This window comes from Streptomyces sp. NPDC004788 (genome assembly GCF_053601115.1).
In genome coordinates, this window is the sequence record NZ_JBSGBF010000052.1 from 1 (window position 1) to 54,777 (window position 54,777).

Below are 54,777 nucleotides of genomic sequence, written 5' to 3' on the forward strand. Positions count from 1 at the left end.
CAGCGTTCACGCTGGGACCAGGGGTCCTTTTGTTTTTCCTTGAATTTGTTGGAACGCGCGGCGGTGTGCCGGCTGCGCGAGAATGACTGCAGTACCCGAAGACAGGAGTCACGTCGATGTCCACCAACTCTCCCGACGACCGTCCGGAGCGTGAGCCGCGCCGCCGCGACGGTGGCGACCGGGGCGGCTTCCGTGGGCCGCGTCGTGACGACAACCGTGGCGGAGGCGGCTACCGCGGCCGCGATGACCGTCCCTCGTACCCCCGCCGTGACGACCGCCGCGACGACCGCCGTGATGACCGCCGGGACGACAACCGCGGCGGTGGCTTCCGTCGCGATGACCGGCGGGACGACCGCCGGGATGACCGTCCGTCGTTCCCCCGTCGTGACGACCGGCGTGATGACAACCGTGGCGGCGGCTACCGCGGCCGCGACGACCGTCCCGCGTACCCGCGCCGTGACGACCGTCGTGACGACCGGCGGGATGACCGCCGGGATGACCGTCCGTCGTACCCCCGTCGTGACGACCGGCGTGATGACAACCGTGGCGGCGGCTACCGCGGCCGCGACGACCGTCCCGCGTACCCGCGCCGTGACGACCGCCGTGACGACCGTCCCTCGTACCCGCGCCGCGACGACCGTCGCGATGACCGACGTGACGACCGCCGTGACGACCGTCCGTCGTACCCGCGCCGCGACGACCGCCGCGACGACCGACGTGACGACCGTCGCGACGACCGTCCGTCGTACCCCCGTCGTGACGACCGGCGTGATGACAACCGTGGCGGCGGCTACCGCGGCCGCGACGACCGTCCCGCGTACCCGCGCCGTGACGACCGTCGCGACGACCGGCGGGATGACCGCCGTGACGACCGTCCGTCGTACCCCCGTCGTGACGACCGGCGCGACGACCGCCGTGACGAGCGGCCCCGTGGCCCGCGGCGTGAGGACGACCGGCGTGGTGGCGGCGGGTTCCGTGGGCGGGACGACCGTCCGTCGTACCCGCGCCGTGACGACCGGCGTGACGACAGCCGTGGCGGTGGCTACCGGGGTCGTGACGACCGGGGCGGCTACCGTGGCCGGGACGAGCGTCCGTCGTTCCGCCGTGAGGACCGCGGGGACCGGGCGCCGCTGAAGCGCCTGCCGATCCCGCCGGAGGTCACCGGTGAGGAGATCGACCCGGACGTGCGGCAGGAGCTGATGAGCCTGCCCAAGGGTCTCGCCGAGGACGTCGCCCGCAACCTCGTCATGGTCGCCCAGCTGATCGACGACGAGCCGGAGAAGGCGTACGAGTACTCGCGCATCGCGCTGCGTCTCGCGTCCCGTGTCGCCGCCGTCCGTGAGGCGGCCGGCTTCGCCGCGTACGCGACGCAGAAGTACTCCGAGGCGCTGGCCGAGTTCCGGGCCGCCCGGCGGATGACCGGCAGCGTGGAGCTGTGGCCCGTCATGGCGGACTGCGAGCGCGGTCTGGGCCGGCCGGAGCGGGCCCTCGCCATGGCCGGTGAGCCCGAGGTGCAGAAGCTGGACAAGGCCGGGCAGGTCGAGATGCGGCTGGTGGCCGCCGGCGCCCGCCGGGACATGGGCCAGCTCGACGCGGCCATCGTGACCCTGCAGAGCCCCGAGCTGGCGTCCAGCGCCAACCACCCGTGGACGGCGCGCCTGCGGTACGCGTACGCCGACGCGCTGCTCGCGGCCGACCGCGAGCAGGAGGCGCGCGAGTGGTTCGCGAAGGCCCTTGAGGCCGACAAGGACGGCTCCACCGACGCCTCCGACCGCCTCGCCGAGCTGGACGGCGTCGAGTTCGTCGACGCGTTCGACGACTCGGACGAGGAGGACGTCCAGGAGGACGCCCAGGGCGAGGACTCCGAGCGCTCCGAGGACTCCGAGGGCACCGAGGACGACAGCAAGAGCTGACGTCCCGCGCACGTACGAAGGGCGGCACCCCACCAGGGGTGCCGCCCTTCGGCGTATCCAGGCGTCCAGGAGGCTCAGTCCAGCGCCAGGCTCCGCAGCACCAGGCCCGTCGCCGGCTTCGGGCCGAACGAGGTCGACTTGCGGGGCATCGTGACGCCCTGCCGGGCCAGGTCCCGTACGACCTCCTCCTTCACCGGGTGCATCAGGACCGCCGTGCCGCCGCGGCGTTCGGCCTGGGCGACGGCGGCGGCCGTGTCGTGGATGTAGGCGATGTCCTCGGGGTCGTCCGGGATGTGCCAGACGTGGTCGAGGAGGGTGGCGTGCAGGACGGTGGCGTCCAGGGTGCGCCAGAGCTCGGGGCGGTCGCCGCGGACCGTGCGGGCGAGGAGCTTCGGGTCGGGGCGGTCGAGGAGGTGGAAGGCGCCGTCGCCGGCGAGGACGAAAGCGTTGCCCTTCGCGGCCGCGGCGGCCAGGGCCTCCTGGGCGGCGGACAGCGGGCCGTCTATCCGCGTGACGCGGAAGCTGTCGCCGACGGCGGCCAGCGCGTCGGCAACCGGGAGCCGGCTGAGCAGGCGGTGGATGGCGCGGACCCGCAGCGGGTAGCGGACGGTGTCGACGAGCAGCACCAGGCCGCGGTTCCAGGGGCCGGGCGCGGCGTGCTCGTCGCGCAGCCGGAGGTAGGTCGCCCAGCGGTGGTGGCCGTCGGCGATGAGGGCCTGGTGGCGGGCGAGTTCGGTGGCGACGGCGGTGAGGTCGGCCGGGTTGGTGACCGCCCAGAGGCGGTGCCGGATGCCGTCCTCGGTGGTGGTGCAGAGCAGCGGCTCGCGCTCGGCGACGCGGTCGACGACGGCGCCCGCGCCGTCTCCGTCGCCGCGGTAGGTGAGGAGCAGCGGGTCCAGGTTGGCGGCCGTGGTGCGCATGAGGGCGGCGCGGTCCTCGACGACGTGCGGCATGACGTCCTCGTGGGGGAGGACGGTGCCCTCGCCGGGGGTGGAGAGTTCGAGGGCTCCGATGAGGCCGCGCTGGAGGATGCCTTCGCCCTGCTGCTCGTAGACGTAGAGCGCGGGCTCGGGGTCCGGGGCGAGGATGCCGTCGGCGAGCCAGCGGTCGAGCGTCACGGCGGCCTTGCGGTGCCGGGTGCCGGCGGTGATGGCCTGCGGGAGGATCAGCCGGACGATGTTGTGCGGGTCGAGGGACTCCAGGTGGTGCAGTCCGTCGGGCCGTACGACCACGTCGTACGGCGGGGAGGTCACGGCGGCGAGGCTGCCGACCCGTTCGGGGACGTACCTGAGGCCCCGGAAGGGGCTCAGGCGGAGACCGGGGGCGCGGACGTCGTCGGCCGCGTGACCTGAGGTGTTCATCTCGTCATCGTATGTGGGCGGTGGCCATGAGCGATGATCGGGGGAGCGGGGATTTGCCTGGGCGATGTGAGGAGTACATGACGATGACGGGATTCGGCCAGGACCGGCAGGACGGCCGCCAGGGCAGGAACCGGCCGGGTGGCAGTGCGCGCGCGCTGAGCGAGGCGTACGACACGGCGCTGCTCGACCTGGACGGGGTCGTCTACTACGCGGGCGGGAACGCGATCCCGTACGCCGTCGAGGCCCTTGAGGCGGCCCGCGGGGTCGGGATGCACCTGGCGTACGTCACCAACAACGCGCTGCGGACGCCGGACACGGTGGCGGCGCATCTGACGGAGCTGGGGCTGCCGACGGGGCCGGCGGACGTGATCACCTCGGCGCAGGCGGTGGCCCGGCTGGTGGCCGACGAGGTGCCGCCGGGTTCGCGGGTCCTGCTGATCGGCGGCGAGGGGCTGCGGGTGGCGCTGATCGAGCGCGGCCTGGTGCCGGTGGAGTCGGCGGACGACGACCCGGTGGCGGTGGTGCAGGGCTACGGGGGCCCGGAGACGCCGTGGAGCCGGTTCACGGAGGCGAGTTACGCGGTGGGGCGCGGGCTGCCCTGGTACGCGTCGAACACCGACCTGACGGTGCCCACCGCGCGGGGGATCGGGCCGGGCACCGGCGCGGCGATCGAGGTTGTCCGGATCGCGACGGGTGCCGAGCCGAAGGTCGCGGGCAAGCCGTTGCCTCCGATGCATCGCGAGACGGTGCTGCGGACCGGGGCGGAGAAGCCGCTGGTGGTCGGGGACCGGCTGGACACGGACATCGAGGGGGCCTTCAACGGCGGCGTCGACTCGCTGCTGGTGCTGACCGGGGTGACGGACGTGGCGCGGCTGCTCGCGGCGGTGCCGGAGCACCGTCCGACGTATGTGGCGGCGGACCTGCGGGGGCTGCTCGTGCCGCAGCCGGAGGTGGCCGACGGCGGGGACGGGGCGTTCTGGTGCGGCGGCTGGACGGCGTCGGTGAGCGGGGGAGCGCTGCTGCTCGACACCACCGGGGACGGGGACGGGGACGGGGACGGCGACGGGGCGGATGCGGCCGGCGCTCTTGATCCGCTGGACGGGGTACGGGCGTTGTGCGCGGCGGCCTGGACGGAGGCGGGCGCCGGGGCGTGTGGCCTGGACGCGACGAAGGCGCTGGAGCGGCTCGGCCTGGTGTGAGCGATGCGCGCGGGGTGCGGGCTCGGGCGTGGCTCCCGGGGCCGTACGCCCCGTCGGGAGGGCGGGCGCACCTCGTCCGGTGCGGGCTCGGGGCGTGGCCCCTGGGGCTGTGCCGCCCCCTCGGGAGGGCGCGCCCCGTCCGGTGCGGGCTCGGGGGCGTGGCCCCGGGCTGTACGCCCCGTCGGGGCGCACCCCGTCTCGTACGAGGGTCAGGGTAGGCTAACCTAACCTCGTGTTGGTCGAGAGTCCCTCCCGTGTGAGCGCGGAGCCGACTGGCCCTGACCGGAAACCGGCGCGCCGCAACTCGCTGCGGGCCGTGGGTCTTGTCGCGGCCGTCGGGGTCCTGCTGCTGGTCTGTGTCCTGAGCATCATGATCGGTGCCAAGCCGGTGCCGCTCGCCGACGTGTGGCACGGCCTGTTCCACAACAGCGGTATCCGCAACGACGTCGTCATCCACGACCTCCGGGTGCCCCGCACCCTGCTCGGGCTGCTCGTCGGACTCGCCCTCGGCCTGTCCGGCGCCGTCATGCAGGGCCTCACGCGCAACCCGCTCGCCGAGCCCGGACTTCTCGGCGTCAACGCCGGCGCCGCCGCGGCCGTCGTCTCCGCGATCGCCTTCTTCGGGATCACGGACGTCGACGCGTACGTGTGGTTCGCGTTCGCCGGTGCCGCCGTCGTCTCCGTCCTGGTGTACGTCCTCGGCGGCAGCCGCAGCGCCACGCCCGTGCGGCTCGCACTCGCCGGGACCGCGGCCACCGCCGCCCTCTACGGCTACGTCAACGCCGTACAGCTGCTCGACTCCGCGGCGCTGGACCGGCTGCGCTTCTGGACCGTCGGCTCGCTCGCCTCCGCGAACGCCGACACCGTCGCCCGGGTCGCCCCCTTCATCCTCGTCGGCGCCGTCCTCGCGCTGCTCATCGCCCGGCCGCTGAACGCCATGGAGATGGGCGACGACACCGCCCGCGCCCTCGGCGCGCACCTCAACCGGACCCGGATCACCGCGATGGCGGCCGTGACCCTGATGTGCGGCGCGGCGACCGCGGCCTGCGGGCCGATCGTGTTCCTCGGCCTGATGGTCCCGTACATCGTGCGCTCGATCACCGGGCCCGACATGCGGTGGATCCTCCCGTACGCGGCCGTGCTCGCGCCCGTCCTCCTCCTCGGCTCCGACGTGATCGGACGCGTCGTCACCCGCCCCGCCGAGCTCCAGGTCGGCATCGTCACCGCGCTCATCGGCGGACCCGTCTTCATCCACCTCGTCCGCCGCAAGAGGATGGCCCAGCTGTGACGACCAAGACCTTGCGGATCGGCGGCGGTCCCTCCGCACGCGGCGGTCTCTCCGTACGCTACGAGCCGCGGGCCCTCCTCGGCGTCCTCGGCCTGTTCGTCCTCTCGCTCGGCGCGGCGGTCGTGCTCATCGGCAGCGGCGACTTCCCGCTCGCCCCGAGCGACGTCGTCAGCACGCTGCTCGGCAACGGCACGCCCGTGCAGGAGTTCGCCGTGATGGACCTGCGGCTGCCGCGCGTCCTCGTCGGCGTCTTCGTCGGCGCCGCGCTCGGCATCGGCGGCGCGGTCTTCCAGTCGATCTCCCGCAACCCGCTCGGCAGCCCCGACTTCATCGGCTTCGGGCAGGGCTCCACGGTCGGCGCGCTCGTCGTCATCATCCTCTTCCAGGGCAGCGCCCTGGCCGCGGCCGGCGGCGCGATCGCCGGCGGACTCGTCACGGCCGTCGCGATCTATCTGCTCGCCTGGAAGCGCGGGGTGCACGGCTACCGCCTGGTCCTCGTCGGCATCGGCGCCGCCGCGATGCTCACCGCCGTCATCCACTACCTGCTCACCAAGGGACAGCTCGTCGACGCGACGCGCGCGGTGGTGTGGATGACCGGCTCGCTGGACGGGCGGGACTGGGACCAGTTCTGGCCGCTGTTCGGCGTCAGCTGTGCGCTGCTGCCGCTGATCCTCGGGCACGGGCGGGCGCTGCGGATGCTGGAGATGGGCGACGACGCGGCGTACGCGCTCGGCGTGAAGGTCGAGCGGACCCGCATCGTGCTCATGGGCGCGGCCGTGCTGCTCGTGGCCGTCGCCACCGCCGCCGCCGGCCCCATCGTCTTCGTCTCGCTCAGCGCGCCCCAGCTGGCCCGCCGGCTGACCCGCTCGCCCGGACCGAACCTGGCCGCCTCCGCGCTGATGGGTACGGCGGTGCTGCTCGTGGCCGACTGGGCCGCCACGCACGCGTTCGGGGAGCGGCAGCTGCCGGTGGGTGTGGTGACGGGGGTGCTCGGCGGGTGCTACCTGCTGTGGCTGCTCGTCGGCGAGCGCAGGGCGGGGCGGGTATGACCGGGCCGGGTACGGCCGGGTCGCGTACGAGCGGGCCGGGTATGGCCGGGCCGGGTACGACCACCGAGAACACGATCAGGAGCAAGGGTATGCAGCAGTCGCCGAGGCTGAGCGCCGAGTCGGTCACGCTCGCCTACGACCAGCGGGTCATCGCCCGCGATCTGTCCGTCGCGATCCCCGACCACTCCTTCACCGTCATCGTCGGCCCCAACGCCTGCGGCAAGTCCACGCTGCTGCGCGCGCTGTCCCGGATGCTCAAGCCGACGCGGGGACGGGTGCTGCTGGACGGACAGGCGATCCACTCGATGCCCGCGAAGCAGGTCGCCCGGACCCTCGGGCTGCTTCCGCAGTCCTCCGTCGCGCCCGACGGCATCACCGTCGCCGACCTCGTCGCCCGCGGCCGCTACCCGCACCAGGGGCTCCTTCGCCAGTGGTCGCCCGAGGACGAGCGGGTCGTCCAGGAGTCGATGGCCGCGACGGGCGTCGCCGAACTCGCCGAGAGGTACGTCGACGAGCTGTCCGGCGGCCAGCGGCAGCGGGTCTGGATCGCGATGGCCCTCGCCCAGCAGACGCCGCTGCTGCTGCTCGACGAGCCGACGACCTTCCTCGACATCCAGCACCAGATCGACATCCTCGACCTGTGCGCCGAACTCCACGAGACCCAGGGCCGCACGCTCGTCGCCGTCCTCCACGACCTCAACCACGCGGCCCGGTACGCCACCCACCTCATCGCTTGCCGCGACGGCGAGGTCGTCGCCGAGGGCCCGCCGGGCGAGGTCGTCACGGCCGAGCTGGTCGAGCACGTCTTCGGGCTGCGCTGCCAGGTCATCGAGGACCCGGAGACGGGGACGCCGCTGGTCGTGCCGGCGGGCCGGAAGGCGCGCAGGCCCGCACTGCAGTCCCGCTAGGGCTTGTCGGGCGGACGGGTCCTCAGGCGGCTCAGAGGAGGGAGCGGAGCCGGAGCAGGTCGCGGAACCCGGCCTCCAGGCCCACCCGGCCCGAGGCCCACGCCTTGGCGAAGTTCAGCCGGCCGTCGACCATCGCCACCAGGTCGTCGCCGGTCATCCGGAGGCGGATCTGCGCCTTCTCGCGGGGCGGGCCCGGGACCGTGTCCTCGACCTCGATACGGCCCTCGGCCATGCGCCCGGTGAAGGTCGTGTCCAGGTCGGTGAGGTGGCAGCTGAGGGTGCGGTCGAGCGCGGCGGCGCCGCGCACGTCGCCGTCGGCCCGCGCCAGGTTGTCCGAAAGCCTGCTCAGTGCCGCACGGCACTCGGTGATCGTCGCCATCGTGGGTCGACGGTACCCCAGGGCTTCGATGTAGCGTCGGGGCATGAGCGATGCGACACCCGAGGCCCCGGCCCCGGCCCAGGCTCCGGCCCAGGCCCAGGCCCAGGCCCCGGTCCTGGTCCCGGCACCGGTCCCGGGCGGAGTGCCTGACGAGCCGGCGCAGGGCGACCCGTACGAGGCCGCCGGGCCCGCGCCGCTCGGGGTCGTACGGACGCCCACCGGACGCCCTGCCGTCGACGCGCTCCTCGACCGGCTCGGTGCCGCGGACGACCTCACGGCGGACGGACACCTCGACGTGTACGAGGATGTACACCGTGGGTTGCGCGCCGAGCTGACCGCGCTCGACGCCGCGCCCGCCCCCGCACCCCGTCCGTACGACAACAGGAGCTGAACCGAACGTGGCAGGACCGGCACGCCGCCGTCTCGACGCCGAGCTGGTACGGCGCAAGCTGGCGCGGTCGCGCGAGCACGCCAGCCAGCTGATCGCCGCGGGTCGGGTGACCGTCGGCAAGACCGTCGCCACCAAGCCCGCCACCCAGGTCGAGACCGCCGCGGCCATCGTCGTCGCGCAGGACGACACCGACCCCGACTACGTGTCGCGCGGCGGCCACAAGCTGGCCGGCGCGTTCGCCGCGTTCGTGCCGCGGGGGCTGCGGGTCGAGGGCCGGCGCGCGCTCGACGCGGGCGCCTCCACCGGCGGCTTCACCGACGTGCTGCTGCGCGCCGGCGCCGCCCATGTCGTGGCCGTCGACGTCGGCTACGGGCAGCTGGCCTGGTCGCTGCAGAGCGACGAGCGGGTCACCGTCAAGGACCGCACCAACGTGCGGGAGATGACCCTCGACGACATCGACGGCATCCCCGTCGACCTCGTCGTCGGCGACCTCTCCTTCATCCCGCTCGGGCTCGTGCTGCCCGCCCTGGTCGCCTGCACCGCGCCCGACGCGGACCTGGTGCTCATGGTCAAGCCGCAGTTCGAGGTCGGCAAGGAGCGGCTCGGTTCGGGCGGTGTGGTGCGCAGCGCCGAACTGCGCGCCGACGCCGTCAAGAACGTGGCCCGGCGGGCCGGCGAGCTCGGCCTCGGTGTCGTCGGCGTCACCGCGAGCCCGCTGCCCGGCCCGTCCGGCAACGTCGAGTACTTTCTGTGGCTGCGGGCCGGGGCGCCCGCCCTCGATCCGGCGGAAGTCGACCGCGCCGTGGCGGAAGGACCTCGTTGAGCACACCTTCGAGCACGTCAACCGAAAACACCGAGAGCAAGCGGGGTGACGGGGACGGGAGCCGTACCGTCTTCCTGCTCGCGCACACCGGCCGACCGGCCGCCGTGCGCAGCGCCGAACTCGTCGTCCTCGGCCTGCTGCGCAGCGGCCTGGGCGTCCGCGTCCTGGCGGCGGAGGCGGCCGACCTGCCGCTGCCGCCGTCCGTCGAGCAGGTCCCGGAGGGCTGCCCCGACGCGCTCGACGGCTGCGAACTCCTCGTCGTCCTCGGCGGCGACGGCACGCTGCTGCGCGGCGCCGAGTTCTCCCGCGCCTCCGGCGTGCCGATGCTCGGCGTCAACCTGGGCCGGGTCGGCTTCCTCGCCGAGGCCGAGCGCGACGACCTCGACAAGGTCGTCGACCGGGTCGTCACGCGGGCGTACGAGGTCGAGGAGCGGATGACGCTCGACGTCGCCGTGTACGAGAACGGCGACGTGCTGCACCGCGACTGGGCGCTCAACGAGGCCGCCGTGCAGAAGGTGTCCCCGGAACGGATGCTGGAGGTCGTCCTCGCCATCGACGGACGTCCGGTGACCGGCTTCGGCTGCGACGGCGTCATCTGCGCGACCCCGACCGGCTCGACCGCGTACGCCTTCTCCGCCGGCGGCCCGGTCGTCTGGCCCGAGGTCGAGGCGCTCCTCATGGTCCCGATCGGCGCGCACGCGCTGTTCGCCAAGCCGCTCGTCACCACACCCGACTCGGTCCTCGCCGTCGAGGTCGAACCGCACACCCCGCACGGCGTCCTGTGGTGCGACGGCCGCCGCACGGTGGAACTCCCGGCCGGTGCCCGCGTCGAGATCCGCCGCGGCGCGATCCCGGTCCGCCTGGCCCGCCTCCACCACGCGTCCTTCACGGACCGGCTGGTGGCGAAGTTCGCCCTGCCGGTGTCGGGGTGGCGGGGGGCGCCGCACTGACCGGTGCCGGGCCGCCGTGGCCCGGCACCGTGCCCGGTCGCGGGCGCACCTCGATGCCCGCATGCGCGGGGAGCACCACATCCGTATCCCGGCCCACACGGCGGGACCGGGCCGTCCCCGTCGCGGCGGGGAGCCGCACGGGTCAACGAGCCGGCAACCGAAGAGGCACGCGTCACGTCGCCGACCAGCACATTCACCGCTGGGTGGGGGCGACGTGGCACCAGGCGGGGAAAACCTCGTATGGTCTGGGGCGTGCTGGAGGAGATGCGGATACGGTCGCTGGGTGTCATCGACGACGCCGTCGTCGAGCTGTCGCCCGGGTTCACGGCGGTGACGGGCGAGACCGGTGCGGGCAAGACCATGGTCGTGACCAGCCTCGGGCTGCTGCTCGGCGGGCGCGCCGATCCGGCGCTCGTGCGGATCGGGGCGGGGTCGGCCGTCGTCGAGGGGCGCATCACGCTGCCGCCGGGCGCGCCGGTCGTGGCGCGGGCCGAGGAGGCGGGGGCGGAGCTCGACGACGGCGCGCTGCTCGTCACCCGTACCGTGTCCGCCGAAGGACGCTCCCGTGCGCACCTGGGCGGTCGGTCCGTGCCCGTGGGCGTGCTCGCGGAGCTCGCCGACGAGCTGGTGGCCGTGCACGGCCAGACGGACCAGCAGGGCCTGCTGAAGCCGGCCCGGCAGCGCGGGGCGCTCGACCGGTACGCGGGCGAGGCGGTGGCCGTGCCGCTGGCCGCGTACACGGAGGCGTACAAGCGGCTGCGGGCCGTCAGCGCCGAGCTGGAGGAGATCACCACGCGGGCCCGGGAGCGGGCGCAGGAGGCGGATCTGCTGCGCTTCGGGCTCGGGGAGATCGAGGCGGTGGAGCCGCGGCCCGGTGAGGACGTGGAGCTGGCCGCCGAGGCGGAGCGGCTCGGGCACGCGGAGGCGCTGGCGTCCGCCGCCGCGCTCGCGCACGCGGCGCTCGCCGGACAGCCCGAGGACCCGGAGGCCGTGGACGCGACGACGCTCGTGGCCGGGGCGGGCCGCGCCCTGGAAGCCGTACGGGCGCACGATCCGGCGCTGGCCGCCCTCGCCGAACGGATGGGGGAGATCTCCATCCTGCTGGCGGACGTGGCCGGGGAACTCGCCGGGTACGCCGACGACCTCGACGCCGACCCGATCCGGCTCGCCGCCGTCGAGGAACGGCGCGCCGCGCTCACCCAGCTCACCCGCAAGTACGGCGAGGACATCGCGGCCGTGCTCGCGTGGGCCGAGCAGAGCGCGACCCGGCTCACCGAGCTCGACGGCGACGACGAGCGCATCGAGGAGCTGACCGCCGAGCGCGACCGGCTGCGCGACGAGCTGTCGGCGCTGGCCCAGCGGCTCACCGACGCGCGGACGGAGGCGGCCGACCGGTTCGCCGAGGCCGTCACCGCCGAACTCGCCTCGCTCGCCATGCCGCACGCGCGGGTGTCGTTCGCGATCCGGCAGACCGAGGACCCGGACGGCGTCGAGGTGGGTGGCCGCCGGGTCGCGTACACCCCGTCCGGCGCCGACGAGGTCGAGCTGCTGCTCGCCCCGCACCCGGGCGCGCCGCCGCGGCCGATCGCCAAGGGCGCGTCGGGCGGTGAGCTGTCCCGGGTGATGCTCGCCGTCGAGGTCGTCTTCGCCGGTACGGACCCGGTGCCGACGTATCTCTTCGACGAGGTCGACGCGGGCGTCGGCGGCAAGGCGGCGGTCGAGATCGGCCGCCGGCTCGCCAAGCTCGCCAGGACCGCGCAGGTCGTCGTCGTCACCCACCTGCCGCAGGTGGCGGCCTTCGCCGACCGCCAGCTGCTGGTCGAGAAGACCAACGACGGCTCCGTCACGCGCTCGGGCGTCACCGTCCTGGAAGGCGAGGAGCGGGTCCGCGAACTGTCCCGGATGCTCGCCGGCCAGGAGGACTCCGAGACGGCGCGGGCGCACGCCGAGGAACTGCTGGCGGCGGCGCGCGCCGACGGCTGATCCGCTGCTGCTGCTGCTGCTCGCCTCGCCGGGTTCGCTGTCGGCTGGTCCGGGCTCGCTCGGGCTCGCTCGGGCTCAGGGGGTGGGGATGTACGCCACCACCCCCTGGCCGGGCCCGGAAACGCCGGCGACCCGGCGGCGCGCCACGTCGTACGCCCACGCGTAGGTCGAGACCTTCTTCTCTATGGAGAAGTGCTTGCCCGTCGCCGAGTCGAGCACGGTGTGGAACTCCTCCATGAGCTCCTCCCAGACCGCCGACGTGAAGTCCGCGTCGGTCCAGCCGTACAACGCCTTCAGTTCCCGCTTCACCGCGGAGAAGAAGGACTGCGGCTCCCGGGCGGGCGTGCCGACCCGCACCCCGCGCTCCGCGAGCCACGTGCGCAACTCCTCCGGCGCGTCCAGCCACTTGTCCGGGCTGTCCCGCAGCTCGGCGTAGTCGACCCAGGCCCAGAAGCTCTCGGCGTCGGCGACGTCGGGTGCCTCGGCGTGATGGGTGGGGCACAGCAGGGCGAAGTTCCGCACATCGAGCGATCCGCCGAGCGCCTCGGGCACCACATGGCAGCGCTCGACCGGCTTCCCCCAGCAGACCAGGCAGGCCGGCTCGTCGAGGCCCAGGTACTCGGTGATGGCCTTCAGCGTGGGCTTGGACCTGCGCTCGGCGGGGTTCTTCTCGCGCGGCTTCAGACCCAGCCTGCCCGCGTCGTAGCCGTAGTCGCTGCCGTCGTCGGGGTAGCCGATCACCAGGGTCGGCGGGATGTCGTCGCGCTGCCGGCCGGTGTTGCGGACGTGGAAGAGCGGGGTGCTGAGCTCGGTCAGGTACTGCAGCAGATAGCCCATGCCGAAGTCCCGCATCAGCTCGTAGGCGTCGTGGTCGTAGCCCCCCGCCGAGTTCCGGTGGCCCTGGATGTCCAGAAACAGCATGCGCGGCGCCCCCGGAGACTGCTTCTGCGCCATCCGCACGCACTCGAAGAGGCGCTGGGCGCAGCGCTCGAAGTTCTCGTACACCTTCATGTCGTGGTAGATCGCCACGCCCTCGGACGCCGCCCCCGACCCCTTGCCCGACTGCCTCCGGGTCTGCTGACGCGGTTTCTTCGCCATGTCCCCTCCCAGGTGGTGCTCTCTCCTCGACAGCCTGGCAGCCGCCACTGACAGGTCATTAGGCTGACCGCCATGATCAGGACACGCGGCAGGGCCGCCTCCCTCACCGTGGCCGCCGGCGTGGCCCGTGTCGCCTACGAGGGGCTGCGGCGGCTGCGTGATCCGCGGTGGGAGCGGACCAACCACGCCGGGCGGGCCGTCGGTCTGCACGCGGGGCCCGCGACCGCGCTCGGGGCCGCGGCCGGGACGGCCGCCGCCGGGAGCCCGCTGGGGGCGCTCGCGGTGCTCGTGGCGGGGGCGTGCGGGGCGTACGACGATGCGTACGGGGACCACCGGCGCGGGTTCCGGGCGCACCTGGCGGCGTTGCGGGACGGCGCGGTGACCAGCGGGGCCGTCAAGCTGTTCGGGATCGGCGCCGCCGGGCTGCTGGCCGGGGCGGTGCTCAAGGAGCGTGCGGTCGACAAGGTGCTCGCCGGCGTCGTCGTCGCCGGGACCGCGCACCTCGTCAACCTGGTGGACGTACGGCCGGGGCGGGCCGGGCTCGTCGTGCTCGGGCTCGCGGCGCCCGGGCTGCCGCGCACGCCGGTCGCCGCCGCCCCCATGGGCGCCGTCGCGGCCGTGCTCTCCGACGACCTGGCCGAGCGGACCATGCTCGGCGACACCGGCGCCCACGCCCTCGGCGCGGCCGTCGGCACGGCCGTCGCCGCGTCCAACGGGCGGGCCGGGCTCGCCGTCCACGCGGCCGGGCTGCTCGCGGCCGCCGCGTACGGGGAGTTCCGGTCGAGTTCGGCGGAGTTCCGGTCGAGTTCGGGCGATCTTCACTCGTGTGAGTGATCCCCGTCGGTAAGTTGGGGTCGCCGACACGGCAACGACGTCACTTCGGTGCCGGAACGTGCGTACGGACTGGCATCCTTGGGCGCGTGACACAGCTCCGTACGGTCCAAGTGCTGGGCGGCGGCAGCGCGGGAAGCAGCGCCCACGTCAGATCACTTGCCTCGGGGCTCGTGGCGAGGGGCGTGCGGGTGACCGTGTGCGCCCCGCCCGAACTCGACCACGTCTACGACTTCGCGGGCGCCGGCGCACGCTTCGTGCCCGTGGCGAGCGTCGGCGCGCTGCGCAACGCCTGCATCGGCGCCGACGTCGTCCACGCGCACAACCTCGACGCCTCCGTCCGGGCCTCGCTCGCGCTGTCCGGCGGCCCCGGGCCGCGCACCCCGCTCGTCACCACCTGGCACACCCGCAGCCAGCTCGCCGGGGCCCGCGCCCGGCTCGCACGGCTCCTGGAGCGAAGGGCCGCGCGGGCGGCGGCCGTCGTCCTCGGCACCTCCTCCGAACTCGTCGACCGCGCCCGCCGCCGCGGCGCCCGCGACGCGCGCCTCGCCCCCGTCACCGTTCCCGCCTGCCGCGCGCCCGTCTGTCTCCACGACGGCAAGGCCCGCGCCGAACTCGGCGCCGTCGACCGGCCGTTGCTGATGGCCGTGGGCGCGCTGGAGCCGGGGCGCGGGTACGGGATGCTGCTCGACGCGGCGCGGGTCTGGCGGGACCTGGACCCGCAGCCGCTGCTCGTCATCGCGGGCGAGGGCCCCGAACGGGCCGCGCTCCAGCGGCGCATCGAGACGGAGGCGCTGGGCGTCCGGCTCATCGGGCGCCGCGACGACGTCGCCGAGCTGCTCGCCGCGGCGGACGTCGCGGTGCTTCCCTCTCGCTGGGAGGCCCGCTCCCTGCTCGCCCAGGAGGCGCTGCGGCTCGGCGTGCCGCTCGTCGCGACGGCCGTGGGCGGAGTCCCGGAGCTGGTGGGGGACGCGGCGGAGCTCGTGCCGTACGGGGACGCCGCCGCCATGGCGCGGGCCGTGCGGGGGCTCCTGGACGACACCGACCGGCGGATGGACCTGGCGGCGGCGGGGCGGGTGCAGGCGAGGACGTGGCCGACGGAGGACGAGACGGTGGCGCACGTACTGAGCGTGTACGACGAGCTGACGGGGCGCTGACGCTGCCGCTTGGGTGGGCCGCGCCACCGCCGCCCCCGCCCGTGTGGGCGGTGCCCACAAACCTCCGCCGGGTGGGCGGGGCCCACAAACCTCCGCCGGGTGCGGGCCGTGGGCGGTGCCCATGAACCTCCCGCGGTTACGCGGCAGGGGCGGTGCCCGCAGACGGCCTACCCCGTGTGCCGCCTCGCCCTCAGCGCCAGGCTCAGCGCCAGTACCGTCTGGGGGTCGTCGAGGTCCGTGCCGAGCAGTTCCGAGATCCTCGCCAGGCGGTTGTAGAGCGTCTGGCGGTTGAGGTGGAGTTCGCGGGCGGTCTCGGCCTTGCGGCCCGCGTGCGCCAGGTAGGTCTCCAGGGTCGGCAGGAGGGGCGGCCGGGAGGTGCGGTCGTGGTCGCGGAGGGGGCCGATGGCGCGGTCGACGAAGGCGGCGAGGTCGGGGTGGTCGCGCAGGCGCCACAGGAGCAGGTCCGTGTCGAGGCGGCGGGCGTCGTACCAGGGGAGGTCGCTCAGGCCCTGGGCCGCCGTCGCGGTCTCCGCCGCGTGGCGGAGACCCGCCGAGGCCGCCGCCCAGCCGCCCGCGACACCGACCACGACGACCGGGGGGTGGACGCCCGCGCGTTCCAGGCCGGCCCGCTCCACGCCGGCGCGCAGGGCGGCGGCGACGCGGTCGGCGACCGCCGTGCGCTCGGATTCCGAGCGCAGGCCGAGCAGCAGCGGCACCCGGCCCTCCACCGGGCGGACGCCGAGCAGCACCGGGACGCCGACCGCGGAGAGCTCCTCGAGGACCGCCCGCGCGAGCAGCGCCCAGTTGCCCGACGGGGAGAGCTCGGAGGCGAGCCGCATCACGACGGGGAGCAGCGGGCCGTCGCCCGGCTTGAAGCCCAGCACCCGGGCCTGCGCCGGCGCGTCCTCGGCCGCGATCCGGCCCTCGGCGAGGTCGGTGAGGAAGTCGCCCCGGCCGCGCGCGGCCAGCTCCTCCTCCTGGCGGGCCTGCATCAGGACGACGGCCAGCAGCCCGGCCGCGCGCTCCGCCGCCATCCGGTGCACGGGGGAGAGAGGACCCGAGACCGACAGCAGGACGAGGCGCGCCCGCACCGACGAGCTGCCCGGCCCGCCGCCCGGCACGTCCACGAGCACCGCCCCCGTCGGCGGCCCCGACTCCCGCGCCGCCCGCTGCCCGCGCAGCCCGTCCCAGACCTGGAGCGGGTCGGCGGGCTCGGACTCGGTGCCCGCCGCGTACAGGAGCTGGCCGTCCGCGGTCTCCAGGAACACCGGGTTGAGCGAGAAGTCCGCCAGGATCCGCAGCACCTGCGGCACCCCGCCGCCGCCGAGCAGCGCCTCGGTGCACTGGCGGTGGACCTCCTCGGCCTGCCGGAGCAGGGCGTAGTGGCCGTTGACGATCTCGGTGTGGATCTCCTCCGTCACGGCGACGAAGGGCACCTCGCGGTGCAGCTGGACGAGGGGCAGGCCCGCCGTCCGCGCCGTCTCGACGATCGTCGCGGGCAGCCGCGCGAACCGCGGGCCGAGCTCCACCACCAGCGCGGCGATGCCCCGCTCCGCGAGCCGCCGCACGAAGGCGCGCTGCTCCGCCGGGCGGGTGCCGAGCCCCATGCCGGTCGTGAGCAGCAGCTCGCCGCCCTTGAGCAGCGAGGCGATGTTCGGCACCTCGCCGGCGTGCACCCAGCGCACGGTGCGGTGCAGCCGGTCGGCGCCCGCGACGACCTCCGGGAGTCCGCCGCGCAGCCCCGGGAGTTCCAGCGCCCGCTGCACGGTGATCCCGCCCTGACGTTCCATGGACATGGGCGGACGCTACCCGCCGGAGCCGTCACCGCGACATCACCACGACGTTAACGGGGCGGACAGTTCGTACACGCAGGCGACAACTCGTCGCCCCCTGGCGGGAATTGTGCGACCGGATGTCGATTGTGGCCTACGTCACCCAAGAGGATGCTCTCGCGCCATGGCAGAGAACCCCACCCCAGCGCCGGCCCCGCCCGGGTCCACCCCGGCCGGGCAGCAGGCCCCTCAGGTCCAGCGGCTCAAGGCGAACTCCGTCGGCCTCGTCGGCGTCGTCTTCATGGCGGTCGCCACCGCCGCGCCGATCACCGCGATGACCGGCAACCTCCCCATCGCCGTCGGCTTCGGCAACGGCGCCGGCGCCCCCGCCGGCTATCTCTTCGCGACCGTCGTCCTGACCGTGTTCTCGGTCGGCTACGTCGCCATGGCCAAGCGGATCACCGCCGCCGGCGCCTTCTACGGCTACATCTCGCACGGCCTCGGCCGGATCGCCGGCATGGCCTCCGGCATGCTCGCCGTCCTCGCGTACATCGTCTTCGAGGCCTCGATCGTCGGCGTCTTCGCCTACTTCGCCAAGACGACGGTGGCCGCCCAGCTCGGCGTGGACCTGCCGTGGATCGGCTACGCGGCCGTGATGCTCGCGGTCACCGCCGTCCTGTCGTACTTCGACATCAACCTCACCGCGAAGGCGCTCGGCGTGATGCTGGTCGCCGAGATCGCGGTCCTCTTCGCCGTCGCCACCGCCGTCCTGATCGCCGGCGGCGGCCCCGACGGCATCCCGGCCTCGCCCATCAACCCGAAGAACGCCTTCACCGGCGCCTCCGCCGGGCTCGGCCTCTTCTTCGCCTTCTGGTCGTGGGTCGGCTTCGAGTCGACCGCGATGTACGGGGAGGAGTCGCGCGACCCCAAGCGGGTCATCCCGCGCGCCACGCTCATCTCCGTCGTCGGCGTCGGCCTCTTCTACATCTACGTGTCGTGGATGACCATCGCCGGCAACGGCCTGGCCGGCTCGGTCAAGCTGGCCGCGTCCGCCGCGCCGCTCGACCTGTTCTTCGCGCCGACGAAGTCGTTCATCGGCGGCTGGGCCGTCGACGCCTTCCAGTGGCTGCTGCTCACCGGCTCCTTCGCCTGCGGCATGGCCTTCCACCAGTGCGCGGCCCGCTACCTCTACGCCATCGGCCGCGAGGGCTTCCTGCACCCGGCGCTCGGCCGCACCCACGCGCGGCACGGCTCGCCGTACATCGCCTCCTTCGTGCAGAGCGTGATCGCCGTGATCCTCGTCGGTGCCTTCTGGCTGACCGGCCAGGACCCGTACATCCACCTCTACACGCTGCTGGCGATCCTCGGCACGATGGCGATCCTCATCGTGCAGACGCTCTGCTCCTTCGCCGTCATCGGCTACTTCCGCAAGAACCACCCGGAGGACCGGCACTGGTTCAAGACCTTCACCGCGCCGCTCCTCGGCGGCATCGGCATGATCGCCGTCGTCGTCCTGTTGGTCATGAACATGGAGACCGCGGCGGGCCTCGCCGCCGACTCGCTGTTCTTCAAGGCCATCCCGTGGACCGTCGGCGCCGTCTTCGTCGGCGGCCTCGCCCTCGGCTGGTACCTCAAGCTCCGGCGCCCCGAACGCTACGAGATCATCGGCCGGATCGTCCTGGAGGACGCCGCCGAACGCACCGACGACAGCGGCACCCCGAGCCCCGCACCAGCAGCCCACAGCTGACACCACACCGGCTGACCCTCACCAGCGGACACCTCACCCCCTCCAGGAGCGCCCCATGGCACGCACCAACCCGATGCACCTCCTGAAGCGCCTCGCCGCCGAGCACGCCGACGCCCGACGGCTCCACCTCCCCGTCGGCGAACTGCGGGAGATGCGGAACGACGCCCTCGGGCGCCGCACCCTCCTCAAGTACGCCGCCGCCGCGGGCATCGCCGTCTCCGCGGGCACCGCCGTCGCCGCCCCGGCCGCCGCCCGCGCCGCCACCCCCGCCCGAGTCGCCGTCGTCGGCGCCGGCATCGCCGGCCTCACCGCGGCCCTCACCCTCCAGGACGCCGGCCTCAGCCCCGTGCTCTACGAGGCCAACCCCGGCCGGGTCGGCGGCCGGATGTACAGCCAGCGCGAGCACTGGGCGTACGGGCAGACCTCCGAGATCGGCGGCGAGCTCATCGACACCAGCCACAAGAAGATGCTGGAGCTCTGTCGCCGCTTCAACCTCGCCACCGAGGACTTCCTCGGCGGCGGGCCCAACGGCGCCGAGGAGGTCCTCTGGTTCAACGGCGGCTACTACCCGCGCGCCCAGGCCGACGAGGACTTCAACGCCGTCTACCAGCAGCTCCACCGCGACCTGCTCGACGCGGGCGAGGTGAAGTGGAACCAGACCACGCCCACCGGCACCGCCCTCGACAACATGACGCTGTACGACTGGATCGAGAGCCGCGTCCCCGGCGGGCACACCTCACCGCTCGGCCGCTTCTTCGACGTCGCCTACAACGTCGAGTACGGCGCCGACACCGTCGACCAGTCCTCGCTCGCCCTCGTCCTGCTGATGGGTTATCAGACCAATCCCGGCAACTTCAACATCTGGGGCCTGTCCAACGAGCGCTACCACATCGTCGGCGGCAACGACCGCCTCCCGAACGCCATCGCCGGGGCGCTGAACCCCGGCACCCTGCGCATGGGCTGGTCCCTCGACGCCGTACGGGCCAACTCCGACGGCACCCAGACGCTCACCTTCACCGAGGCGGGCACCACCCGCACCGTCACCGCCGACCACACGATCCTGTGCGTGCCGCTGCCGATCCTCCAGCGGCTCGACCTCAGCCGGGCCGGCTTCGACCCGCTGATGACGAACCTGCTGCGGGACGCCCGCATGGGCTACTGCACCAAGCTCAACATGCAGTTCGCCACCCGCCCCTGGCGCGGCACCGGACCCTGGCCCGGGGTCTCCTCCGGCGACTGCTTCACCGACAGCGAGGTGCAGCAGACCTGGGACACCACCAAGGTCCAGGGCGGCACCGGCGGCATCCTGCTCCAGTACGGCGGCGGCACCCTCGCCAAGTCCCTCGCCCCGGCAGGCCCGTTCGACTTCGAGTCCGACCCGTACGTGCGGGACCTCGCCACCCGCTACCTCAAGGACGTCGACGCCTTCTTCCCGGGCACGTCCCGGGCCTGGACGGGCCGCGCCCAGCTGTCCGCGTGGCACCTCAACCCGTACTCGCTCGGCGCCTACTCGTACTGGCCGGTGGGCTACCTCCACCGGTACGCGGGCTACGAGGGCACCGCGCAGGGCAACATCCACATCGGCGGCGAGCACTGCAGCTACGACTTCCAGGGCTTCATGGAAGGCGGCGCGACCGAGGGCGAGCGCGCGGCGAAGGAGGTGATCGCCGCGCTCAGGTAGCCCCGCCGGCTCAGGCCGCGGCCGGCGCGATGTTGTGGTTGAAGCGGAAGACGTTGTCGGGGTCGTACTCGGCCTTCACCGCGGCGAGCCGGCGGAAGTTGCCCTCCCCGAAGGAGGAGACGACCCGCTGCTCGCCCTCCGCACCGGTGAAGTTCAGATACGTCGCGCCGACCGACCACGGCTGCGCGTCGGCCCGCACGTCCTGGACCCACTGCCGGGCCCGCGCGTCGAGCGCCGGGTCCTCCCAGGTCGCGAACGGGTGCACCGCCCAGGGCGCGGTGCGCCACGGCTGCGGGTACTCGGACGGGCCGGCGGCCACGGCCCCGCCCATCAGGAACAGCACGTGCTGGGTGGCCGTGGGCATCGGCATCGCCGCGCCGCGCGCGCAGAAGACGTCCACGGCCACGTCCGGGAACTCCGTCAGGTACTCGGCCGACCAGTAGTTCCGCAGCCCCGGCGGGTCGTCCATCATGCACTGCAGGTCCACGTACGGGATGTCCGTGACGATCTCGATCACCGGCTTCAGCGCGAACAGCGGCGCCGCGAGCTCGCGGACCTCCTCCACCGGACCGGCGTACGTGAGCAGCGTGCCGCAGACCAGCTTGCCGACCAGGTCCTCAGGCACGAACGGCTGCGGCGGCGCCGGCAGCATGATGGCGCCGCCGCCCACCTCGTCCGGCGCGCCCAGGCCGATGTCCCGGAAGGTCCGCACGACCTCGGGCGCGTTGTCCGGCAGGAAGAACAGCATCGCCATGCTCATCCGCGGCAGCGGGTGCAGCCGCAGCGTCAGCGAGGTCGCCACCCCGAAGTTGCCGCCTCCGCCGTGCAGCGCCCAGAACAGCTCCGGGTTCTCCTCGGCGTCCGTGTGGACGTGCTTGCCCTCCGCGGTGATCAGCTCGGCGGCCAGCAGATTGTCGCTCGCGAGGCCGAACTTCCGCTCCAGCCAGCCCGATCCGCCGCCCAGGACGAAACCGCCCACGCCGGTGGTGGACGCCCGGCCGCCCGTGGTCGCCACGTGGAACGGCTGGCAGGCGTGGTCCAAGTGGGCCATGGTGGCGCCGCCCTCGACCCGTACGGTCATGTTCTCCGGGTCGGCCACGACGGCGTGCATCCGGCGCAGGTCCACCACCAGGGCGCCGTCGATCACCGAGGACCCGGCGACGCTGTGACCGCCGCCGCGCACCGCGATCGGCAGCCCCTCCTGGCGGGCGAAGAGGACCGCGTTGGAGACGTCCGCCGGGGTCGCGCACTGGGCGATCACCGCGGGACGCCGGTCGATCATGCCGTTGTGGATCGTCCGGGCCTCGTCGTACCCCGGATCACCGGGCAGGTACACCTCACCGGCCAGATCCTCGCGGAGCCCGGCCAGCGCGCTGTCCGGAAGGGCGGTCTGGGGAGCCATGACGTTGCCCCCCTTTCGTTGGGGGGACAGGACTCCTTCATCGTAGGTCCGGGTCCCGTCCCCCGCGTGTCGGACGGCTCAGCCCCCGTACGCCCCCGAGGCCGTCAGCCGCAGCGCCGTGTCGATCAGCGGCACGTGGCTGAACGCCTGCGGGAAGTTGCCCACCTGCCGCTGCAGCCGCGGGTCCCACTCCTCGGCGAGCAGCCCCAGGTCGTTGCGGAGCGCCAGCAGCCGCTCGAAGAGCTTGCGGGCCTCGTCGACCCGGCCGATCATCGCCAGGTCGTCGGCCAGCCAGAACGAGCAGGCCAGGAACGCGCCCTCGTCGCCCTCCAGGCCGTCCACGCCCGCCTCCGCGCCGGCGGTCGGATAGCGCAGCACGAAGCCGTCCTCGGTGGACAGCTCCCGCTGGATCGCCTCGATCGTGCCGATGACCCGCTTGTCGTCCGGCGGCAGGAAGCCCATCTGCGGGATCAGCAGCAGCGAGGCGTCCAGCTCCTGGGAGCCGTAGGACTGGGTGAAGGTGTTGCGCTCCTTGTCGTAGCCCTTCTCGCAGACGTCCCGGTGGATCTCGTCGCGCAGCTCCTTCCAGCGCTCCAGCGGGCCGTCGGCGTCACCGGACTCGATCAGCTTGATCGTGCGGTCCACCGCCACCCAGGCCATCACCTTGGAGTGCACGAAGTGCCGGCGCGGACCGCGCACCTCCCAGATGCCCTCGTCGGGCTGGTTCCAGTGGGTCTCCAGGTAGTTGATCAGCTTGATCTGGAGCAGCGAGGCGTAGTCGTTGCGGGACAGGCCGGTCATGTGGGCCAGGTGCAGGGCCTCGGTGACCTCGCCGTACACGTCCAGCTGGAGCTGGCCCGCGGCTCCGTTGCCGACCCGGACCGGGCCGGAGTTCTCGTACCCCGGCAGCCAGTCCAGCTCCGCCTCGCCGAGCTCGCGCTCGCCGGCGATGCCGTACATGATCTGCAGGTTCTCCGGGTCGCCGGCCACCGCGCGCAGCAGCCAGTCCCGCCAGGCGCGGGCCTCCTCGCGGTAGCCGGTGCGCAGCATGGAGGAGAGGGTGATCGCCGCGTCGCGCAGCCAGGTGTAGCGGTAGTCCCAGTTCCGTACGCCGCCGATCTCCTCCGGCAGCGAGGTCGTGGGGGCGGCGACGATGCCGCCGGTCGGCGCGTAGGTGAGCGCCTTGAGGGTGATCAGGGAGCGGACCACGGCCTCCCGGTAGGGCCCGTGGTACGTGCAGTGCCCGACCCACTCGCGCCAGAAGTCGGCGGTCGCCTCCAGGGAGCCCTCCGGGTCCGGCAGCGGCGGCGGCTCCTTGTGCGAGGGCTGCCAGGAGATCGTGAAGGTGATCCGGTCGCCGGGGGTGACGGTGAACTCGGAGTACGTGGTCAGGTTCCGGCCGTGGGTCTCGACGTCCGCGTCCAGCCAGACCGAGTCCGGACCGGCGACGGCCACCGTGCGCTCGCCGACCTTGTGCACCCAGGGCACCACCCGGCCGTAGCTGAACCGCATGCGCAGGCTGGAGCGCATCGGCACCCGGCCGCTGACGCCCTCGACGACCCGGATCAGCTGCGGGGCGCCGTCACGCGGGGGCATGAAGTCGGTGACCCGGACCGTGCCGCGCGGGGTGTCCCACTCGGACTCCAGGATCAGCGAGTCGCCCCGGTAGCGCCGCCGGTCGGCGAGCGGCACGGGGGTGTTCTCAGGGGTCGCGGGGCCGACTCTCCAGAAGCCGTGCTCCTCGGTGCCGAGCAGTCCCGCGAAGACGGCGTGCGAATCGAAGCGGGGCAGGCAGAGCCAGTCGACACTGCCGTCCCGGCAGACCAGGGCGGCGGTCTGCATGTCTCCGATGAGTGCGTAATCCTCGATGCGCCCGGCCACGTGCTTTCACTCCAGACAGAACGGCCACGTCCGCCCCGACGGGGGCGACGACTTACTGGTCAGCGGTCAATCAGCGGTCAAGGGATCGTTGACGAGCTCTTGGCACCGGTTGACTTGGCGGGGGTGGTGCCGTGCCGGTCCGGCTCGGCAGCGCGTGTCCGTGCAGGATACGACGCACGTGGTGAGCGGCGGAGCCGTGCACGTCACAGCGTTGCGCCGATCGGGTGAACAGGTCTTGACCTCACCGGTACCAGGATGCCTGGGCGCGTACCGGCTCTCCCGCGCGCCCGGCGTGTCGCGGACCGTGTGCACCCGACTGCCCCGTGTGGCCGGAAGCGGTCTCCCGATGTCGCTGATACCCTGGTACCCCGTGGACCGGTGGGAAACGGCGAGAGCCGAGGACCCCGCAACCGCAGCGACGGCACCCCCCGATTCTTCCGGAGGGGACGCCGGTACGCACCTCCAGAACGCGACCACGGGAGCCCCCTCTTGGCGATGCCGCCCAACACCACGACGACCAAGCACATCTTCGTCACCGGGGGTGTCGCCTCCTCCCTCGGCAAGGGCCTGACCGCCTCCAGCCTGGGTGCGCTTCTCAAGGCCCGGGGCCTGCGGGTCACGATGCAGAAGCTCGACCCGTACCTGAACGTCGACCCCGGCACGATGAACCCGTTCCAGCACGGCGAGGTGTTCGTCACCAACGACGGCGCCGAGACCGACCTGGACATCGGCCACTACGAGCGCTTCCTCGACGTCGACCTCGACGGCTCGGCCAACGTCACCACCGGCCAGGTCTACTCGCAGGTCATCGCCAAGGAGCGGCGCGGCGAGTACCTCGGCGACACCGTGCAGGTCATCCCGCACATCACCAACGAGATCAAGTCCCGGATCCGCCGCATGGCCACCGACGACGTCGACGTCGTCATCACCGAGGTCGGCGGCACGGTCGGCGACATCGAGTCGCTGCCGTTCCTGGAGACCGTCCGCCAGGTCCGCCACGAGGTCGGCCGCGACAACGTCTTCGTCGTGCACATCTCGCTGCTGCCCTACATCGGCCCGTCCGGCGAGCTGAAGACGAAGCCGACCCAGCACTCGGTCGCCGCCCTGCGCAACATCGGCATCCAGCCCGACGCGATCGTGCTGCGCGCCGACCGCGAGGTCCCGACCGCCATCAAGCGCAAGATCTCGCTGATGTGCGACGTCGACGAGGCCGCGGTCGTCGCCGCCATCGACGCCCCGTCGATCTACGACATCCCGAAGGTCCTGCACACCGAGGGCCTGGACGCCTACGTCGTCCGCAAGCTCGACCTGCCCTTCCGCGACGTCGACTGGACCGTCTGGGAGGACCTCCTGGACCGGGTGCACAACCCGGAGCACGAGGTCACCGTCGCCCTCGTCGGCAAGTACATCGACCTGCCCGACGCCTACCTGTCGGTGACCGAGGCCATGCGGGCCGGCGGCTTCGCCAACAAGGCCCGGGTCAAGGTCAAGTGGGTCACCTCCGACGACTGCAAGACCCAGGCCGGCGCCGAGAAGCAGCTGAGCGACTGCGACGCGATCCTCATCCCCGGCGGCTTCGGCGACCGCGGTGTGTCCGGCAAGGTCGGCGCGATCCAGTACGCCCGCGAGAACAAGGTGCCGCTGCTCGGCATCTGCCTCGGCCTGCAGTGCATCGTGATCGAGGCCGCGCGCAACCTGGCCGACATCCCCGAGGCCAACTCCACCGAGTTCGACCCGGCCACCGCGCACCCCGTCGTCTCGACGATGGAGGAGCAGCTGGCGTACGTCGAGGGCGCGGGCGACCTGGGCGGAACGATGCGCCTGGGCCTCTACCCGGCGAAGCTCGCCGAGGGCTCGGTCGTCCGCGAGACCTACGCCGGCGAGCCGTACGTCGAGGAGCGCCACCGTCACCGCTACGAGGTGAACAACGCGTACCGCGCGGAGCTGGAGAAGAAGGCCGGCCTGGTCTTCTCCGGCACGTCCCCGGACAACAAGCTCGTCGAGTTCGTCGAGTACCCGAAGGACGTCCACCCCTACCTGGTCGCCACCCAGGCGCACCCGGAGCTCAAGTCTCGCCCGACCCGCCCGCACCCGCTCTTCGCGGGCCTGGTGAAGGCGGCCGTCGAGCGCAAGACGGGCAAGACGGCCAAGTAGCCGCCGGGGGTTAACGTTGCCGGGGTACGGGTCCTCACGCGAGGGCGCGTACCCCGGCTTTCGTATGTGCTTGGGCAGGTGCTGACGTATGTGGGAGGACTCGACGATGCAGGTGCAGGACACCCCGGAGGAGTGGCGGGTCGTCGCCACCACCACCCCCTTCCAGGGCAACAAGACGAGTGTCCGCACGGACGACGTGGTCATGCCCGACGGTTCGGTCGCCCGCCGCGACTACCAGGTCCACCCCGGTTCGGTCGCGGTCGTCGCCCTCGACGAGCAGGACCGGGTGCTGCTGCTGAAGCAGTACCGGCACCCGGTGCGGCAGAAGCTGTGGGAGATCCCGGCCGGACTGCTCGACGTGCCCGGCGAGAACCCGCTGCACGCGGCGCAGCGCGAGCTGTACGAGGAGGCGCACGTCAAGGCCGAGGACTGGCGGGTGCTCACGGACGTCTACACCACCCCGGGCGGCTGCGACGAGGCCGTACGGATCTTCCTCGCCCGCGATCTGTCCGAGGCGGAGGGCGAGCGCTTCGAGGTCTCCGAGGAGGAGGCCGACATGGAGCTCGCCCGGGTGCCGCTCCCCGACCTCGTGCGCGGGGTGCTCGCCGGCGAGCTGCACAACAACTGCCTGGTCGTCGGCGTGCTGTCGCTGATGGCGGCCCGGACCGGGGACGGCCTGGACGCGCTGCGCCGGGCGGACGCGCCGTGGCCGGCGCGTCCCTTCGAGGCGTAGCCCCCTTCCGGCGCGGGGGAGCGCGGCGGTCCGACAATCCAGTGATCCGATCGGGCGATTTGTCCGCCGCGCTCCGCCGGGTCGGCGGGGCCGCCTGAACTACGCTCAAGAGCGCCCGCGCGGAGCCCCCGCGGGATGGTGGTGCGCAGGTGGACGGAGCGTGGCCCGTGACGGATCAGGCGGTCGGGGGTGCCCCCGGACGAAGTCTGGGGGAGGTCGACCCCGCGCGGTTCTACGGCCGCCAGCGGGAGCTGAAGGCGCTGCGCGCCGACATCGAACGCACCGGGCTCGACACCCTCACCGGCCGCAAGGCCCCGCGCGCCCGGGTGCTGCTCATCGCAGGCAAGCCCGGCTCCGGCCGCACCGCGCTCGCCGAGGAACTCGTCGCCACACTCGCTGACGCCTATCCCGACGGCGTCTTCCGGGCCCGCCTCACCGAACCGGGCGGCGACCCCGTCCCCACCGCCCGCGCCGCCCAGGACCTGCTCGCCGCGCTCGGCGTCGCGCAGCCGCCCGGCGCGGCCGAGGAGGAGCTCGCCGCCCTGGTCCGCGCCGCCTTCGCCGGCCGCCGCGCGCTGCTGCTGCTCGACGACGCCGTCGACGCCGAACAGGTCGACCCGCTGCTCCCCGACAACCCCGACACCCTGGTCGTCGGCGTGGCCCGCGGCCCGCTCACCGGCATCCCCGACGTCCGCCCCTGCACCCTCGGCGGCCTCGACCCCAAGTCGGCCATCGAACTGCTCACCGCCTACACCGGCTCGGTCCGCGTCACCGTCGACCCGCAGGCCGCCGAGAGCCTCGCCGAGGAGTGCGGCGGGATGCCGGCCGCGCTCGTGCTGGCCGGCGGCTGGCTCGCCGCCCGCCCCCAGGCCTCCGTCGCCGACCTCACCAAGCGGCTGCGCGCCCGCACCGGCGACCCGGTCGGCCGTGCCTTCGCCCTGGTCCACGAGTCCCTGCCGCAGCCCGCCGCCCGGATACTGCGACACCTCGGCCTCGCCCCGCTCGGCCGGGTCGACGCCCACACCGCCTCCGCCCTGGCCGGCTGCTCCGTCTCCGCCGCCGCGACCACCCTCGCGGACTTCGCCGCGCTCGGACTCGTACGGGAGACGGCGGCGCGGACCGGACAGGGCGACGGGCAGTCCGACGGACAGTACGAGGTCCCCGCCCACCTCGTCCCGCTGCTGCGCGCCGAGCTGGAGGAGCGCGACCGCCCGGCGGAGGTGCAGCTGGCCCGGGCCCGGATGCTGGAGCGGACCGTGCGGCTCCTCCAGTCCAGCCGCGCGGTCACCGAACCCGAGGGCTCCCCGGCCCGCCGCAGGCTCGCCGGCCTGCCACGCGCCCTGCGCTTCCCGAACGCCGCCACCGCCGCCGCCTGGCTCGACAGCCGCCGCCCGGTGCTGCTCGCCGCCGCCCGGCTCGCGGTCGCCGACGGAGAGTTCGACACCCTGGCCCGCCGGCTGATCGCGGCCCTGGTCCGGGCGCTCACGGCGCACCGGGGCGCCGAGGCCGCCGCCCCCGACCTCTACGGGCTGCACCGGCTCGTCCTGGACGTCGCCGAGCGGCGCGGACTGCACCGCGAGCGGGCCGCGGCCCTGCTCAACCTGGCCGACCTCGATGCCGGAACCGGTCGCACCCAGGACGCTCTGCTGCGATATCGGTCGGCTTTGGACGCGGGAAGGGAAGCAAATGACCCGTACGCGATCGGCCGCGCAATGGAATCCGTAGGTGGCAGCTATCAGGAGCTGGGGGACTGGCAGCGGGCCGGTGACTGGTACGGCCGCGCCCTCGCCCAGCGCCTCGCCCGCGACGAGCGCGCCGACCAGGCCCGGCTCTACGGCCGGCTCGGCGCCGTGCACACCTACGCCGGGCGGTACGGGGAGGCCCTGCGCAACTGGCGCGCGGCCGCCGCGGGGTACCGCCGGCTCGCCGATCTCCCGGGCTACGCACGGGCGTTGAGCGAGGCGGCGCGGGTCCAGGAGTACGCCGGACGCCCCGAGGAGTGCCTGCGGACCTGCGAGGAGGCCGTCGACTGGGCGCGCCGCGCCGGGGACGTACGGCTGCAGGCGGCGCTGCAGCTCAGGCTGGCCGACACCCTGGACCGGCTCGGCGACCCGGCCGCCGCCCGGCTGCACCGGTCCGCGGCCGACAGGCTCCTTGGAAGCGAGGCTTCCGCCTACGAAATCCGCAGTGCTTCTGTCGAAGATTAGTACTTTGAAAGGCTAGACAGCAGGAACTCCTTCATTAGACTGGGTGTGCCGCGTTCGAACGTGGTGTGTCCCGGTGTGCCGCCGTGCATCCGGGTATGTATTCATCACCCCCGTTTCATCCCCCTGATTCAAGGACCGTGATCGACGATGAAGGTCGGCATCCCCCGCGAGGTCAAGAACAACGAGTTCCGCGTGGCCATCACCCCTGCCGGTGTCCACGAGCTCGTCCGCAACGGCCACCAGGTCTTCATCGAGCAGAACGCCGGTGTCGGTTCCTCCATCACGGACGAGGAGTACGTCGCCGCCGGCGCCGAGATCCTCGGCACCGCCGACGAGGTCTGGGCCATCGCGGACCTGCTGCTCAAGGTGAAGGAGCCGATCGCGGAGGAGTACCACCGTCTCCGCAAGGACCAGACGCTCTTCACCTACCTGCACCTCGCCGCCTCCAAGGAGTGCACGGACGCCCTCCTGGCCTCCGGCACCACCGCCATCGCCTACGAGACGGTCGAGACCGCCAACCGCGCGCTCCCGCTGCTCGCCCCGATGTCCGAGGTCGCGGGCCGCCTGGCCCCGCAGGTCGGCGCCTACCACCTGATGCGCTCGGCCGGCGGCCGCGGCGTGCTCCCCGGTGGCGTCCCCGGCACCCACGCCGGCGAGTGCGTCGTCATCGGCGGCGGCGTCTCCGGCTGGAACGCCGTGCAGATCGCCATCGGTCTGGGCTTCCACGTGACCCTGCTGGACCGCGACATCAACAAGCTCCGCGAGGCCGACAAGATCTTCGGCACGAAGGTCAAGACGATCGTCTCCAACGCCTTCGAGCTGGAGAAGGCCGTCGTCGAGGCCGACCTCGTCGTCGGTGCCGTCCTCATCCCGGGTGCCAAGGCCCCGAAGCTGGTCACCAACGAGCTCGTCGCCAAGATGAAGCCCGGAAGTGTCCTTGTCGACATTGCCATCGACCAGGGCGGCTGCTTCGAGGACTCCCACCCGACCACCCACGCCGAGCCGACCTTCCAGGTCCACAACTCGGTCTTCTACTGCGTCGCCAACATGCCGGGCGCGGTTCCGAACACCTCCACCTACGCCCTCACCAACGCCACGCTGCCCTACATCGTGTCGCTGGCGAACAACGGCTGGGTCGAGGCGCTGCGCCGCGACGCCGCGCTCGCCAAGGGTCTCAACACCCATGACGGCAAGGTCGTTTACAAGGAGGTCGCCGAGGCGCACGGCTACGAGCACCTCGAGCTGAACAGCCTCCTGGGCTGACTCCTTTAGACGGGCTGTCAACTCGCGCCGTCAACCACACACACCGGGCCGGACCTTGATGAGCAAGGTCCGGCCCGCTGTGTGTCCGGCCACGTTCCGACGCCTGGTCAACTCGCCTCGAACGTAACTCTTTAACCGTTTCGCGCACCCCTGAAACGTGCGGTTCCATGCCTGCGCACCCTTGACAGCGAGGTGTTCGGTTGCCGACACATCGGGCCGGGTCCGGCGGATTGTGTTGCTGCGGAGCGGTGACACGCCATAGAGTCGCCAACCGTCGGCATGGTGCCACGCTGACCTATCGATAAATGTTCCTGACCACTTCCAAGGAGGTAAGACGACTTGTGAATGAGTCGACATTTACTCCCGGGAGTGGCGAGCCAGGAGCCCCGATCGGCTCCGTCGCGGTGCGGACCTTCGCGACGCACCAGCCCATGACGCCAGCCCATACGATGAAGATGACGGACGGCCTACACGTGAACGCCACGGCCGGCAACGAGATGGGCCGAGAGTCCACCCACTTCGCCGCCTATGACGAGGTGCCCGAGGGGCACTTCTACGACCCCGACGCCGAGTACGAGCCCGACCCGGAGTACGCGGCCACCCTCGCACCCGACGCTGCCCGCCAGCGCCGCGAGCGGATCGGCCCGACCGGACGGCCCCTGCCGTACTTCCCGATCCCGGGCCCGCTGACCGACCACGGCCCCGCGAAGATCATCGCGATGTGCAACCAGAAGGGCGGCGTCGGCAAGACCACGTCGACCATCAACCTGGGCGCCGCGCTCGCCGAGTACGGACGGCGGGTGCTGCTCGTCGACTTCGACCCGCAGGGCGCCCTGTCGGTCGGCCTCGGCGTGAACCCGATGGAGCTCGACCTCACCGTCTACAACCTGCTCATGGAGCGGGGCATGTCGGCGGACGAGGTGCTGCTCAAGACCGCCGTGCCCAACATGGACCTGCTGCCGAGCAACATCGACCTCTCGGCGGCCGAGGTCCAGCTGGTCTCCGAGGTCGCGCGCGAGTCGACGCTGCAGCGCGCCCTGAAGCCGCTGATGAACGACTACGACTACATCGTGATCGACTGTCAGCCCTCGCTCGGCCTGCTGACCGTGAACGCCCTGACGGCCGCTCACAAGGTCATCGTGCCGCTGGAATGCGAGTTCTTCGCGCTGCGCGGTGTGGCCCTGCTGACCGAGACGATCGAGAAGGTCCAGGAGCGGCTCAACCCCGACCTGGAGCTCGACGGCATCCTCGCCACGATGTACGACTCGCGCACGGTGCACAGCCGCGAGGTCCTGGCCCGTGTGGTCGAGGCCTTCGACGACCACGTGTACCACACCGTCATCGGCCGTACGGTCCGCTTCCCCGAGACCACGGTCGCGGGCGAGCCCATCACCACGTACGCCTCGAACAGCGTGGGCGCCGCCGCCTACCGTCAGCTCGCCAGGGAGGTGCTCGCCCGGTGTCACGCCGAGTGAGTCTGCCCGGCGCCGACGAACTGTTCCGTACGACCGGGGGGATGGCGCTGCAGTCCTCCTCGCCGCGCCGCACCGTGCCGCCACCGGCGGGCGAGAGCGACTCGGCGGCGGGCGCGGCGACGGGTGCGGGGGCCGAGGGCTCCGGTTCCGGACCGGCCGAGCACGCTCCCGCGGACTCCGAGGCGGCGGAGCCGCGCGCCCGGGACTCGCGGGACTCCCGGGAGGCCGACGCGACCGCGCCGGCCCAGGCCCGGCGCCGCGGCCGCACCGCGGCCAACCGGCGGCCGAGCGGGCGCGAGCGCCACGACGAGAAGATCACGGTCTACGTCTCCGCCGAGGAGCTGATGGACCTGGAGCACGCCCGCCTGGTGCTCCGCGGCGAGCACGGCCTCGCCGTCGACCGCGGCCGCATCGTCCGCGAGGCGGTCGCCGTCGTCCTGGCCGACCTGGAGTCCCGCGGCGACGCGAGCATCCTCGTCCGCCGCCTCCGCGGCCGCTGACGCTACGCTGCGCGCAGCCGCACCCCGCCCCGCTCCACCAGGACCCACCCGTGCCCCCACCCTCTGACGAAACGTCCCGCCCACCGCGCCGCAGGGCGCTGGGGCGCGGGCCCGGGGCGGCGCGAGGGCCACTGGCGGCAGTCGAGGGCGCAGCGACGGAGCCCGAGGGCGCGGACGGCCCGCAGGCCGGACCCGAGCCGGTGGCTGAGCCCGAGCCGGAGTCCGCGGCCGGGTCCCAGGCCGGACCCGAGCCGGAGGCCGGGAGCGCTCCGGAGTCCGGGGACGGGGCCCAGGCCGGGCCGCCGGCCAGGCACCCGGCCCACGACGGCGCACGCCCCGTCGCGCCCACCGGCACCGCCGCCGACGCCGACGGGCGGTTCACCGTGCGACTGGCGAACTTCGAGGGGCCGTTCGATCTGCTCCTCCAGTTGATCGCCAAGCACAAGATGGACGTCACCGAGGTCGCGCTGTCGAAGGTGACGGACGAGTTCATGGCGCACATCAGGGCCATGGGACCGGACTGGGACCTGGACCAGACGACCGAGTTCCTGGTGGTGGCGGCGACGCTGCTCGATCTGAAGGCCGCGCGGCTGCTGCCGGCCGCCGAGGTCGAGGACGAGGCGGATCTGGCGCTGCTCGAGGCGCGGGACCTGTTGTTCGCGCGGTTGTTGCAGTACCGCGCGTACAAGCAGGTCGCGGAGATCCTCGCCGAGCGCTGGGAGGCGGAGGGGCGGCGCCATCCGCGCACGGTCGGCCTCGAACCGCACCACGCCGAGCTGCTCCCCGAGGTCGTGATCTCCATCGGGGCCGAGGGCTTCGCGAAGCTCGCGGTCAAGGCGATGCAGCCCAAGGCCAAGCCGCAGGTGTACGTCGACCACATCCACGCCCCGCTGGTGAGCGTCCGCGAGCAGGCGGGCATGGTCGTCGCGCTGCTGCGCGAGCACGGCACGCTCGGCTTCCGGGAGCTGGTGGCGGGCGTGGACGACACCCTCACGGTCGTGGCGCGGTTCCTGGCGCTCCTGGAGCTCTACCGGGAGAAGGCCGTCGCCCTCGACCAGGAGACCGCCCTCGGGGACCTCACCGTCTCCTGGACCGGCGGGAACGGGACGGACGCGGCGAGCGCCGTCACCGACGAATTCGACCAGGAGGCAGCTTCATGAGCGACCTCGACCTCAAGCCCGCCCTCGAAGCCGTCCTCATGGTCGTCGACGAGCCCGCCACCGAGGCCCACCTCGCCAAGGTCCTGGACCGCACCCCGCGCGAGGTCGGCGACGCCCTGCGCGAGCTCGCCGACGAGTACACCGCCCAGGGCCGCGGCTTCGAGCTGCGGCTCGTGGCCGGCGGCTGGCGGTTCTACACCCGCGCCGCCTACGCGCCCGCCGTCGAGGCCTTCGTCCTGGACGGGCAGCAGGCCCGGCTCACCCAGGCGGCCCTGGAGACCCTCGCGGTCGTCGCCTACCGCCAGCCGGTCAGCCGCTCCCGCGTCTCCGCGGTGCGCGGGGTGAACTGCGACGGGGTCATGCGCACCCTCCTCCAGCGCGGTCTGGTCGAGGAGGCGGGCGCGGAACCCGAAACAGGTGCGATCCTGTACAGGACGACGAACTACTTCCTGGAGCGGATGGGCCTGCGCGGCCTGGACGAGCTTCCGGAGCTCGCACCCTTCCTCCCCGAGGCGGAGGCGGTTGAGCCGGACAGTCTGGAGGGTGTTCCGTCGTTCGATCCGGATGCAGACGATCCGGACGCAGCCGAAGACGACAAGACGACGGAAGTTTGATGCGAAGCAGCAGCGGCAGGAACAGCGGAAACAACGGCGGGAGCCGTGGTGCCAAGAGCGGCGGCCGCGGCAACTACCGGGGCGCGGGGAACAACCGCGACGAGCGGGGCGGCCAGGGCCGTCAGGGCGGCGGCCAGGGCGGCCAGGGCGGCCAGGGCCGTTCGGGTGGCCAGGGCGGTCAGAGCGCCGGCCGCACGCGTCGCCCCCGCCCCGAGGAGCGCAGCTACGACGTCGAGGGCATGGCGGGCCGCCCCTCCGACGGCGGTCAGGGCGGCGGCCCGAAGCGCGGTCGCGGCGACGCGGCCCGCGGCGGCGCCAAGGGCGGACCCAAGCAGTCCCCGAAGCGCGGCGGCGGCCGCACGGCTCCGGCGCGCTCGCGCGAGTACGAGGCCCGCGCGGAGGAGCGCAACCGCGAGCGGTACGCGAACGTGCCCCAGATCAAGACCCCCAAGACCTTCCCGGGCGCCGAGCAGGAGGGCGAGCGCCTGCAGAAGGTCCTGGCCCGCGCCGGCTACGGCTCCCGCCGCGCCTGCGAGGAGCTGATCGAGCAGGCCCGCGTCGAGGTCAACGGCGAGATCGTCCTTGAGCAGGGCCTGCGCGTCGCCGAGAAGGACGAGATCCGCGTCGACGGCCTGACCGTCGCGACGCAGTCGTACCAGTTCTTCGCGCTGAACAAGCCGGAGGGCGTCGTCTCCACCATGGAGGACCCCGACGGCCGCCAGTGCCTCGGCGACTACGTCACCAACCGCGAGACGCGGCTCTTCCACGTCGGCCGGCTCGACACCGAGACCGAGGGCATCATCCTGCTCACCAACCACGGCGAGCTGGCCCACCGTCTCACCCACCCCAAGTACGGCGTGAAGAAGACCTACCTGGCCGCCATCACCGGCCCGCTGCCCCGCGAGGTCGGCAAGCGGCTGAAGGACGGCATCCAGCTGGAGGACGGCTACGCGCGCGCCGACCACTTCCGGGTCGTCGAGCAGACCGGCAAGAACTACCTGGTCGAGGTCGTTCTCCACGAGGGCCGCAAGCACATCGTGCGCCGGATGCTCGCCGAGGCGGGCTTCCCGGTCGAGAAGCTGGTCCGTACGGCCTTCGGCCCGATCACCCTGGGCGACCAGAAGTCGGGCTGGCTGCGCCGGCTCAGCAACACCGAGGTCGGCATGCTGATGAAGGAGGTCGGCCTCTAGGCCGCACCCGCACCCCTCCCGAGAGGCCCGTGACCGCCCGCCCGGCGGTCACGGGCCTCTCTCGCGTTCTCGTCTCCGTCTTCCGGCTTCCGGCACCCGGTTTCGCACTTGTGGTCGAGCCCTCCCGCTTTTATAGTCAGATTGACTCTTAAGGCTTGAGGGGGTGGGGCATGAGCAGGATCCGTTACGGGCACGGGCTCGTCGTCGGCGCGTTCAACCCGCCGCACGCGGGCCACCACCGGCTCGTCCGCACCGCCGCCCAGCACTGCGACCGCGTCACCGTCCTCGTCCGCGGCTCCGCCGCCGACTCCGCGCCGCTCGACGACCGCGTCGCCTGGATGCGGGAGCTGCACCCGGAGGCCCTGGTCATCGGTGCGGAGCAGCTGGAAGTCCGCGAGCCGGTCGACGCGGTCTTCACCCCGGAGCCCGAAGCCGACGACGCCGTCCGCACGGACCCCGCCGCCCACTGGGCGGAGTTGGAGGCCCCGGTGCGGGCCGCGCTCACCCGGCGGGTCGTCGTCCTCGGCGCCGAGTCCACCGGCGCCACCACGCTGGTCCGGGCGCTCACCGACCACTACCGGCGGCGCGGCGGCCCCTGGGCCCGGACCCGTCACGTACCGGACGCACTGCCGGAAGGTCCGCCGTACCACCGGCTGCGCTCCGAGGACTTCCCCGTCCTCGCGCAGCGCCAGGCCGACCGCGAGGACGAGGCGGCCCGGGACGGCTCGCCCGTGCTCTTCTGCGACGGCGACGCCTTCGCGCTCAGCATCCGGCACGAGCGCCACCTCGGTACCGCGAGCCCGGCCACCGGCGAGATAGCCGCCCGCGGCCGGCACCACCTGTGGCTGCTGACCGACCACCGGGGCACGCCGTCGCCGGTGCCCGGCGCCGAGGGCCTGCGGGTGTGGATGACGGCCCGCCTCCTCACCCGGCTCGCCCGCACCGGCCGCCGGACCGTCGTCCTCACCGGCCCGCCCGAGGAGCGCCTCGCGACGGCCGTGGCCGCCGTCGACGCGCTGCTCGCGGAGGGCTGGCACTTCACCGCCCCGCACGATCTGTGAGCCCTGTGAGCCCTGTGAGCACCGACACGTACGACAAGCACGCCTTCGAACCGTTCGCCGTCACCGCCGACCTCGCCGTCTTCACCGTCCGCGACGGCCGCCTGCACGTCCTGCTCGTCGAACGCGGCCAGGAGCCCTACGCCGGCGCCTGGGCCCTGCCCGGCGGCTTCGTGCTGCCCGAGGAGTCCGCCGAACGGGCCGCGCGCCGCGAACTCGCCGAGGAGACCGGCCTGTCCGGCACCACCGCCGCCCGGCTCCACCTCGAACAGCTCCGCACCTACAGCGAGCCGGACCGCGACCCCCGGATGCGGGTCGTCTCCGTCGCGTTCACCGCGCTCGTCCCCGACCTCCCCGAGCCGCGCGGCGGCGGGGACGCGGCACAGGCGCGCTGGCTGCCGTACGAGGACGCCGGCGACCTCGCCTTCGACCACGACCGGATCCTCGCCGACGCCCGCGAACGGGTCGGCGCCAAGCTCGAGTACACGTGTCTCGCCACAGCCTTCTGCCCGTCCGAGTTCACCCTCGGCGAGCTGCGGCAGGTGTACGAGACGGTCTGGGGCGTCGCACTCGACCGCCCCAACTTCCGGCGCAAGGTCCTCGCCACCCCCGGCTTCGTCCGGCCGGTCGAGGCACCGCCGCGCCGCACCGGCGGACGGGGGAAACCGGCCGCTCTCTACCGGGCGGGGGAGGCCACGGCACTCCACCCGCCGCTGCTGCGACCGGAAGGACGGACGGAATGACCAACGGAACGACGGACGGAACGGCAGGCGGAACGGCAGGCGGAACGGCTGGCGGCACGGCAGGCGGGATGCCCATGGCCCAGCGGACGAAGCAGGCAGCGACGGGGGCGCTGTTCGGACTGGCGCTCGGTGACGCGCTCGGCTTTCCGACGGAGTTCAACGACGTGCCGCAGATCCTCGCGAAGTGCGGCCCGTGGCGGTCGATGGAGCTGCCGGTGCGCAGGGGCACCGCGTACGTCACCGACGACACCCAGATGACCCTCGCCTTCGCCCGGGGTATCCGCACCGCCATGGACCGGGGCGTGCTGGCCCCGCTGCGGCTGGTCCGGCCGCTGCGGGAGGAGTACGTCGACTGGTACCACTCCCCGGAGAACAACCGCGCGCCCGGCCGCACCTGCATGGTCGCCTGCCGGCTCCTGGACACCGACCGGGCCTGGCAGGACGCCAGCCAGATCCACTCCAAGGGCTGCGGCGCCAACATGCGGGTCGCGCCCATCGGCCTCGTGCCCGGCCTGAGCGACGAGCAGCGCGCCGGCGCCGCCCAGCTCCAGTCCGCCCTCACGCACGGCCACCCCACCGCGCTCGCCGCCTCCGACCTGACGGCCCGCGCCGTGTACCTGCTCGCCCAGGGCGTGGACCCGGCCGGGCTGGTCGGCCGGCTCCGCTCGTACGCGTACGAGAACCGCGACCGCTACCACGAGCACTGGCTCGGCGACCTGTGGACCCGCTCCCAGGACCCCGACGCGCTCCACTTCGTCCGGCGCGGCTGGGACGAGTGCCTGGCCGTCCTGGAGCGCCTGGACGCCGTCCAGCGCACCGCCGACCCCGAGCTCGACCCCTGCGGGTACACCGGCGACGGCTGGATCGCCGAGGAGGCCCTCGCCACCGCCCTGCTGTGCTTCCTCCTCTTCCCCGACGAGCCCCTGACCGCCCTCCGCCGCGCCGCCTGCACCCGCGGCGACTCCGACTCGATCGCCGCGCTCACCGGCGCCTTCGCGGGCGCCCACCTGGGCGCCGACGCGTGGCCGGCGGAGTGGGTGGACCGCGTCGAGTACCACGGCGAACTGCTCACCTTCGGCGCGCTCTGGGACGCGTGAACGCGGCTGCACGCGCTGCTCGACGCGGCGCGGGCCGCGTCGGCGCTACGGGGCGAGGCCGACGGGCGGGAGGCGCTCGGGGAGTTCGTCGTCCGGATCCGGCTCCAGGCGGCCGGGCTCGGGACGGCCGGGCTCGGGACGGCCGGACTCCAGGCGGTCGGCCCCGGGGTGCCCGGGCTCCAGGACGCGGAGGGCTGAGGCGCGGCGGGCGCGGGTCAGGAAGTCCTCGATCCGGGCGTGGTCCGGGGTCTCGGGGAGGGGGCTGGTGGCGTGCGCCTGGTCGGCCTCGTCCTGCAGGCGGTTCATCCAGGACTCGACCTCCGGCCAGGGCACCTCGCCCCGCTTGACCGCGAGCAGCCGCTCGCGGTCCTCGCCGACGTCGATGCGCAGCTCGCCGCTGCGCAGCAGGTCACGGCAGCTGGTGAGCAGGCGCAGCAGATGCATGGCGTGCTTCCAGCGGGGGGCGCCGTACTGGCGCACGTCGGCGTCGAGCTTGCGGCGCTGGCCGCCCGCGTACCGCACGAAGGTGGCGTGCGCCCGGCGGGACAGGAACGCGCCGCGCAGCGAGAGGAGTTCGCGGCCGAGCGCGTCGGCGTGCTCGACGACGGGGGAGTGCAGGCACTCCAGGACGTTGGGGTTGTTGCGCAGGGCCAGCTCGCAGAAGCGTTCCAGCTCCCAGCTGAACTGCTCTTCGGCCGGGCCCTCCACATGCGCCGGCGGCTTGTCGAAGCGCCAGAACAGCGGGGTCGGGGCGAGATACACACCCCTGCGGTCGGTGTCGCTGTCCTCGGTGGCCAGACCGAACGCGCGCGACCCCATGACACACGAGTAGATCGTGTGGTCGCGCACCAGTTCCTCGGGAGTCATGCGCGCCAGGCTAGGGCAGGGCGACTGGGCGCGGAAGATCAATTCCGCTCGGGTGTGGGCCCGGCGTGCGGTCCACCCCCGGGCGCCCGGCCCGGCGGCCCCTGAGGGGCGTCCGGACCACGCGAGCCGTCCTCCCGCCTACGCCCAGGGCGTCAGCTCCCTCGCCCGGCCGTCCGCGTCCCGCCGTACCCGCAGGACCGCCGTGACCGCGGCCCGCTCGATCGGCCCGTACACGTGCGGGAAGAGCGTGTCCCGCGACCCCTCCCAGCGGACCTCGCCGGCCAGCCGCGACTCGTCGATCACCAGGACGAGCAGCGTCCCCGGAGCGTCCCGGTAGTGCCCGTCCGCGATGGCGAGGGCGGCGGGCTCGTCCGGCGAGCAGTGGACGAAGCCCTCGGCGGCGAGGGAGGGCGGGGCGTAGGGGCGGTCGGGATCGGCGGACCATTCGTCCAGCGGTACGACGTGCAGCAACATGCCGACAGTTCTACCTCCCCGCCGCCGCGGCGGGGTGCGGGTGGGCGACCGGGTGGGCGAACCCGTCTCGCGTGGCGGGCGCCGCGCCACGCTCTCCGGGCGGCTGGTTAGGCTGGCCGAAGCACCCACGCAGGCCAGAAGGAGTACGAGGTGGCGGTACGAGCCGTCCGGGGCGCCGTCCAGTTGGAGCGGGACGACGCCGGACACATGCACGAGCAGGTGCGGGAGCTGCTCACCGCCGTGCTCGAACGCAACGGGCTGACCGCCGACGACCTGATCAGCATCTGGTTCACGGCCACGCCCGACCTCCACAGCGACTTCCCCGCCGCGGCCGCCCGCGGCCTCGGGATCGTGGACGTCCCGCTGATCTGCGCCCAGGAACTCGACATCGAGGGTGCGATGCCGAGGGTCGTACGGCTCCTCGCGCACGTCGAGTCGGAACTGCCCAAGTCCCGGATCGCGCACGTCTACCTCGGTGCCGCGGCCGCCCTGCGCAAGGACATCGCCCAGTGAGAACCGCGCTCGTCATCGGAACCGGCCTGATCGGCACCTCGGCGGCGCTCGCGCTCGCCGGGCGCGGCGTCACCGTCCACCTCCGCGACCACGACCCGGCCCGGGCCCGCACGGCCGCCGCGCTCGGCGCGGGCACGGACGAGGCGCCCGCGGGACCGGTGGACCTCGTCCTGGTCGCCGTGCCGCCCGCGCACGTCGCCGGCACCCTCGCCGACGCCATCCGCGCCGGACTCGGCCGCGGCTACCTCGACGTCGCCAGCGTCAAGGCGGGCCCCAAGCGGGAGCTGGAGGAGCTCGGCCTCGACCTCACCGCGTACATCGGCAGCCACCCGATGTCCGGCAAGGAGCGCTCCGGTCCGCTCGCCGCCACCGCCGACCTCTTCGAGGGGCGCCCGTGGGTGCTCACGCCCACCCGCGACACCGACACCGAGGTCCTCAACCTCGCGCTGGAGCTGGTCGCGCTCTGCCGGGCCGTCCCCGTCGTCATGGACGCCGACGCCCACGACCGGGCCGTCGCGCTCGTCTCGCACACCCCGCAGCTCGTCTCGTCGATGGTCGCCGCCCGCCTGGAGGAGGCCGACGAGTCGGCCGTACGCCTCTGCGGCCAGGGCATCCGAGACGTCACCCGCATCGCCGCGTCCGACCCGCGCATGTGGGTCGAGATCCTCTCCGCCAACCCCGGGCCGGTCGCCGACGTCCTCGCGGGCGTCGCCGCCGACCTCGACGAGACGGTACGGGCCCTGCGCGCGCTCCAGTCCGGCGACGACGCCAAGCGCCGCGCCGGCGCGTCCGGCGTCGAGGACGTCCTGCGCCGCGGCAACGCCGGCCGCGCCCGCGTCCCCGGCAAGCACGGCGCCGCCCCCACCACGTACGAGACCGTCGCCGTCCTCATCAGCGACCAGCCGGGCGAGCTCGCCCGCATCTTCGCCGACGCGGGCCGCGCGGGCGTCAACATCGAGGACGTCCGCATCGACCACGCCACGGGCCAGCAGGCGGGCCTCGTCCAGCTCATGGTGGACCCCTCGGCGGCGCCGGTCCTGAGCGAGTCGCTGAGGGAACGGGGCTGGGCGCTGCGGACGGGCTGAGCGGGGCAGCCGCCCCCGTCGGGCGGCTCCGCGGGCCCGCTGGGCCGAACGGGTGCGGCGGACTCGGTAACCTTGTGGGGGTCCCCGCATGTCCGCCGGGGCCTCTCGCTCATCCAGGAAGGCGTTCCCCACCGTGGAAACCGTGATCGTCGCCATCGACGGCCCCTCCGGCACGGGCAAGTCGAGCACCTCGAAGGCGGTTGCCGCCAAGCTGGGGCTGAGCTACCTCGACACCGGCGCCCAGTACCGGGCCATCACCTGGTGGATGATCAGCAACGGCGTCGACGTGCACGACGCCGACGCCGTCGCCAACGCCGCCGCCAAGCCCGTCATCGTCTCCGGCACCGACCCGGCCCGGCCGACCATCACCGTCGACGGCGTCGACGCGTCCGGCCCGATCCGCACCGAGGAGGTCACCTCCAAGGTCAGCGCGGTCAGCGCCGTCCCCGAGGTGCGCAGCCTGATCACGGAGCTCCAGCGGTCCATCGCCAGGGGCGCCGAGCTCGGCATCGTCGTCGAGGGCCGGGACATCGGCACCACCGTCCTGCCGGACGCCGACCTGAAGATCTTCCTGACCGCCTCCCCGGAGGCCCGCGCCGCCCGCCGCTCCGGCGAGCTCAAGGGCGCCGACGTTCACGCCACCCAGCAGGCCCTGATCAAGCGGGACGCCGCCGACTCGTCCCGCAAGACCTCCCCGCTCGCCAAGGCCGACGACGCCGTCGAGGTCGACACCACCGAGCTCACCCTCGACCAGGTCATCGAGTGCGTCGTCACCCTGGTGGAGGAGAAGCGGACGGCCGCGAAGTGACCCAGCCCTCCGAGAAGGGCGCCGCCGTCGGCCGTCGCATCGGCATCGGCCTGATGTACGGCTTCTGGAAGCCGCGCGTCCTCGGCGCCTGGCGGGTGCCGGCCTCCGGCCCCGTCATCTTCGCCGTCAACCACGCGCACAACATCGACGGCCCCATGCTCATGGGCACCGCCCCGCGGCCCGTCCACTTCCTCATCAAGAAGGAAGCGTTCGTCGGGCCGCTCGGCAGGTTCCTGGACGGCATCGGCCAGCTCAAGGTCGACCGTGACAGCACCGACCGCACCGCGATAGCCCGGGCCCTCGCGGTCCTGGAGCACGGCGGCGTCCTCGGCATCTTCCCCGAGGGCACCCGCGGCGAGGGCGACTTCGCCTCGCTCCGCGCCGGGCTCGCGTACTTCGCGGTCCGCAGCGGCGCGCCGATCGTCCCGGTCGCCGTACTGGGAAGCACGGACACGCCCGGACGGTTGATCAAGGGGCTGCCCCGGCTGCGCAGCCGCGTCGACATCGTCTTCGGCGACGCCTTCGAGGCCGGCGACGGCTCCGGCCGCCGCACCCGCAAGGCGCTGGACGAGGCGACCGTCCGCATCCAGGAGCGGCTCACCGACCACCTGAAAAACGCCAGGCGTCTCACCGGGCGCTGAGCGACACTCTCAGTAGTGGGCCTCGGAGGGGCGGCCGACAGGCCACCCGCCCGGGAACCCACCGACCACGAATGATCAAGGAACGGACTTCATGAACGACCAGCACGACCACGGGGCACTTGGCGACGCCGAGTACGCGGAGTTCATGGAGCTCGCCGCGGAAGAGGGCTTCGACCGGGAGGACGTCGAGGGCGCGATCGAGGAGGCCGGCCACGGCCCGCTCCCCGTCCTCGCCGTCGTCGGCCGCCCGAACGTCGGCAAGTCGACCCTGGTGAACCGCATCATCGGCCGCCGCGAGGCCGTCGTCGAGGACAAGCCGGGCGTCACCCGCGACCGCGTCACCTACGAGGCCGAGTGGGCCGGCCGCCGCTTCAAGGTCGTCGACACCGGCGGCTGGGAGCAGGACGTCCTCGGCATCGACGCCTCCGTCGCCGCCCAGGCCGAGTTCGCCATCGAGGCCGCGGACGCCGTCGTCTTCGTCGTCGACGCCGTCGTCGGCGCCACCGACACCGACGAGGCCGTCGTCCGGCTGCTCCGCCGCGCCGGCAAGCCGGTCGTTCTCGCCGCCAACAAGGTCGACGGCCAGTCCGGCGAGGCCGACGCCGCCATGCTGTGGTCCCTCGGCCTCGGCGAGCCGTTCCCGGTCTCCGCCCTGCACGGCCGCGGCACCGGCGACCTCCTCGACGAGGTCCTGAAGGCCCTGCCCGAGGCCCCCGAGCAGACCTTCGGCAAGGCCGTCGGCGGCCCGCGCCGCATCGCCCTCATCGGCCGCCCCAACGTCGGCAAGTCCTCCCTCCTCAACAAGGTGGCGGGCGAGGACCGCGTCGTCGTCAACGAGCTGGCCGGCACCACCCGCGACCCGGTCGACGAGCTGATCGAGCTCGGCGGCCAGACCTGGAAGTTCGTCGACACCGCCGGCATCCGCAAGAAGGTCCACCTCCAGTCCGGTGCCGACTACTACGCCTCGCTCCGTACGGCCGCCGCCGTCGAGAAGGCCGAGGTCGCGGTCATCCTGATCGACACCACGGACGCCATCTCGGTCCAGGACCAGCGGATCATCACCATGGCCGTCGAGTCCGGCCGCGCCATCGTCATCGCGTACAACAAGTGGGACGAGCTGGACGAGGAGCGGCGCTACTACCTGGAGCGCGAGATCGAGACCGAGATGCAGCAGGTCTCCTGGGCGCCCCGGGTCAACGTCTCCGCGAAGACCGGCCGCCACATGGAGAAGCTGGTCCCGGCGATCGAGACCGCCCTCGCCGGCTGGGAGACCCGCGTCCCCACCGGCCGCCTCAACGCCTTCCTCGGCGAGCTCGTCGCCGCCCACCCGCACCCGATCCGCGGCGGCAAGCAGCCCCGCATCCTGTTCGGTACGCAGGCGGGCACCAAGCCGCCGCGGTTCGTGCTCTTCGCCTCGGGCTTCCTGGAGGCCGGCTACCGCCGCTTCATCGAGCGCCGGCTGCGCGAGGAGTTCGGCTTCGAGGGCACGCCGCTGCACATCTCGGTGCGCGTGCGCGAGAAGCGCAGCAAGAAGAAGTAGCGGAAGCGGCGCAAGCAGCCGAAGCTGCGGAAGCAGGAGTACGGCCGAGGGCCGGGGCATCGTGACGACGCCCCGGCCCTCGGCCGTACTGCCGTTCCCGCAGTCTTGCTGGTCGGCCGTTCTGCCGTTCTGCCGTTCCCGCAGTCCTGCCGGCCGTTCTGCCGTTCTGCCGTTCTGCCGTCAGGCCGTTCCTACACGCCGCTCCGCCGGCCCGGCGGCAGCGCGTACGCCGACCAGCCCGCCTGCTGCCCGAGCTGCCGGTGCGTCCCGAACGCCCGGAAGACCAGCTCCTCCTCGCCGCTGCGGTCGCCCGGCAGCGTACGGAAGGACCGGCGGTACTCGGAGTACAGGGCGTCGTAGATCGGCGTCGCCGAGAACCCGGCGGAGGAGTCCTGCGCGGGCCGCATGCCCGGGATGGGACCGGAGCTCGGGTAGGGGCGTGGGAAGGGGTCGTATGCGTGCACGTATGTGCCAACGACCCCGCCGTCCGCGGGATGCGGGCGGCCCTCGGAAAGAGGCGCCCGCCGGGGCCGCGGAACGGCCGGTGCCCGACGGTCGTCCGTCACGTGCCGGCCAGCGGCATCGCGGCGGCGACCAGGCAGCCGTTGGCCGCGGCCTTCTCCAGCGCGTCGCGCAGCAGGTCCTCGCGCGGCTGCTGGCCGATGGAGCCGACCGGGGCGGCGAAGACGAGCACCGTGTGCGACTTGTTGGCCGCCGCCCGCCAGCCCTCGGTGACCTGGAGCGGCTGGTGCGCCTGCCACCAGGCGACCTGGCCCGTGCCGCCCGCACCGGCCTGGAGCACCGAGTGCAGCTGGCCCATGGCGACCAGCACCGACCAGCCGGGCAGCAGCGCGGGCCTGGTGTTGACGTCGGTGACGGGCTGGAAGCCCTGCTCGACGAGGAGCGGCAGGAACTCGTCCGTCAGACCCTGCGAGCCGGGCCTGGCGACCGGCGCGGTCGGCTCCACGACGAGCGCCGGGTGCAGCTCGCCCTCGATGAGGACCAGGCCGCTGGTGACGCCGAGGACCGCCTGCTCGGGGTGGGCGGACGCGAGCGAGTCGGCCACGCCGCCGGCGGCGTCGGCCGCCGTGATGGAGGCGACAGCGCCCTGGAGCTGCTCCTCCGCCACCCGGACGACCTGGGACGGAATGCAGCTGGCGTGGGCGAAGGCGAGGACGGCGGTCTCCTCGCCGACGAACAGGACGGTGCTGGTGCGCTCCTGCTCGGAGTCGCCGGGCGTACGGCAGGAGGTGCAGTCGTAGCTGCCCGGGGCGTTCTCGCCGGCCAGCAGCCGGTCGGCTTCTTCGTCGCCGATCTCGGCGCGTACGTCCTCGCTGACGTCGAGCATGCGCGGCACGGGGGCTCCTGGACTTTTCGCGTGCGACGCCGGGCGGTTCCCGGTCGTCTCATGCCGAGTTCAACGGGGAAGGCTCGGCCGGGGTCACGCGTGGAGCGCCGACGAGTTGTACGAGGGGCGTGCGGGAGGCCGGTGCCGGCGGCGCGGGCACGGGTGACTCCGACCGGGTGGCATGTGAACGGTGTTCCGCGCGGCACGGGCCTTGGCCCGGCGGCCGCTGCCTAGCCTGCCTCGATGTCGAAGATCCGATATCGGGCCGCGGGCGTCGCCGTCCTGGTGGCGGCGCTGCTGCCCTCGGCGGCGGCCCTGGCCGCGGCCGCCGCGCCCACGCCGGTCGAGGCGTGCGTGCAGGACCAGTGGCCGTGGGGGTGCGTCGCCGGCTGCGAGAGCGGCGGCGACTGGCGCGCCGACACCGGCAACGGCTTCTACGGCGGGCTCCAGTTCTGGCAGCCGACCTGGGAGGAGTTCGGCGGCCGCCGTTACGCCCGGCGCGCCGACCTCGCCACCCGGGCGCAGCAGATCACCGTCGCCGAGGACGTGCTGCGCGTCCAGGGCTGGGGCGCCTGGCCGGTCTGCTCCAAGCGGTACGGGCTGAGCGGCCGCGCCCATGTCGTACAGCCCGGCGACACGCTGAGCGCGATCGCCCGCCGCTTCGGCGTCAAAGGCGGCTGGCGGGCGCTGTACGCGGCGAACCGCTCCGTGATCGGGCCGGACCCGGACCGGCTGGCGGTCGGCACGATGCTCCGCCTCACCCCCTAGATGTGTTGTCCGGGGACGTTGGTGACACGCGTGCTGGGTTCTTGAACGGGTGAGGGCCTCCGGGTTCGGTGTGGATTGCGACATCTGCGCCGATCCGAGGAGGCCCTCGTGCCCCACCGTAATGCCCCGCTGACCGAGACCGGGCGTCTTCGCCTGGCCCGCTGTGTCGTCGAGGACGGCTGGCCGCTGCGCCGGGCAGCGGAGCGTTTCCAGGTCAGCCACACCACCGCCGCCCGCTGGGCGGGCCGCTACCGGCAGCTCGGCGTCGCCGGAATGAGTGACCGCTCCAGCCGGCCCCATCACCAGCCCCGACGGACGCCGGCCGAGCTCGAGACGGAAGTTCTCCGCCTGCGGCGGGAACACCGCATCGGCCCGCTGCGGCTGGCCGTCCGGTGCCGCATCGCGGCCTCGACCGCCCACCGCATCCTCGTCCGCAACGGCCAGCCGCCCCTGGCGGCCCTGGACCGGGCAACCGGCGAACCCGTCCGCCGCTACGAACGCGCCCGACCCGGCGAACTGGTCCACATCGACGTCAAGAAGCTGGGCCGGATCCCCGACGGCGGCGGCCACAAAGTCCTCGGCCGGGCGGCTGGCAGCCCCAACAAGGACCGCCGGGGCGGCGCCGGATACGCCTACCTCCACACCGCCCTCGACGACCACAGCCGCATCGCCTACACCGAGGACCTGCCCGACGAGACCGCACCGACCTGCGCAGCCTTCCTGACCCGGGCCACCACCTACTTCGCGTCCCTGGGCATCCACGTCGAGCGGGTCCTGACCGACAACGCCTGGGCCTACAGCAAGAACACCTGGCGCGACACCTGCCGCGACCTGGGCATCAGCCCCCGCTGGACCAGGCCCTGGCGCCCCCAGACCAACGGCAAAGTCGAACGCTTCCACCGCACCCTGCTCGACGAGTGGGCCTGCCAACGGCCCTACACCTCAGACCACGAACGCATGGAAGCGTTCACCGACTGGCTCCACTGGTACAACTACCACCGACCCCACACCGGCATCGGCGGCCAAACACCCGCCAGCCGCGGCACCAACCTCTCCAGACAGCACACCTAGACGCTCCGGCTCGTGTTCCCGGTGATCTCGCCGCCGGACACGAGGGTGCCGCGACTCAGTTCGTACGCCACCGAGCCCGGCGGCAGCCCCGGCGGGACCCGCTGCTCGGCGAGGACGACGGCCGCGCGGGCGGGCGGTCCGGTGAGGGCGGCGAGCAGTTCGTACGTACGGGAGGCCACCGTCGTCGACAGGCCGAGCGAGGGCTCGTCGACGAGGACGACGCGGGCGGGGCCGTCGGTGGGGGAGAGGACGGCGCGGACCAGGCCGAGCATGCGGCGCTCGCCGCCCGAGAGGGTGCCGGCGCGGTGGTCGAGCAGCGGTTCCAGCTCCGGGTACGCGGCGAGGGCCTCGTCCAGGCGGCCCGGCGCCGCCAGGTCCAGGTTCTCGGCGACGGTGAGCGTCCCGTACACCGCCCGCAGATCCGGTACGAAGCGGAGGCCGCGGCGGGCGCGGGCGTGGGCCGGCAGCCGGGTGACGTCCGCGCCGCCCCACACCACCCGCCCGGCGGTCAGCGGCACCGTCCCGGCGAGGGCGCGCAGCGCGGTGGTGCGGCCGGAGCCGTTGCGGCCGAGCAGGACGGTGACCGTGGCGGCGGGCAGCCGCAGGTCGAGGCCGTGCAGGGCCTCCAGGGGGCCGTAGCGGACGCGGGCGCGGCGGAGCGCGATCTCGACGGTCATCTGATCCGGCCTCCCTCCAGGGTGTGCACGGTGTGCGCGATGCCGGCGACGAGGTCCGGGTCGTGCTCGACCACGAGCACGGTCAGCCCGTCGGCGGCGAGCGCGGCGAGGACACGGGCCAGGGCCGCCGTCTCCTCCGCGTCGAGCCCCGCGGCCGGCTCGTCGAGGAGGAGGGTGTGCGGGGCGCTCGCGAGGGCCCGGGCCAGCTCGACGCGCCTGAGGGTCCCCGTGGGCAGCCCGGCGGCGGGGCGGTGCCGGACCGCCTGCCCCGCCAGGCCGAACAGCCGCAGCGCCCCCTCCACCGCGGCCCCGTCCCGCGCGCCGACCCGCACGTTCTCCTCCACGGACAGCGACGGGAACACGGCCAGCTGCTGGAACGTCCGCGCGATGCCGAGCCGGTGGCGGGCGTGGGCGGGGCGCCTCGTGATGTCGACGCCGTCGAGCATGACCCGTCCGGTGGTCGGCCGCGCCGCCCCGGCCAGGCAGTCGAAGAGCGTGCTCTTCCCCGCCCCGTTCGGCCCGACGACGGCGGTCACCCGGGCGGGCGCGAGCGCGATGTCGACGCGGTCGAGGGCGGTGAGGCCGCCGGGGTAGGTGAGGGTGAGGTGCCGGGCGACGAGGCGGTGAGTGGCCGCGGCGTGGTGACGCCTTCCCGCGCCGGGCGCCTGGGCGCCGCCGGCGGCCGCGGGCCGGTGGGCCTGCGCCCGGCCTCCGGCCGGGTTGCCGTTCCCACCCGCACCACCCGCTCGGTGGGCGGGCAGAGGTGCGGGCCTTCCCGTGGGCGGCTCGGCACCGTCGGCGGCTGCGGGCCGTGGTGCAGGGGACGGCTCACCCGCCCACAGCAGTGACGTCAGTGGTGGTACGCGGCCCGTGAGTGTGGCCAGGAGGCCGATCAGCGCTACGGCGACGCCGGCGTGGGTGGCTGCGTCGAGGGTGATGAGGAGGGTGGCGGCGAGAAGGGGCGTGAGGAGGGAGTCGGCGCCGAGCACGAGGACGGCGGTGAACCAGAGCAGGCCGCGGATCGGGTCGAAGGTGTCGGGGTCGAAGGCGCGGACGGACATCGCGAGGAGGCCGCCGCCGAGGGCGGCGAGGGCGGCGCCGAGGGTGAAGGCGAGGAGTTTGAGGGCGGCGACGGGGACGCCGGCGGCCTCGGCGCCGGGTTCGTGGTCGCGGAGGGCGGCGAGGGCGCGGCCGGTGCGGCCCCGGCGGAGGGCGGCGACGAGGAGGAAGGCGCCGGCGAGGAGGCCCAGCTCCAGGGCGTAGTAGCGGCGGTCGCCGTCGAGGCCCGCCGGGCGGCTCAGGGTCAGGCCCGCCGTCGCGTACGGCTGGGCGAAGACGAAGCGGCTCACCGCGACCCCGACCGCGAGCGTGGCCAGGGCGAGCGCCAGGCCGTGGCGGCGGATCGCGGGCCAGCCGGTGAGCAGGCCGAGCGGGGCCACGCACAGCGCGGCCACCCCGAGCGCCACCAGCTCGGGCAGCCCGGCGGCCGCGAGCAGGGCCGTGAACAGGGCGCCGAGTCCCGCGTACGCCGCCTGGCCGAGCGCGATCTGGCCGCCGCGGCCCGACACGACCACCAGCGAAAGCAGGATCACCGCGAGCGCCGGGACCTGCACCGCCGTCGAGAGGTCGTCACCCGCGAAGCCCAGGGGCAGCAGGAGCAGGACGCCGGCCACCAGCCACACGCCGACCGGCACCCGCGTCCCCCGCACCGGCGGTGGCAGCGCGTCCTCGCCGCCCACCCCGGGCAGCACCAGCGCCGCCACCAGCAGGGCCACCACGAACAGGTTCGCCCCGACCGCCTGGACCAGTGGGCCCGCCCAGCCCTCCGGGTGCAGGCGGGTCAGCTGGGCCTGGGCGACGCCGAGGGCGAGGGCCGAGACGATCGCCACCGGCAGGCTCCGCATCCGGGCGAGGACCGCGACCGCGATCACCTCGACCACCAGCAGCGGCATCCCGTACGGGTCGAGCCGCACGTACGGCGCGAGCAGCACGCCCGTGAACCCGGCCGTGAAGGCGCCGAACGCCCAGCCCGCCGCCGACACCCGGTCCGTCGCGATCCCCGACAGCTCGGCCAGCGGCCGGTTGTCGACGACGGCCCGCAGCTCGCGGCCGAACCGGGTCCACCGGGTCACCGCCCCGACCAGGCACGCGAGCACCACCACCGCCGCCAGCTGGGTCCACGGATCGTCACCGAGGAGCACCGGCGCGTCGGACCGGGCCCCGTTGCCCCAGACGAGCGCCGCCGCCCCGACGAGCAGCACGAACACGCCGATCGACGCCACCAGCGTCTGTGCCGGATTCGACCCGGCGAGCGCGAGCGGCCGGAACACGGCCCGGTCGAGGACCAGCCCGATGCCCGGCGCCACCACGAGCAGCGTGACGAGCGCGCCGAGCGGCAGCGGCCACCCCCACTCGACCACGAGTTGCCGGAGCACGTACGCGCAGACCATCGCGATGGCGCCGTGCGCCAGGTTGAGGACGCCGGTCGCGCGGTACGTGACGATCAGTCCGATGCCGGTGAGCGCGGCCGCGCTGCCGATCGCGAGACCGGCGAGGGTGAGGTCGTACGTCAGCGAGGCCACGGCTCACACACCGGGCAGGGGTCGAGTCCCGTGTCGTCGTCCCCCACCGGCACCGCCTCCGGACGTCCCGTCACCAGCGGGCAGTCCGGCCGGTGGGCGAGGGTTCCGCCGGGCACCCGCAGCGGCGGTTCGTCCGAGGAGGGCCTCACCCCGGCGTCCGCCTCGGCATCCGCATTCCCATCCGCATCACCATCCCCATCCGCATCCCCGTCGGCAGCGGTCGCCCGCTTCTCCGGCTCCGCCACCGCGTCCCCCGCCCCGTTCCGTACCCCCGCCACCACCCACACCGCCCCCGCCACGAGCAGCGCCGCGCCCGGCACCGTGCTCGACGCCAGATACGGCAGCTGCCGGGCCACCAGGACCTCGCCGGAGATCCCGTACCAGCCGATCACGCACAGCACCGCGCCCCCGGCGACCGCCGCCAGGCCGCCCCACAGCAGCAACCGGACCGGCCGGACCCTCCGGACGGTCCGTGAAGTCGAGCGCACGAGGGCCTCACCACCTTCACCCGCTTTCCTTGCACTATGCCCCGAATCACCCCACCCTGGACTCATCAGGCGTTCGGCCTGCCCCTGACATCCGGTGGTGAGCCAGATGCTTCTCACGCGACGTGCGGCGGCCTTCGGCGCGGCGGCGGTCCTGGTGCTGACCCCGGTCGTCGCCGGGTGCTCCGACAACTCCGGCACCAGCTCGTCACCGAGCCAGGTCACCCCCACGACCTCGCCCGCCATGACGGACCAGCCGCTCGACCCGGTCGCCGCCAAGGCGCAGATCACCAAGAACTGGACCGCGTTCTTCGACCCGAAGACCCCGCCCGACCAGCGGATCAAGCTCCTGGAGAACGGCCAGAAGATGGCGCCCGTCCTCGGCGCCTTCGCCGGTAACGAGAACGCCGCCGCGACCTCCGTCAAGGTCACCCAGGTCAGCTTCACCTCGCCCACCGGCGCGAACGTCACCTACGACCTGCTGGTGTCGGGGAACACGGCCCTGCCCCACGCCAAGGGCACCGCCGTCCTGCAGGACAACACCTGGAAGGTGTCCGTGAAGACCCTCTGCGGCCTGGTCCAGCTCAGTGGCACGACCCAGGTCCCGGGCTGCTGAGGCGGTCGCGGCGCTGCTCCTCGCCGTGCTCGCCGCCCTGGTCCCGCTCCTCGCGGGCTGCGGCAGCCGGCTCCCGGAGCGCGCCTTCGGGACGCGGCCCACCGTCACCCCCTCCGGCGGTGAGCCGCTTCGCGTCGGCATCATCACCAGCGCCACCAGCCCGGTCGGCGGCGACACCTTCACCGGGCCGCGCGACGGCGCCCGCGCCTGGTTCGACGCCCTCAACGCCCGCGGCGGCGTCGCCGGGCGCAAGGTCGAGGTGTTCACCTGCGACGACGGCGGCAGCGGCATCGGCAACAACGCCTGCGTCCACGAACTGGTCGACCGGCGCAAGGTCTTCGCCCTGGTCGCCACCACCGCCCTCGACTACGCCGGCGCCCCGCTCGTCGCGAAGGCCGGCGTCCCCGACATCGGCGGCCAGCCGCTCACCCCCGCCTACGACACCTATCCGCACCTCTACGGCATCTACGGCAGCTCCGCGCCACGCACCGGGAAGTCGCCCGGCTGGCACGGGGTCCTGTACGGCGGCACCGAGGTCTACCGCTGGTTCCGCAGCCACCTCGGCGCCCGCACCGCCGCCGTCGTCTCGTACAACCAGGCGGCCTCCGCCGCGTACGCCCGGCTGATCGCGGACGGACTGCGCGCCGAGGGCTACCGGGTCGTCGGCGAGCAGGTCGACTTCGCGCTGCCCAACTTCCGCGCCGTCGCCGCCGACCTGCGCGCACAACACGCCGACCTCGTCCTCGACGCGATGGACACCCACGGCAACGTCCAGCTGTGCGAGGCCATGGAGGCGCTCGGCGTCCACGTCGCCGCCAAGGTGACCAACGTGCAGAACTGGTCCTCGTCCGTGGCGCGCGACTACGCGAAGGCGCCGGGCTGCCGGGCCGCGCTGTACGTCACCGGCTCCAGCCGCGACTACGACGACACCGCCCTCCCCGCCGTGCGGGAGTTCCGGACGGCGATGGGCGACCGGCCGCTGTCGCAGTGGCAGCTGGAGGGCTGGGCGGCGGCCATGTGGTTCACCGACGCGGCCCGCTCCTGTGCCGGCGGCCCCGGCGGGCCGGCCGGCATCACCCGGGCGTGCGTGGAGGCGTACGTCAACCGGGCGGAGCCGTACACCGCCCGCGGGCTGCTCCTGCCCGTGCGCTTCGAGCGCCTGGCGACGCCGCCGAAGACCTCGTACACCTGCCTGTCCGTGGCCCGCTGGCGGGACGGCCGCGGCTGGGTCCCGCAGGGCGACATGAACCGCAACTGCGCCACCGTGCCCCAGCTGGGCTACCACCCGTGACGGCGCCCGTGACGCCGTTCGGGAAACCGCCCGTCACGCCGTTCGGGAAACCGCCCGTGACGCCGCCCCCGACGCCCGTCGTGCGCAAGGCCCCTGTGCGCGCAGTACAGTCGGCGGCGACCAGACCCGCTTGACCGGGGGGAACCGGTACGGCCATGCGCATCTCCTTCCTGCTCCACAACGGCTACCACATCGGCGGCACCATCCGAACGGTCTTCACGCTCGCCGCCGAGCTGGCTGCCCGTCACGAGGTGCAGATCGTCTCGGTGTTCCGCCACCGCGACGAGCCGATCCTCGGCGTGCCCGCCGGTGTGACGCTCCGTCCGCTCGTCGACATCCGGAAGAACAGCCCGGGGTACGACGGAGAGCACCCCGACTTCCACCGGCCCGCCCGGGTCTTCCCGCGCGGCGACGGGCGCTGGAAGCAGTACAGCGCGCTCACCGACGCCCGGATCGGCGCCCATCTCGCCTCCGTCGACGCGGACGTGGTGATCGCCACCCGCCCGGGGCTGGGCGTGCAGCTCGCCCGGCAGGCGCCGCGCGGACCGGTCCTGGTCGGGCAGGAGCACCTGACCCTGGACGGGCACAGCTACCGGCTGCGCCGGGACATCGCCCACGAGTACGCGCTCCTGGACGCCGTCACCACCGTCACCGAGGCCGACGCCCGCTCCTACCGGGCGCTCGGCCTGCCGGGCACCGTCCGCGTCGACGCCGTGCCGAACAGCGTGCCCGCGCCCACCGTGCCGCCCGCCGACCCGGCCGCCAGGGTCGTCGTCGCGGCCGGCCGGCTCACCCCGGTCAAGCGGTACGACCTGCTGATCGACGCCTTCGCGGACGTGGCCGCCGCCCGCCCCGACTGGAAGCTGCGGATCTACGGCACCGGTGACGCCGCCGACAACCTGAAGCAGAGCCTGGCCCGGCAGATCGAGCGGCTCGGCGTCGGCGGGAACGTCTTCCTCATGGGCACCGCCCACCCGATGGAGCCGGAGTGGGCCAAGGGCTCGCTGGCGGTCGTGACCTCCCGGCGCGAGTCCTTCGGCATGACCATCGTCGAGGCGATGCGCTGCGGCCTGCCGGTGGTCTCCACCGACTGTCCGTACGGCCCGGGCGAGATCATCGAGGACGGCGTCGACGGCAGGCTCGTCCCGGTCGACGACACGGCCGCCGTCGCCGCCGCCCTGCTCGCCCTCATCAACGACGACGAGGCCCGGGCCCGGGCGGCGAAGGCGGCCCTCGTCTCCTCGGAGCGCTTCGACCCGGTCCGGATCGCGGCCCGCCACGAGGCCATCTGGACCGACCTCGTCGAACGGCGGGCCGGGGCCGCCGCCCCGCGCGCCCGCAGCCACCCGGCGGCCCGCGCCACCCTGCACCGCACGGTCGGCGCGCTCCTCGACACCGCCTACGCGGCGAAGTCCAGGGCCGGCGCGCTGGTCCGCCGCTTCCGCTGACGGAAGCGGGCCTCTGTGTGCGCGGCGCGGACGGGCCGCGGGGAAAACGTGAACGGGCCCTGGGTCGGGGAGTCGCGCAATTACTGGCGGAATGCTTTCGTCCGCTTGTTCTGCGGAATTCCGGGAAAGGCTGCCGAGGTCCGGTGAATTGCCGGGGAAGCGGCTGGAATTCGCCCCTGCGGGCGGGCTTGCGGAAGAGCGGGGTCATGTCAAACACATGTCGAGAACCTGTGACACAAGCGTGACCGGCAGGGTACTAACGTGAGCTGCATGACATCCGAACACGCACCCGAAACGTATGTGGGACTCTCCGCCGAGGAGGCCGAGCGTCTCGCCCGGATCCGTGGCTGGAGCGTCGTCCGGTCCCTGCCGCCGGGCTCGATCATCACCATGGAGTACATGGAGGCGCGCATCAACTTCGAGGTCGAGGACGGCGTCGTGACCCGTGCCTGGCGCGGCTGAGAAAGCCCGGGGAACGGGGGCCGTTGGAACCGGTGTCGGGGGCAGGGGAGAGAGACAGGGGAGAGGGCCCCGGCCGTGATCGGCCGACTTCACC

The 54,777-nt window shown here is 73.5% G+C and carries 50 protein-coding genes; 37 read left to right on the forward strand and 13 right to left on the reverse strand.

The features are described from left to right. A partial coding sequence (locus ACWEJX_RS22345; protein WP_451609217.1) for a hypothetical protein occupies nucleotides 1–1,134 on the forward strand: 1,134 nt, incomplete at its 5' end. Between the two features lie 5 nt (nucleotides 1,135–1,139). Continuing rightward, entirely contained in the window at nucleotides 1,140–1,913 is a 774-nt protein-coding gene (locus tag ACWEJX_RS22350; RefSeq protein ID WP_451609211.1) for a hypothetical protein, read from the forward strand. Between the two features lie 74 nt (nucleotides 1,914–1,987). Here ACWEJX_RS22350 and ACWEJX_RS22355 read toward each other — a convergent pair whose 3' ends face one another. Continuing rightward, on the reverse strand, nucleotides 1,988–3,274 hold the full coding sequence (locus ACWEJX_RS22355; RefSeq protein ID WP_451609170.1) for a DUF1015 family protein: 1,287 nt from the start codon (nucleotides 3,272–3,274) through the stop codon (nucleotides 1,988–1,990). Between the two features lie 83 nt (nucleotides 3,275–3,357). Here ACWEJX_RS22355 and ACWEJX_RS22360 point away from each other — a divergent pair, with 83 nt between their 5' ends. The 4 genes from ACWEJX_RS22360 (at nucleotide 3,358) to ACWEJX_RS22375 (ending at nucleotide 7,718) form a co-directional block, all read left to right on the forward strand. After that, nucleotides 3,358–4,473, forward strand: coding sequence for an HAD hydrolase-like protein (locus ACWEJX_RS22360; RefSeq protein ID WP_451609212.1), 1,116 nt, complete (start codon nucleotides 3,358–3,360; stop codon nucleotides 4,471–4,473). Nucleotides 4,474–4,705: 232 nt separating this feature from the next. Beyond that, nucleotides 4,706–5,761 carry a FecCD family ABC transporter permease gene (locus ACWEJX_RS22365; RefSeq protein ID WP_451609171.1) on the forward strand — a complete coding sequence of 352 codons (1,056 nt, stop codon included), beginning with the start codon at nucleotides 4,706–4,708 and terminating at the stop codon, nucleotides 5,759–5,761. After that, entirely contained in the window at nucleotides 5,758–6,810 is a 1,053-nt protein-coding gene (locus tag ACWEJX_RS22370) for a FecCD family ABC transporter permease (protein ID WP_451609172.1), read from the forward strand. Before ACWEJX_RS22365 ends, ACWEJX_RS22370 begins: the two co-directional genes overlap by 4 nt. 89 nt (nucleotides 6,811–6,899) lie before the next feature. After that, nucleotides 6,900–7,718, forward strand: coding sequence for an ABC transporter ATP-binding protein (locus ACWEJX_RS22375; protein WP_451609173.1), 819 nt, complete (start codon nucleotides 6,900–6,902; stop codon nucleotides 7,716–7,718). A gap of 31 nt (nucleotides 7,719–7,749) precedes the next feature. Here the strand turns inward: ACWEJX_RS22375 and ACWEJX_RS22380 are convergent, their stop codons facing one another. Next, a complete protein-coding gene (locus ACWEJX_RS22380) occupies nucleotides 7,750–8,097 on the reverse strand; it encodes an SCP2 sterol-binding domain-containing protein (protein WP_451609174.1) in 348 nt (115 codons plus the stop codon). Between the two features lie 43 nt (nucleotides 8,098–8,140). Between ACWEJX_RS22380 and ACWEJX_RS22385 the strand changes: the two genes are divergently transcribed. The 4 genes from ACWEJX_RS22385 to recN all read left to right on the forward strand — a co-directional run bounded on the left by ACWEJX_RS22385 (nucleotide 8,141) and on the right by recN (nucleotide 12,244). Further along, the gene (locus ACWEJX_RS22385) at nucleotides 8,141–8,488 is read left to right on the forward strand and encodes a hypothetical protein (protein WP_451609175.1); all 348 of its coding nucleotides are present in this window, start codon (nucleotides 8,141–8,143) and stop codon (nucleotides 8,486–8,488) included. A gap of 7 nt (nucleotides 8,489–8,495) precedes the next feature. Continuing rightward, nucleotides 8,496–9,311 carry a TlyA family RNA methyltransferase gene (locus tag ACWEJX_RS22390; RefSeq protein ID WP_451609176.1) on the forward strand — a complete coding sequence of 272 codons (816 nt, stop codon included), beginning with the start codon at nucleotides 8,496–8,498 and terminating at the stop codon, nucleotides 9,309–9,311. Then, nucleotides 9,308–10,261: an NAD kinase gene (locus ACWEJX_RS22395; protein WP_451609177.1), complete on the forward strand. Its 954-nt coding sequence runs from the start codon at nucleotides 9,308–9,310 to the stop codon at nucleotides 10,259–10,261. The genes ACWEJX_RS22390 and ACWEJX_RS22395 overlap by 4 nt, the downstream gene beginning before the upstream one ends. A gap of 240 nt (nucleotides 10,262–10,501) precedes the next feature. Then, on the forward strand, nucleotides 10,502–12,244 hold the full coding sequence (gene recN / locus ACWEJX_RS22400; protein ID WP_451609178.1) for a DNA repair protein RecN: 1,743 nt from the start codon (nucleotides 10,502–10,504) through the stop codon (nucleotides 12,242–12,244). Nucleotides 12,245–12,319: 75 nt separating this feature from the next. Here recN and ACWEJX_RS22405 read toward each other — a convergent pair whose 3' ends face one another. Beyond that, nucleotides 12,320–13,342 carry an HNH endonuclease gene (locus ACWEJX_RS22405; protein ID WP_451609179.1) on the reverse strand — a complete coding sequence of 341 codons (1,023 nt, stop codon included), beginning with the start codon at nucleotides 13,340–13,342 and terminating at the stop codon, nucleotides 12,320–12,322. Nucleotides 13,343–13,414: 72 nt separating this feature from the next. On the opposite strand from ACWEJX_RS22405, the gene ACWEJX_RS22410 reads away from it, so the two are divergent. Continuing rightward, nucleotides 13,415–14,176 carry a hypothetical protein gene (locus ACWEJX_RS22410; protein WP_451609180.1) on the forward strand — a complete coding sequence of 254 codons (762 nt, stop codon included), beginning with the start codon at nucleotides 13,415–13,417 and terminating at the stop codon, nucleotides 14,174–14,176. Between the two features lie 86 nt (nucleotides 14,177–14,262). Continuing rightward, a complete protein-coding gene (locus ACWEJX_RS22415; RefSeq protein ID WP_451609181.1) occupies nucleotides 14,263–15,330 on the forward strand; it encodes a glycosyltransferase family 4 protein in 1,068 nt (355 codons plus the stop codon). A 167-nt stretch (nucleotides 15,331–15,497) separates the two neighbouring features. Here the strand turns inward: ACWEJX_RS22415 and ACWEJX_RS22420 are convergent, their stop codons facing one another. Then, nucleotides 15,498–17,120: a PucR family transcriptional regulator gene (locus tag ACWEJX_RS22420; protein ID WP_451609213.1), complete on the reverse strand. Its 1,623-nt coding sequence runs from the start codon at nucleotides 17,118–17,120 to the stop codon at nucleotides 15,498–15,500. A 166-nt stretch (nucleotides 17,121–17,286) separates the two neighbouring features. On the opposite strand from ACWEJX_RS22420, the gene ACWEJX_RS22425 reads away from it, so the two are divergent. Continuing rightward, nucleotides 17,287–18,849 (forward strand): APC family permease, encoded by a 1,563-nt coding sequence (locus ACWEJX_RS22425; protein WP_451609182.1) that lies wholly within the window; start codon nucleotides 17,287–17,289, stop codon nucleotides 18,847–18,849. Nucleotides 18,850–18,904: 55 nt separating this feature from the next. Beyond that, nucleotides 18,905–20,530: a flavin monoamine oxidase family protein gene (locus tag ACWEJX_RS22430; RefSeq protein ID WP_451609183.1), complete on the forward strand. Its 1,626-nt coding sequence runs from the start codon at nucleotides 18,905–18,907 to the stop codon at nucleotides 20,528–20,530. Nucleotides 20,531–20,540: 10 nt separating this feature from the next. Here ACWEJX_RS22430 and ACWEJX_RS22435 read toward each other — a convergent pair whose 3' ends face one another. Beyond that, nucleotides 20,541–21,932 carry an FAD-binding oxidoreductase gene (locus ACWEJX_RS22435; protein ID WP_451609184.1) on the reverse strand — a complete coding sequence of 464 codons (1,392 nt, stop codon included), beginning with the start codon at nucleotides 21,930–21,932 and terminating at the stop codon, nucleotides 20,541–20,543. 78 nt (nucleotides 21,933–22,010) lie between these two features. After that, nucleotides 22,011–23,813: a glycoside hydrolase family 15 protein gene (locus tag ACWEJX_RS22440; protein ID WP_451609185.1), complete on the reverse strand. Its 1,803-nt coding sequence runs from the start codon at nucleotides 23,811–23,813 to the stop codon at nucleotides 22,011–22,013. A 495-nt stretch (nucleotides 23,814–24,308) separates the two neighbouring features. Here ACWEJX_RS22440 and ACWEJX_RS22445 point away from each other — a divergent pair, with 495 nt between their 5' ends. From ACWEJX_RS22445 to ACWEJX_RS22500, 12 genes are all read left to right on the forward strand, one after another. After that, complete coding sequence (locus tag ACWEJX_RS22445) at nucleotides 24,309–25,967, forward strand: CTP synthase (protein ID WP_451609214.1); 1,659 nt, start codon at nucleotides 24,309–24,311, stop codon at nucleotides 25,965–25,967. A gap of 106 nt (nucleotides 25,968–26,073) precedes the next feature. Beyond that, nucleotides 26,074–26,700 (forward strand): NUDIX domain-containing protein, encoded by a 627-nt coding sequence (locus tag ACWEJX_RS22450; protein ID WP_451609186.1) that lies wholly within the window; start codon nucleotides 26,074–26,076, stop codon nucleotides 26,698–26,700. Nucleotides 26,701–26,867: 167 nt separating this feature from the next. Beyond that, complete coding sequence (locus ACWEJX_RS22455) at nucleotides 26,868–28,907, forward strand: tetratricopeptide repeat protein (RefSeq protein ID WP_451609187.1); 2,040 nt, start codon at nucleotides 26,868–26,870, stop codon at nucleotides 28,905–28,907. A gap of 147 nt (nucleotides 28,908–29,054) precedes the next feature. After that, nucleotides 29,055–30,170: an alanine dehydrogenase gene (gene ald / locus ACWEJX_RS22460; protein WP_451609188.1), complete on the forward strand. Its 1,116-nt coding sequence runs from the start codon at nucleotides 29,055–29,057 to the stop codon at nucleotides 30,168–30,170. 449 nt (nucleotides 30,171–30,619) lie between these two features. Further along, nucleotides 30,620–31,645, forward strand: a complete 1,026-nt coding sequence (locus ACWEJX_RS22465; protein ID WP_365346797.1) for a ParA family protein — start codon at nucleotides 30,620–30,622, stop codon at nucleotides 31,643–31,645. After that, on the forward strand, nucleotides 31,642–32,145 hold the full coding sequence (locus ACWEJX_RS22470) for a hypothetical protein (protein WP_451609215.1): 504 nt from the start codon (nucleotides 31,642–31,644) through the stop codon (nucleotides 32,143–32,145). The genes ACWEJX_RS22465 and ACWEJX_RS22470 overlap by 4 nt, the downstream gene beginning before the upstream one ends. A 50-nt stretch (nucleotides 32,146–32,195) precedes the next feature. Beyond that, on the forward strand, nucleotides 32,196–33,305 hold the full coding sequence (locus ACWEJX_RS22475; protein ID WP_451609189.1) for a segregation/condensation protein A: 1,110 nt from the start codon (nucleotides 32,196–32,198) through the stop codon (nucleotides 33,303–33,305). Next, nucleotides 33,302–33,919, forward strand: coding sequence for an SMC-Scp complex subunit ScpB (gene scpB / locus ACWEJX_RS22480; protein WP_451609190.1), 618 nt, complete (start codon nucleotides 33,302–33,304; stop codon nucleotides 33,917–33,919). The genes ACWEJX_RS22475 and scpB overlap by 4 nt, the downstream gene beginning before the upstream one ends. After that, a complete protein-coding gene (locus tag ACWEJX_RS22485) occupies nucleotides 33,919–35,109 on the forward strand; it encodes a pseudouridine synthase (protein ID WP_451609191.1) in 1,191 nt (396 codons plus the stop codon). Before scpB ends, ACWEJX_RS22485 begins: the two co-directional genes overlap by 1 nt. Before the next feature lie 170 nt (nucleotides 35,110–35,279). After that, nucleotides 35,280–36,170 (forward strand): AAA family ATPase, encoded by an 891-nt coding sequence (locus tag ACWEJX_RS22490; RefSeq protein WP_451609192.1) that lies wholly within the window; start codon nucleotides 35,280–35,282, stop codon nucleotides 36,168–36,170. A 14-nt stretch (nucleotides 36,171–36,184) separates the two neighbouring features. Further along, a complete protein-coding gene (locus tag ACWEJX_RS22495) occupies nucleotides 36,185–36,910 on the forward strand; it encodes an NUDIX hydrolase (RefSeq protein WP_451609193.1) in 726 nt (241 codons plus the stop codon). Between the two features lie 74 nt (nucleotides 36,911–36,984). Further along, nucleotides 36,985–38,007 (forward strand): ADP-ribosylglycohydrolase family protein, encoded by a 1,023-nt coding sequence (locus ACWEJX_RS22500; protein WP_451609194.1) that lies wholly within the window; start codon nucleotides 36,985–36,987, stop codon nucleotides 38,005–38,007. 45 nt (nucleotides 38,008–38,052) lie between these two features. Here the strand turns inward: ACWEJX_RS22500 and ACWEJX_RS22505 are convergent, their stop codons facing one another. Continuing rightward, the gene (locus ACWEJX_RS22505; RefSeq protein ID WP_451609195.1) at nucleotides 38,053–38,874 is read right to left on the reverse strand and encodes a nucleotidyltransferase domain-containing protein; all 822 of its coding nucleotides are present in this window, start codon (nucleotides 38,872–38,874) and stop codon (nucleotides 38,053–38,055) included. 138 nt (nucleotides 38,875–39,012) lie between these two features. Further along, complete coding sequence (locus tag ACWEJX_RS22510) at nucleotides 39,013–39,348, reverse strand: DUF952 domain-containing protein (RefSeq protein ID WP_451609196.1); 336 nt, start codon at nucleotides 39,346–39,348, stop codon at nucleotides 39,013–39,015. A 150-nt stretch (nucleotides 39,349–39,498) separates the two neighbouring features. On the opposite strand from ACWEJX_RS22510, the gene aroH reads away from it, so the two are divergent. From aroH to der, 5 genes are all read left to right on the forward strand, one after another. Next, nucleotides 39,499–39,861 (forward strand): chorismate mutase, encoded by a 363-nt coding sequence (gene aroH / locus ACWEJX_RS22515; protein ID WP_403797413.1) that lies wholly within the window; start codon nucleotides 39,499–39,501, stop codon nucleotides 39,859–39,861. Continuing rightward, nucleotides 39,858–40,946: a prephenate dehydrogenase gene (locus ACWEJX_RS22520; RefSeq protein WP_451609197.1), complete on the forward strand. Its 1,089-nt coding sequence runs from the start codon at nucleotides 39,858–39,860 to the stop codon at nucleotides 40,944–40,946. Before aroH ends, ACWEJX_RS22520 begins: the two co-directional genes overlap by 4 nt. A gap of 88 nt (nucleotides 40,947–41,034) precedes the next feature. Beyond that, a complete protein-coding gene (cmk, locus tag ACWEJX_RS22525; RefSeq protein ID WP_451609198.1) occupies nucleotides 41,035–41,754 on the forward strand; it encodes a (d)CMP kinase in 720 nt (239 codons plus the stop codon). Nucleotides 41,755–41,807: 53 nt separating this feature from the next. Then, nucleotides 41,808–42,395, forward strand: a complete 588-nt coding sequence (locus ACWEJX_RS22530; protein WP_451609216.1) for a lysophospholipid acyltransferase family protein — start codon at nucleotides 41,808–41,810, stop codon at nucleotides 42,393–42,395. A gap of 91 nt (nucleotides 42,396–42,486) precedes the next feature. Then, on the forward strand, nucleotides 42,487–43,935 hold the full coding sequence (gene der, locus ACWEJX_RS22535; protein ID WP_451609199.1) for a ribosome biogenesis GTPase Der: 1,449 nt from the start codon (nucleotides 42,487–42,489) through the stop codon (nucleotides 43,933–43,935). A gap of 191 nt (nucleotides 43,936–44,126) precedes the next feature. Here der and ACWEJX_RS22540 read toward each other — a convergent pair whose 3' ends face one another. Further along, complete coding sequence (locus ACWEJX_RS22540) at nucleotides 44,127–44,342, reverse strand: hypothetical protein (protein ID WP_451609200.1); 216 nt, start codon at nucleotides 44,340–44,342, stop codon at nucleotides 44,127–44,129. A gap of 155 nt (nucleotides 44,343–44,497) precedes the next feature. Further along, nucleotides 44,498–45,292 carry a hypothetical protein gene (locus ACWEJX_RS22545; protein ID WP_451609201.1) on the reverse strand — a complete coding sequence of 265 codons (795 nt, stop codon included), beginning with the start codon at nucleotides 45,290–45,292 and terminating at the stop codon, nucleotides 44,498–44,500. Nucleotides 45,293–45,526: 234 nt separating this feature from the next. On the opposite strand from ACWEJX_RS22545, the gene ACWEJX_RS22550 reads away from it, so the two are divergent. Continuing rightward, nucleotides 45,527–46,051 (forward strand): LysM peptidoglycan-binding domain-containing protein, encoded by a 525-nt coding sequence (locus tag ACWEJX_RS22550; RefSeq protein WP_451609202.1) that lies wholly within the window; start codon nucleotides 45,527–45,529, stop codon nucleotides 46,049–46,051. Nucleotides 46,052–46,159: 108 nt separating this feature from the next. Further along, a complete protein-coding gene (locus ACWEJX_RS22555) occupies nucleotides 46,160–47,122 on the forward strand; it encodes an IS481 family transposase (RefSeq protein WP_451609203.1) in 963 nt (320 codons plus the stop codon). Here the strand turns inward: ACWEJX_RS22555 and ACWEJX_RS22560 are convergent. From ACWEJX_RS22560 to ACWEJX_RS22570, 3 genes are read right to left on the reverse strand one after another with little or no spacing between them, the layout of a single operon-like run. Further along, nucleotides 47,119–47,799, reverse strand: coding sequence for an ATP-binding cassette domain-containing protein (locus ACWEJX_RS22560; protein WP_451609204.1), 681 nt, complete (start codon nucleotides 47,797–47,799; stop codon nucleotides 47,119–47,121). The genes ACWEJX_RS22555 and ACWEJX_RS22560 overlap by 4 nt on opposite strands. Then, the gene (locus tag ACWEJX_RS22565) at nucleotides 47,796–50,381 is read right to left on the reverse strand and encodes an ABC transporter permease subunit (protein ID WP_451609205.1); all 2,586 of its coding nucleotides are present in this window, start codon (nucleotides 50,379–50,381) and stop codon (nucleotides 47,796–47,798) included. Before ACWEJX_RS22565 ends, ACWEJX_RS22560 begins: the two co-directional genes overlap by 4 nt. Then, nucleotides 50,369–50,869 carry a hypothetical protein gene (locus tag ACWEJX_RS22570; protein WP_451609206.1) on the reverse strand — a complete coding sequence of 167 codons (501 nt, stop codon included), beginning with the start codon at nucleotides 50,867–50,869 and terminating at the stop codon, nucleotides 50,369–50,371. Before ACWEJX_RS22570 ends, ACWEJX_RS22565 begins: the two co-directional genes overlap by 13 nt. A gap of 106 nt (nucleotides 50,870–50,975) precedes the next feature. Here ACWEJX_RS22570 and ACWEJX_RS22575 point away from each other — a divergent pair, with 106 nt between their 5' ends. The 4 genes from ACWEJX_RS22575 to ACWEJX_RS22590 all read left to right on the forward strand — a co-directional run bounded on the left by ACWEJX_RS22575 (nucleotide 50,976) and on the right by ACWEJX_RS22590 (nucleotide 54,683). Continuing rightward, a complete protein-coding gene (locus ACWEJX_RS22575; RefSeq protein WP_451609207.1) occupies nucleotides 50,976–51,482 on the forward strand; it encodes a hypothetical protein in 507 nt (168 codons plus the stop codon). Further along, the gene (locus ACWEJX_RS22580) at nucleotides 51,454–52,773 is read left to right on the forward strand and encodes an ABC transporter substrate-binding protein (RefSeq protein ID WP_451609208.1); all 1,320 of its coding nucleotides are present in this window, start codon (nucleotides 51,454–51,456) and stop codon (nucleotides 52,771–52,773) included. The genes ACWEJX_RS22575 and ACWEJX_RS22580 overlap by 29 nt, the downstream gene beginning before the upstream one ends. A 155-nt stretch (nucleotides 52,774–52,928) precedes the next feature. Then, nucleotides 52,929–54,221: a glycosyltransferase gene (locus tag ACWEJX_RS22585; protein WP_451609209.1), complete on the forward strand. Its 1,293-nt coding sequence runs from the start codon at nucleotides 52,929–52,931 to the stop codon at nucleotides 54,219–54,221. 270 nt (nucleotides 54,222–54,491) lie between these two features. Beyond that, complete coding sequence (locus ACWEJX_RS22590; RefSeq protein ID WP_451609210.1) at nucleotides 54,492–54,683, forward strand: I78 family peptidase inhibitor; 192 nt, start codon at nucleotides 54,492–54,494, stop codon at nucleotides 54,681–54,683. Nucleotides 54,684–54,777 lie beyond the last annotated feature (94 nt).

What these genes read in the sequence shown, in the direction of transcription:
- ACWEJX_RS22430 (WP_451609183.1), top strand. Translation starts at nt 18,905, where the DNA reads ATGGCACGCACCAACCCGATGCACCTCCTGAAGCGCCTCGCCGCCGAG.
- ACWEJX_RS22445 (WP_451609214.1), top strand. Translation starts at nt 24,309, where the DNA reads ATGCCGCCCAACACCACGACGACCAAGCACATCTTCGTCACCGGGGGT.
- ACWEJX_RS22435 (WP_451609184.1), bottom strand. Translation starts at nt 21,932, where the DNA reads ATGGCTCCCCAGACCGCCCTTCCGGACAGCGCGCTGGCCGGGCTCCGC.
- ACWEJX_RS22505 (WP_451609195.1), bottom strand. Translation starts at nt 38,874, where the DNA reads ATGACTCCCGAGGAACTGGTGCGCGACCACACGATCTACTCGTGTGTC.
- ACWEJX_RS22510 (WP_451609196.1), bottom strand. Translation starts at nt 39,348, where the DNA reads ATGTTGCTGCACGTCGTACCGCTGGACGAATGGTCCGCCGATCCCGAC.
- ACWEJX_RS22410 (WP_451609180.1), top strand. Translation starts at nt 13,415, where the DNA reads ATGATCAGGACACGCGGCAGGGCCGCCTCCCTCACCGTGGCCGCCGGC.
- ACWEJX_RS22420 (WP_451609213.1), bottom strand. Translation starts at nt 17,120, where the DNA reads ATGGAACGTCAGGGCGGGATCACCGTGCAGCGGGCGCTGGAACTCCCG.
- ACWEJX_RS22465 (WP_365346797.1), top strand. Translation starts at nt 30,620, where the DNA reads ATGAAGATGACGGACGGCCTACACGTGAACGCCACGGCCGGCAACGAG.
- scpB (WP_451609190.1), top strand. Translation starts at nt 33,302, where the DNA reads ATGAGCGACCTCGACCTCAAGCCCGCCCTCGAAGCCGTCCTCATGGTC.
- ACWEJX_RS22385 (WP_451609175.1), top strand. Translation starts at nt 8,141, where the DNA reads ATGAGCGATGCGACACCCGAGGCCCCGGCCCCGGCCCAGGCTCCGGCC.
- ACWEJX_RS22500 (WP_451609194.1), top strand. Translation starts at nt 36,985, where the DNA reads ATGGCCCAGCGGACGAAGCAGGCAGCGACGGGGGCGCTGTTCGGACTG.
- der (WP_451609199.1), top strand. Translation starts at nt 42,487, where the DNA reads ATGAACGACCAGCACGACCACGGGGCACTTGGCGACGCCGAGTACGCG.
- recN (WP_451609178.1), top strand. Translation starts at nt 10,502, where the DNA reads ATGGTCTGGGGCGTGCTGGAGGAGATGCGGATACGGTCGCTGGGTGTC.
- ACWEJX_RS22590 (WP_451609210.1), top strand. Translation starts at nt 54,492, where the DNA reads ATGACATCCGAACACGCACCCGAAACGTATGTGGGACTCTCCGCCGAG.
- ACWEJX_RS22560 (WP_451609204.1), bottom strand. Translation starts at nt 47,799, where the DNA reads ATGACCGTCGAGATCGCGCTCCGCCGCGCCCGCGTCCGCTACGGCCCC.
- ACWEJX_RS22585 (WP_451609209.1), top strand. Translation starts at nt 52,929, where the DNA reads ATGCGCATCTCCTTCCTGCTCCACAACGGCTACCACATCGGCGGCACC.
- ACWEJX_RS22530 (WP_451609216.1), top strand. Translation starts at nt 41,808, where the DNA reads ATGTACGGCTTCTGGAAGCCGCGCGTCCTCGGCGCCTGGCGGGTGCCG.
- cmk (WP_451609198.1), top strand. Translation starts at nt 41,035, where the DNA reads ATGTCCGCCGGGGCCTCTCGCTCATCCAGGAAGGCGTTCCCCACCGTG.
- ACWEJX_RS22380 (WP_451609174.1), bottom strand. Translation starts at nt 8,097, where the DNA reads ATGGCGACGATCACCGAGTGCCGTGCGGCACTGAGCAGGCTTTCGGAC.
- ACWEJX_RS22490 (WP_451609192.1), top strand. Translation starts at nt 35,280, where the DNA reads ATGAGCAGGATCCGTTACGGGCACGGGCTCGTCGTCGGCGCGTTCAAC.
- ACWEJX_RS22425 (WP_451609182.1), top strand. Translation starts at nt 17,287, where the DNA reads ATGGCAGAGAACCCCACCCCAGCGCCGGCCCCGCCCGGGTCCACCCCG.
- ACWEJX_RS22375 (WP_451609173.1), top strand. Translation starts at nt 6,900, where the DNA reads ATGCAGCAGTCGCCGAGGCTGAGCGCCGAGTCGGTCACGCTCGCCTAC.
- ald (WP_451609188.1), top strand. Translation starts at nt 29,055, where the DNA reads ATGAAGGTCGGCATCCCCCGCGAGGTCAAGAACAACGAGTTCCGCGTG.
- ACWEJX_RS22540 (WP_451609200.1), bottom strand. Translation starts at nt 44,342, where the DNA reads ATGCGGCCCGCGCAGGACTCCTCCGCCGGGTTCTCGGCGACGCCGATC.
- ACWEJX_RS22405 (WP_451609179.1), bottom strand. Translation starts at nt 13,342, where the DNA reads ATGGCGAAGAAACCGCGTCAGCAGACCCGGAGGCAGTCGGGCAAGGGG.
- ACWEJX_RS22355 (WP_451609170.1), bottom strand. Translation starts at nt 3,274, where the DNA reads ATGAACACCTCAGGTCACGCGGCCGACGACGTCCGCGCCCCCGGTCTC.
- ACWEJX_RS22360 (WP_451609212.1), top strand. Translation starts at nt 3,358, where the DNA reads ATGACGGGATTCGGCCAGGACCGGCAGGACGGCCGCCAGGGCAGGAAC.
- ACWEJX_RS22485 (WP_451609191.1), top strand. Translation starts at nt 33,919, where the DNA reads ATGCGAAGCAGCAGCGGCAGGAACAGCGGAAACAACGGCGGGAGCCGT.
- ACWEJX_RS22575 (WP_451609207.1), top strand. Translation starts at nt 50,976, where the DNA reads ATGCTTCTCACGCGACGTGCGGCGGCCTTCGGCGCGGCGGCGGTCCTG.
- ACWEJX_RS22450 (WP_451609186.1), top strand. Translation starts at nt 26,074, where the DNA reads ATGCAGGTGCAGGACACCCCGGAGGAGTGGCGGGTCGTCGCCACCACC.
- ACWEJX_RS22550 (WP_451609202.1), top strand. Translation starts at nt 45,527, where the DNA reads ATGTCGAAGATCCGATATCGGGCCGCGGGCGTCGCCGTCCTGGTGGCG.